The organism is Anaerolineales bacterium, from assembly GCA_025808555.1.
GTDB lineage: Bacteria > Chloroflexota > Anaerolineae > Anaerolineales > UBA11579 > JAMCZK01.
This window is the reverse complement of record CP075526.1, coordinates 221,332-272,582: the sequence shown is the minus strand read 5'-3', so window position 1 is coordinate 272,582 and position 51,251 is coordinate 221,332. Positions and strand designations below refer to the sequence as shown.

The 51,251-nt window shown below is 58.3% G+C and carries 77 protein-coding genes and 5 tRNA genes (2 of these 82 only partly in view); 65 read left to right on the top strand and 17 right to left on the bottom strand.

What is annotated here, in order from left to right:
• The 3 genes in view from KIT08_01625 to KIT08_01615 are tightly spaced (at most 28 nt apart) and all read left to right on the top strand, a layout consistent with a single transcriptional unit that may run on beyond the window.
• On the top strand, positions 1-612 hold the 3' portion of the coding sequence (locus KIT08_01625) for a 4-vinyl reductase (GenBank protein UYN89949.1). Its footprint begins 24 nt before the window's first position; only the last 612 of its 636 coding nucleotides appear in the window; its start codon lies beyond the left edge, outside the window; its stop codon occupies positions 610-612.
• Between the two features lies 1 nt (position 613).
• Complete coding sequence (locus tag KIT08_01620; GenBank protein UYN89948.1) at positions 614-1,345, top strand: polyprenol monophosphomannose synthase; 732 nt, start codon at positions 614-616, stop codon at positions 1,343-1,345.
• A 28-nt stretch (positions 1,346-1,373) separates the two neighbouring features.
• The gene (locus KIT08_01615) at positions 1,374-2,378 is read left to right on the top strand and encodes a hypothetical protein (protein ID UYN89947.1); all 1,005 of its coding nucleotides are present in this window, start codon (positions 1,374-1,376) and stop codon (positions 2,376-2,378) included.
• Positions 2,379-2,387: 9 nt separating this feature from the next.
• Here the strand turns inward: KIT08_01615 and KIT08_01610 are convergent, their stop codons facing one another.
• The 8 genes from KIT08_01610 to KIT08_01575 form a co-directional block, all read right to left on the bottom strand.
• Positions 2,388-2,990 (bottom strand): hypothetical protein, encoded by a 603-nt coding sequence (locus tag KIT08_01610; GenBank protein UYN89946.1) that lies wholly within the window; start codon positions 2,988-2,990, stop codon positions 2,388-2,390.
• 8 nt (positions 2,991-2,998) lie between these two features.
• Positions 2,999-3,817: a 5'/3'-nucleotidase SurE gene (gene surE / locus KIT08_01605; GenBank protein UYN89945.1), complete on the bottom strand. Its 819-nt coding sequence runs from the start codon at positions 3,815-3,817 to the stop codon at positions 2,999-3,001.
• Between the two features lie 54 nt (positions 3,818-3,871).
• Entirely contained in the window at positions 3,872-5,260 is a 1,389-nt protein-coding gene (locus KIT08_01600; protein UYN89944.1) for an LCP family protein, read from the bottom strand.
• Entirely contained in the window at positions 5,257-6,486 is a 1,230-nt protein-coding gene (locus tag KIT08_01595) for a hypothetical protein (GenBank protein UYN89943.1), read from the bottom strand. The genes KIT08_01600 and KIT08_01595 overlap by 4 nt, the downstream gene beginning before the upstream one ends.
• Positions 6,487-6,626: 140 nt before the next feature.
• Positions 6,627-6,699, bottom strand: a tRNA-Arg gene (locus tag KIT08_01590).
• A gap of 189 nt (positions 6,700-6,888) precedes the next feature.
• Positions 6,889-6,979, bottom strand: a tRNA-Ser gene (locus KIT08_01585).
• A gap of 12 nt (positions 6,980-6,991) precedes the next feature.
• Positions 6,992-7,079, bottom strand: a tRNA-Ser gene (locus KIT08_01580).
• Between the two features lie 52 nt (positions 7,080-7,131).
• Positions 7,132-8,142 carry a flippase-like domain-containing protein gene (locus KIT08_01575; GenBank protein UYN89942.1) on the bottom strand — a complete coding sequence of 337 codons (1,011 nt, stop codon included), beginning with the start codon at positions 8,140-8,142 and terminating at the stop codon, positions 7,132-7,134.
• Between the two features lie 160 nt (positions 8,143-8,302).
• On the opposite strand from KIT08_01575, the gene KIT08_01570 reads away from it, so the two are divergent.
• Genes KIT08_01570 through der form a run of 5 tightly spaced genes read left to right on the top strand, consistent with a single transcriptional unit; the run spans position 8,303 to position 14,135 of the window.
• Positions 8,303-9,487 (top strand): glycine C-acetyltransferase, encoded by a 1,185-nt coding sequence (locus KIT08_01570; GenBank protein UYN89941.1) that lies wholly within the window; start codon positions 8,303-8,305, stop codon positions 9,485-9,487.
• The gene (gene coaE, locus KIT08_01565; GenBank protein UYN89940.1) at positions 9,488-10,636 is read left to right on the top strand and encodes a dephospho-CoA kinase; all 1,149 of its coding nucleotides are present in this window, start codon (positions 9,488-9,490) and stop codon (positions 10,634-10,636) included.
• Positions 10,637-10,638: 2 nt separating this feature from the next.
• Positions 10,639-11,517 carry a diadenylate cyclase CdaA gene (gene cdaA / locus KIT08_01560; protein ID UYN89939.1) on the top strand — a complete coding sequence of 293 codons (879 nt, stop codon included), beginning with the start codon at positions 10,639-10,641 and terminating at the stop codon, positions 11,515-11,517.
• On the top strand, positions 11,517-12,749 hold the full coding sequence (locus KIT08_01555; GenBank protein UYN89938.1) for a hypothetical protein: 1,233 nt from the start codon (positions 11,517-11,519) through the stop codon (positions 12,747-12,749). The genes cdaA and KIT08_01555 overlap by 1 nt, the downstream gene beginning before the upstream one ends.
• Before the next feature lie 12 nt (positions 12,750-12,761).
• Complete coding sequence (gene der / locus KIT08_01550; GenBank protein UYN89937.1) at positions 12,762-14,135, top strand: ribosome biogenesis GTPase Der; 1,374 nt, start codon at positions 12,762-12,764, stop codon at positions 14,133-14,135.
• 96 nt (positions 14,136-14,231) lie between these two features.
• Here der and KIT08_01545 read toward each other — a convergent pair whose 3' ends face one another.
• Positions 14,232-14,687, bottom strand: coding sequence for a hypothetical protein (locus KIT08_01545; protein UYN89936.1), 456 nt, complete (start codon positions 14,685-14,687; stop codon positions 14,232-14,234).
• 128 nt (positions 14,688-14,815) lie between these two features.
• Between KIT08_01545 and KIT08_01540 the strand changes: the two genes are divergently transcribed.
• Positions 14,816-15,181 (top strand): hemolysin III family protein, encoded by a 366-nt coding sequence (locus KIT08_01540; protein UYN89935.1) that lies wholly within the window; start codon positions 14,816-14,818, stop codon positions 15,179-15,181.
• On the opposite strand, the gene KIT08_01535 is transcribed toward KIT08_01540, so the two are convergent.
• Positions 15,128-15,712, bottom strand: a complete 585-nt coding sequence (locus KIT08_01535; protein UYN89934.1) for a hypothetical protein — start codon at positions 15,710-15,712, stop codon at positions 15,128-15,130. The genes KIT08_01540 and KIT08_01535 overlap by 54 nt on opposite strands.
• Positions 15,713-15,735: 23 nt before the next feature.
• Entirely contained in the window at positions 15,736-16,299 is a 564-nt protein-coding gene (locus KIT08_01530; protein UYN89933.1) for a hypothetical protein, read from the bottom strand.
• Positions 16,300-16,335: 36 nt separating this feature from the next.
• Here KIT08_01530 and KIT08_01525 point away from each other — a divergent pair, with 36 nt between their 5' ends.
• Positions 16,336-16,548 (top strand): hypothetical protein, encoded by a 213-nt coding sequence (locus KIT08_01525; GenBank protein UYN89932.1) that lies wholly within the window; start codon positions 16,336-16,338, stop codon positions 16,546-16,548.
• Here the strand turns inward: KIT08_01525 and KIT08_01520 are convergent.
• Positions 16,545-16,829, bottom strand: a complete 285-nt coding sequence (locus tag KIT08_01520) for a helix-turn-helix domain-containing protein (protein ID UYN89931.1) — start codon at positions 16,827-16,829, stop codon at positions 16,545-16,547. The genes KIT08_01525 and KIT08_01520 overlap by 4 nt on opposite strands.
• 75 nt (positions 16,830-16,904) lie before the next feature.
• Here KIT08_01520 and KIT08_01515 point away from each other — a divergent pair, with 75 nt between their 5' ends.
• The 46 genes from KIT08_01515 (at position 16,905) to KIT08_01290 (ending at position 40,541) form a co-directional block, all read left to right on the top strand.
• Positions 16,905-17,195: a hypothetical protein gene (locus tag KIT08_01515; GenBank protein ID UYN89930.1), complete on the top strand. Its 291-nt coding sequence runs from the start codon at positions 16,905-16,907 to the stop codon at positions 17,193-17,195.
• 77 nt (positions 17,196-17,272) lie between these two features.
• The gene (locus KIT08_01510) at positions 17,273-17,881 is read left to right on the top strand and encodes a hypothetical protein (protein UYN89929.1); all 609 of its coding nucleotides are present in this window, start codon (positions 17,273-17,275) and stop codon (positions 17,879-17,881) included.
• A 4-nt stretch (positions 17,882-17,885) separates the two neighbouring features.
• On the top strand, positions 17,886-18,173 hold the full coding sequence (locus tag KIT08_01505; protein UYN89928.1) for a hypothetical protein: 288 nt from the start codon (positions 17,886-17,888) through the stop codon (positions 18,171-18,173).
• Complete coding sequence (locus KIT08_01500) at positions 18,170-18,421, top strand: hypothetical protein (GenBank protein ID UYN89927.1); 252 nt, start codon at positions 18,170-18,172, stop codon at positions 18,419-18,421. The genes KIT08_01505 and KIT08_01500 overlap by 4 nt, the downstream gene beginning before the upstream one ends.
• A 295-nt stretch (positions 18,422-18,716) precedes the next feature.
• Positions 18,717-18,790: transfer RNA gene (locus KIT08_01495), tRNA-Gly, on the top strand.
• A gap of 5 nt (positions 18,791-18,795) precedes the next feature.
• Positions 18,796-18,868: transfer RNA gene (locus tag KIT08_01490), tRNA-Ile, on the top strand.
• 158 nt (positions 18,869-19,026) lie between these two features.
• Positions 19,027-19,254: a hypothetical protein gene (locus KIT08_01485; protein ID UYN89926.1), complete on the top strand. Its 228-nt coding sequence runs from the start codon at positions 19,027-19,029 to the stop codon at positions 19,252-19,254.
• Complete coding sequence (locus KIT08_01480; protein UYN89925.1) at positions 19,251-19,445, top strand: hypothetical protein; 195 nt, start codon at positions 19,251-19,253, stop codon at positions 19,443-19,445. Before KIT08_01485 ends, KIT08_01480 begins: the two co-directional genes overlap by 4 nt.
• Positions 19,433-19,804 carry a hypothetical protein gene (locus KIT08_01475; protein ID UYN89924.1) on the top strand — a complete coding sequence of 124 codons (372 nt, stop codon included), beginning with the start codon at positions 19,433-19,435 and terminating at the stop codon, positions 19,802-19,804. Before KIT08_01480 ends, KIT08_01475 begins: the two co-directional genes overlap by 13 nt.
• Positions 19,801-20,082 (top strand): hypothetical protein, encoded by a 282-nt coding sequence (locus KIT08_01470; protein UYN89923.1) that lies wholly within the window; start codon positions 19,801-19,803, stop codon positions 20,080-20,082. The genes KIT08_01475 and KIT08_01470 overlap by 4 nt, the downstream gene beginning before the upstream one ends.
• Positions 20,083-20,141: 59 nt before the next feature.
• Entirely contained in the window at positions 20,142-20,906 is a 765-nt protein-coding gene (locus tag KIT08_01465) for a replication protein (GenBank protein UYN89922.1), read from the top strand.
• 14 nt (positions 20,907-20,920) lie between these two features.
• A complete protein-coding gene (locus KIT08_01460) occupies positions 20,921-21,367 on the top strand; it encodes a hypothetical protein (GenBank protein ID UYN89921.1) in 447 nt (148 codons plus the stop codon).
• Complete coding sequence (locus KIT08_01455; protein UYN89920.1) at positions 21,364-22,053, top strand: hypothetical protein; 690 nt, start codon at positions 21,364-21,366, stop codon at positions 22,051-22,053. The genes KIT08_01460 and KIT08_01455 overlap by 4 nt, the downstream gene beginning before the upstream one ends.
• Entirely contained in the window at positions 22,050-22,892 is an 843-nt protein-coding gene (locus tag KIT08_01450; protein ID UYN89919.1) for a DUF4942 domain-containing protein, read from the top strand. Before KIT08_01455 ends, KIT08_01450 begins: the two co-directional genes overlap by 4 nt.
• Before the next feature lie 203 nt (positions 22,893-23,095).
• Positions 23,096-23,458, top strand: a complete 363-nt coding sequence (locus KIT08_01445; protein UYN89918.1) for a hypothetical protein — start codon at positions 23,096-23,098, stop codon at positions 23,456-23,458.
• Entirely contained in the window at positions 23,451-23,642 is a 192-nt protein-coding gene (locus tag KIT08_01440) for a hypothetical protein (GenBank protein ID UYN89917.1), read from the top strand. The genes KIT08_01445 and KIT08_01440 overlap by 8 nt, the downstream gene beginning before the upstream one ends.
• Entirely contained in the window at positions 23,629-23,958 is a 330-nt protein-coding gene (locus KIT08_01435; GenBank protein ID UYN89916.1) for a hypothetical protein, read from the top strand. The genes KIT08_01440 and KIT08_01435 overlap by 14 nt, the downstream gene beginning before the upstream one ends.
• The gene (locus tag KIT08_01430) at positions 23,955-24,311 is read left to right on the top strand and encodes a hypothetical protein (GenBank protein UYN89915.1); all 357 of its coding nucleotides are present in this window, start codon (positions 23,955-23,957) and stop codon (positions 24,309-24,311) included. The genes KIT08_01435 and KIT08_01430 overlap by 4 nt, the downstream gene beginning before the upstream one ends.
• A gap of 215 nt (positions 24,312-24,526) precedes the next feature.
• On the top strand, positions 24,527-24,688 hold the full coding sequence (locus KIT08_01425; GenBank protein UYN89914.1) for a hypothetical protein: 162 nt from the start codon (positions 24,527-24,529) through the stop codon (positions 24,686-24,688).
• Positions 24,688-24,843, top strand: coding sequence for a hypothetical protein (locus tag KIT08_01420; GenBank protein UYN89913.1), 156 nt, complete (start codon positions 24,688-24,690; stop codon positions 24,841-24,843). The genes KIT08_01425 and KIT08_01420 overlap by 1 nt, the downstream gene beginning before the upstream one ends.
• Positions 24,840-25,256, top strand: coding sequence for a hypothetical protein (locus KIT08_01415; GenBank protein ID UYN89912.1), 417 nt, complete (start codon positions 24,840-24,842; stop codon positions 25,254-25,256). The genes KIT08_01420 and KIT08_01415 overlap by 4 nt, the downstream gene beginning before the upstream one ends.
• Positions 25,256-25,534, top strand: coding sequence for a hypothetical protein (locus tag KIT08_01410; protein ID UYN89911.1), 279 nt, complete (start codon positions 25,256-25,258; stop codon positions 25,532-25,534). The genes KIT08_01415 and KIT08_01410 overlap by 1 nt, the downstream gene beginning before the upstream one ends.
• The gene (locus tag KIT08_01405; GenBank protein UYN89910.1) at positions 25,531-25,761 is read left to right on the top strand and encodes a hypothetical protein; all 231 of its coding nucleotides are present in this window, start codon (positions 25,531-25,533) and stop codon (positions 25,759-25,761) included. Before KIT08_01410 ends, KIT08_01405 begins: the two co-directional genes overlap by 4 nt.
• 17 nt (positions 25,762-25,778) lie before the next feature.
• Positions 25,779-25,970: a hypothetical protein gene (locus KIT08_01400; GenBank protein ID UYN89909.1), complete on the top strand. Its 192-nt coding sequence runs from the start codon at positions 25,779-25,781 to the stop codon at positions 25,968-25,970.
• A gap of 35 nt (positions 25,971-26,005) precedes the next feature.
• A complete protein-coding gene (locus KIT08_01395; GenBank protein UYN89908.1) occupies positions 26,006-26,410 on the top strand; it encodes a hypothetical protein in 405 nt (134 codons plus the stop codon).
• Positions 26,411-26,520: 110 nt separating this feature from the next.
• Positions 26,521-27,681: a phage terminase large subunit gene (locus tag KIT08_01390; protein UYN89907.1), complete on the top strand. Its 1,161-nt coding sequence runs from the start codon at positions 26,521-26,523 to the stop codon at positions 27,679-27,681.
• A 17-nt stretch (positions 27,682-27,698) separates the two neighbouring features.
• A complete protein-coding gene (locus KIT08_01385; GenBank protein ID UYN89906.1) occupies positions 27,699-29,081 on the top strand; it encodes a phage portal protein in 1,383 nt (460 codons plus the stop codon).
• A 109-nt stretch (positions 29,082-29,190) separates the two neighbouring features.
• Positions 29,191-31,374, top strand: a complete 2,184-nt coding sequence (locus tag KIT08_01380) for a Hint domain-containing protein (protein ID UYN89905.1) — start codon at positions 29,191-29,193, stop codon at positions 31,372-31,374.
• A complete protein-coding gene (locus KIT08_01375; GenBank protein ID UYN89904.1) occupies positions 31,371-31,586 on the top strand; it encodes a hypothetical protein in 216 nt (71 codons plus the stop codon). The genes KIT08_01380 and KIT08_01375 overlap by 4 nt, the downstream gene beginning before the upstream one ends.
• Before the next feature lie 317 nt (positions 31,587-31,903).
• Entirely contained in the window at positions 31,904-32,452 is a 549-nt protein-coding gene (locus KIT08_01370; GenBank protein UYN89903.1) for a hypothetical protein, read from the top strand.
• A gap of 8 nt (positions 32,453-32,460) precedes the next feature.
• Positions 32,461-33,336 carry a hypothetical protein gene (locus KIT08_01365; GenBank protein ID UYN89902.1) on the top strand — a complete coding sequence of 292 codons (876 nt, stop codon included), beginning with the start codon at positions 32,461-32,463 and terminating at the stop codon, positions 33,334-33,336.
• Positions 33,337-33,347: 11 nt separating this feature from the next.
• A complete protein-coding gene (locus KIT08_01360; protein ID UYN89901.1) occupies positions 33,348-33,749 on the top strand; it encodes a hypothetical protein in 402 nt (133 codons plus the stop codon).
• A gap of 84 nt (positions 33,750-33,833) precedes the next feature.
• Positions 33,834-34,391, top strand: coding sequence for a hypothetical protein (locus KIT08_01355; protein UYN89900.1), 558 nt, complete (start codon positions 33,834-33,836; stop codon positions 34,389-34,391).
• Complete coding sequence (locus KIT08_01350) at positions 34,388-35,569, top strand: glycosyltransferase family 4 protein (protein ID UYN89899.1); 1,182 nt, start codon at positions 34,388-34,390, stop codon at positions 35,567-35,569. The genes KIT08_01355 and KIT08_01350 overlap by 4 nt, the downstream gene beginning before the upstream one ends.
• 9 nt (positions 35,570-35,578) lie before the next feature.
• Positions 35,579-35,860 carry a hypothetical protein gene (locus KIT08_01345; GenBank protein UYN89898.1) on the top strand — a complete coding sequence of 94 codons (282 nt, stop codon included), beginning with the start codon at positions 35,579-35,581 and terminating at the stop codon, positions 35,858-35,860.
• Entirely contained in the window at positions 35,857-36,039 is a 183-nt protein-coding gene (locus KIT08_01340; protein UYN89897.1) for a hypothetical protein, read from the top strand. Before KIT08_01345 ends, KIT08_01340 begins: the two co-directional genes overlap by 4 nt.
• Positions 36,014-36,670 carry a class I SAM-dependent methyltransferase gene (locus KIT08_01335; GenBank protein ID UYN89896.1) on the top strand — a complete coding sequence of 219 codons (657 nt, stop codon included), beginning with the start codon at positions 36,014-36,016 and terminating at the stop codon, positions 36,668-36,670. The genes KIT08_01340 and KIT08_01335 overlap by 26 nt, the downstream gene beginning before the upstream one ends.
• A complete protein-coding gene (locus KIT08_01330; GenBank protein ID UYN89895.1) occupies positions 36,657-37,391 on the top strand; it encodes a hypothetical protein in 735 nt (244 codons plus the stop codon). Before KIT08_01335 ends, KIT08_01330 begins: the two co-directional genes overlap by 14 nt.
• Entirely contained in the window at positions 37,363-38,028 is a 666-nt protein-coding gene (locus KIT08_01325) for a glycosyltransferase family 2 protein (protein UYN89894.1), read from the top strand. Before KIT08_01330 ends, KIT08_01325 begins: the two co-directional genes overlap by 29 nt.
• 8 nt (positions 38,029-38,036) lie before the next feature.
• A complete protein-coding gene (locus KIT08_01320) occupies positions 38,037-38,567 on the top strand; it encodes a hypothetical protein (protein UYN89893.1) in 531 nt (176 codons plus the stop codon).
• Entirely contained in the window at positions 38,564-38,920 is a 357-nt protein-coding gene (locus KIT08_01315) for a phage head closure protein (protein ID UYN89892.1), read from the top strand. The genes KIT08_01320 and KIT08_01315 overlap by 4 nt, the downstream gene beginning before the upstream one ends.
• On the top strand, positions 38,917-39,264 hold the full coding sequence (locus tag KIT08_01310) for a hypothetical protein (protein ID UYN89891.1): 348 nt from the start codon (positions 38,917-38,919) through the stop codon (positions 39,262-39,264). Before KIT08_01315 ends, KIT08_01310 begins: the two co-directional genes overlap by 4 nt.
• The gene (locus tag KIT08_01305) at positions 39,261-39,662 is read left to right on the top strand and encodes a hypothetical protein (protein ID UYN89890.1); all 402 of its coding nucleotides are present in this window, start codon (positions 39,261-39,263) and stop codon (positions 39,660-39,662) included. The genes KIT08_01310 and KIT08_01305 overlap by 4 nt, the downstream gene beginning before the upstream one ends.
• 16 nt (positions 39,663-39,678) lie before the next feature.
• The gene (locus tag KIT08_01300; GenBank protein ID UYN89889.1) at positions 39,679-40,092 is read left to right on the top strand and encodes a hypothetical protein; all 414 of its coding nucleotides are present in this window, start codon (positions 39,679-39,681) and stop codon (positions 40,090-40,092) included.
• Positions 40,093-40,095: 3 nt separating this feature from the next.
• A complete protein-coding gene (locus tag KIT08_01295) occupies positions 40,096-40,386 on the top strand; it encodes a hypothetical protein (GenBank protein UYN89888.1) in 291 nt (96 codons plus the stop codon).
• An 8-nt stretch (positions 40,387-40,394) separates the two neighbouring features.
• Positions 40,395-40,541 carry a hypothetical protein gene (locus KIT08_01290; GenBank protein ID UYN89887.1) on the top strand — a complete coding sequence of 49 codons (147 nt, stop codon included), beginning with the start codon at positions 40,395-40,397 and terminating at the stop codon, positions 40,539-40,541.
• A 5-nt stretch (positions 40,542-40,546) separates the two neighbouring features.
• Here KIT08_01290 and KIT08_01285 read toward each other — a convergent pair whose 3' ends face one another.
• Positions 40,547-41,242, bottom strand: coding sequence for an HNH endonuclease (locus KIT08_01285; GenBank protein ID UYN89886.1), 696 nt, complete (start codon positions 41,240-41,242; stop codon positions 40,547-40,549).
• A gap of 122 nt (positions 41,243-41,364) precedes the next feature.
• On the opposite strand from KIT08_01285, the gene KIT08_01280 reads away from it, so the two are divergent.
• From KIT08_01280 to KIT08_01240, 9 genes are read left to right on the top strand one after another with little or no spacing between them, the layout of a single operon-like run.
• Positions 41,365-43,593 (top strand): hypothetical protein, encoded by a 2,229-nt coding sequence (locus KIT08_01280; GenBank protein UYN89885.1) that lies wholly within the window; start codon positions 41,365-41,367, stop codon positions 43,591-43,593.
• Positions 43,590-45,185, top strand: coding sequence for a hypothetical protein (locus tag KIT08_01275; GenBank protein UYN89884.1), 1,596 nt, complete (start codon positions 43,590-43,592; stop codon positions 45,183-45,185). Before KIT08_01280 ends, KIT08_01275 begins: the two co-directional genes overlap by 4 nt.
• Positions 45,186-45,809, top strand: a complete 624-nt coding sequence (locus KIT08_01270) for a hypothetical protein (GenBank protein UYN89883.1) — start codon at positions 45,186-45,188, stop codon at positions 45,807-45,809.
• Positions 45,810-46,259 (top strand): hypothetical protein, encoded by a 450-nt coding sequence (locus KIT08_01265; GenBank protein ID UYN89882.1) that lies wholly within the window; start codon positions 45,810-45,812, stop codon positions 46,257-46,259.
• A complete protein-coding gene (locus KIT08_01260) occupies positions 46,249-46,944 on the top strand; it encodes a hypothetical protein (GenBank protein ID UYN89881.1) in 696 nt (231 codons plus the stop codon). The genes KIT08_01265 and KIT08_01260 overlap by 11 nt, the downstream gene beginning before the upstream one ends.
• 9 nt (positions 46,945-46,953) lie before the next feature.
• A complete protein-coding gene (locus KIT08_01255; protein ID UYN89880.1) occupies positions 46,954-47,826 on the top strand; it encodes a hypothetical protein in 873 nt (290 codons plus the stop codon).
• 2 nt (positions 47,827-47,828) lie between these two features.
• Entirely contained in the window at positions 47,829-48,158 is a 330-nt protein-coding gene (locus tag KIT08_01250; GenBank protein UYN89879.1) for a hypothetical protein, read from the top strand.
• A complete protein-coding gene (locus tag KIT08_01245; GenBank protein UYN89878.1) occupies positions 48,155-49,018 on the top strand; it encodes a hypothetical protein in 864 nt (287 codons plus the stop codon). Before KIT08_01250 ends, KIT08_01245 begins: the two co-directional genes overlap by 4 nt.
• A 10-nt stretch (positions 49,019-49,028) precedes the next feature.
• Positions 49,029-49,355, top strand: coding sequence for a hypothetical protein (locus KIT08_01240; protein UYN89877.1), 327 nt, complete (start codon positions 49,029-49,031; stop codon positions 49,353-49,355).
• An 82-nt stretch (positions 49,356-49,437) separates the two neighbouring features.
• Here KIT08_01240 and KIT08_01235 read toward each other — a convergent pair whose 3' ends face one another.
• From KIT08_01235 to KIT08_01220, 4 genes are all read right to left on the bottom strand, one after another.
• Positions 49,438-49,755 (bottom strand): hypothetical protein, encoded by a 318-nt coding sequence (locus tag KIT08_01235; GenBank protein UYN89876.1) that lies wholly within the window; start codon positions 49,753-49,755, stop codon positions 49,438-49,440.
• An 8-nt stretch (positions 49,756-49,763) separates the two neighbouring features.
• Complete coding sequence (locus KIT08_01230; protein ID UYN89875.1) at positions 49,764-50,459, bottom strand: hypothetical protein; 696 nt, start codon at positions 50,457-50,459, stop codon at positions 49,764-49,766.
• On the bottom strand, positions 50,435-50,665 hold the full coding sequence (locus tag KIT08_01225) for a hypothetical protein (protein ID UYN89874.1): 231 nt from the start codon (positions 50,663-50,665) through the stop codon (positions 50,435-50,437). The genes KIT08_01230 and KIT08_01225 overlap by 25 nt, the downstream gene beginning before the upstream one ends.
• A gap of 111 nt (positions 50,666-50,776) precedes the next feature.
• On the bottom strand, positions 50,777-51,251 hold the 3' portion of the coding sequence (locus KIT08_01220; protein UYN89873.1) for a hypothetical protein. Its footprint extends 341 nt past the window's final position; the window shows 475 of its 816 coding nt (coding positions 342-816); the start codon falls outside the window, past its right edge — the gene reads right to left on this strand; the stop codon is at positions 50,777-50,779.

Below are 51,251 nucleotides of genomic sequence, written 5' to 3'. Positions count from 1 at the left end.
TACTACCTGCCCAATCGTTTTGCCCGCATTGCCCTCGAGACCACCGAAGAACTGGTATCCGGCCGCGCCGTGATGCAAGCCTTACTGGAGGGCGCCGGCCTGGCCGATCTGGTGCAGAACTATCCGCCGGCCAATCTGGAGCGCGGCTTTGATTTCGCCCACTTCGCTGCTCTCAACCTGGGCATGGAAACCCTGTACGGGCCCAAGGGTGGCCGCGGCCTGGCCCTGCGCGTAGGTCGCCTCACTTTCGAACGGGCGCTGAGCAGCTTCGGCGCGCTGGCCGGCACGGCGGATGCCGCCTTCCGCGTGCTGCCGCTCGGCCTCAAGCTGCGCATCGGCCTCGCTGCACTGGCGCGCATCTTCAGCGAGATCAGTGACCAGGCCAGCAGCCTGCAGGAGCATCCGCATGAGCTGCACTTTGTGGTGCAGCGCAACGCGGTATGCTGGGGCCGCAGCGGCGAGGAGAAGCCGGTGTGCTTCTTCATGGTCGGCCTACTGCAGGAGGCGGCCCACAACCTCTCCGGCCGGGAATTGCGCGTAGACGAAGCGGAGTGCTGCGCCCAAGGGTACAAGGAATGCCGCTTCGTGATACACAAGGACTCATCCAATTAGCATGAAGATCACCATCATCATCCCCACCTATAACGAAGCCGAGAACCTACCCTTGCTGGTCGAAGCCATCCAGGCGCAGAAGGTGCCCGGCCTGCACATCCTGATCGTGGATGATATGAGCCCCGACAGCACTGGCGAGATTGCCGACGGGCTGGCCCAGCAGTACAAGAACATGGAAGTCTTGCATCGCCAAGGTCCGCGAGGCCTGGGCCGCGCTTACATCTATGGTTTTGAGCATGTGCTGCGCGGCGATTCTGATGTCATCGGCCAGATGGATTGCGATTTCTCGCACCCGCCTGCGAAGCTGCCCGAGCTGGTGGCCAAGCTGGCCGAATGCGATCTGGCGCTGGGCTCGCGCTATATCCCCGGCGGCTCAGTGGATGAGAAGTGGCCGCTGTGGCGCAAAGCGCTCTCGCGGTGGGGCAACTTCTACGCCCGCACCATCCTGGGCCTGCCGGTCAAGGATGTCACTGGCGCCTTCCGCCTGTGGCGTCGTGAACTGCTGGAGAAAGTACCCTTCTCACAGGTCGTCTCCAGCGGATATGTATTCTTGTATGAGATCCTGTACTTGGCCCACCGCGCCGGCGCCCGCTTTGGCGAAGTGCCCTTCTACTTTGCTGACCGTAAGTTTGGCCAGTCCAAGATGCGCTTCGGTGTGCAGATCGAGGCGGCCCTGCGCGTGTGGCAGGTGCGCTGGCGCTACCGCAACTGGCGGCCGGGTGCACAGCCCTAGAGTCTGGCTCGCGGTCGGCGCGCTGCTGTTGGCCGCCGCCCTGTTTGTCTTCGCGTTCTCCACTTTGCCCCTAGAAAACTCTGGCTTGGCGATCGACTGGAAGGTCTTTTGGCATGCAACCCATGCGTTCCAGATTGACTACAGCAGTCAGCTAGTCTTTACTCCTCCGTGGGGGCTGGCGATGTTGTGGCCGCTCAGCTGGATGCCACTGGCAGCCAGCTGGGGTTTGGTGGCGTTAGTCACTTTATGCACGCTGGTTCTTGCGGCTGTGCGCCATTCTGCTGAGCGGCGCAGCCTATGGGCCGGCGTATTGTTGTGCGCGAGCTATCCTGCTGTTCGCCAGTTAGCGGATGGAAACATCGAATTCCTCGTCATTGCCGGCGCAATGCTGCTCCTGTGGGCCTTGCCACGCCAGCATGTTGGCGCATTTGCTCTGGGAGCCCTAATGTGCAGCTCAAAGCTGCAAGAAAGCTGGTTACTTTTAGCGATCGTGGGGCTGATAGCTTGGCGGCAGTGGCCCGTGCATAGCTTTTTACGAATGCTGGTTTGCGCTCTTGTTCCCGCGTTTATGTTTTTTGCCTGGCGCGGCTCAGCTTGGCTTGACGCGCTGGAGGTTTTCCCTTTTGCTGGAACACAGATCGATGCCAGTTTGCACGCAGTGGCCGCCAGGCTCGGTTTGCCTGCAGGCGTATATGTGGCAGCTTTGGTGGCTATGCTGGCAGGGGTGTTTGCTATAGTTCGCCGTTCAGGTTGGCAACTGGACCCCTTACAAGCGGGTAGCCTGCTGGCAGCCGGCCTGCTGCTGGCGCCCTATGCTGCCAGCAATAGCGTGCTCGGCCCCTTGGCGCTGGCCGTGCCGGTTGGGTTGTCTCGCGGAACTCGGGGGGTGCTGCTGCTTGCAGCGGCGAATCTGCCGTACCTTCTGATAGGCAGTGCTGAATGGCGCCTGACGCAGGAATCTAACTACTGGGCTTTGGTGTTGATGCTGGTATTTGTTTCTGGACTGATTCCCGCAACGAAAACTAAAAACTGACGACTACTATTAGCGGACAGCTTCAAGAGTCAGCATTGTTCCTTGAGGATAAATGAATAGAAAGTTCTTCCACCAGGCTAGCAGCTGCTCTTCGGTCCAGCGTTTTGGGTTCTGCTCGCGGGGATAGCCGGGGTCGAGCATCAGCCAGTGCGGTGCGCTGTATTCCAGGGGGATGACGGCGTGCGGAATGCCGGTGCTACCCAAGCCATAGATCATCGTCGGCTGGCCTGCATCCAGCGCGGCGCGCAATTCGTCTACCGTTTGGCCGGTGCGCAGCACCGGATGCCACGGAAAGCTGAGCCCGTCCTTATGCAGTTTGCGGGCGTAGGCCCGCAAGCCCCACAGGGCGGCCAGCGGGTGCGTGGCTCCGCCGGGGCCGGGGAACCAGGCCGGGAAGCGCGGAAAGCGGAACGGGATGCGGTCTAAAAAGCGGCCCAACTCAGCGGCCGCCAAGCTGAAGCCTGGCTGGCCGCTGCGGCGGGCCGCCATGGTGGTGAGCGTGGTCATGGCGCACAGGGCGCATTCGTTGGGGTTGGGGTGGCTGCCATCGTATTGGTATTGGTGCACCTGCAAAGTTTCAGGCAGGCTCAACGGAGCGGATGGCTTGCTCATGCCGCGAGCTACTCTTCGCGCAGCGATTTCTCCAGCGCGGCAAAATCTACGCGGGCGGTCAGATCCAGGCTGATGGGCGTAACGGCTACTTTGCCAGCGATGAGCGTGGCATGCACGTCAGTGCCGGGGGCGAAGATGCTGGTGTCGGTCGGCTCTGCATAACCGGTGGAGCCGGGCTCAGCCCATGATTTGCGCTGCGGCGCGGTGGCTGCGTAGAAGCGCATGCGCGAAAGGCGGGTCAACTCCCAGGGTGTGTGGATGCTGGCCTTGGCCGGCACTTCGATCTTGAGCACCTGCATGTCCTCAGGGAATTGCCGTGTCAGCAGTTTCTGCGCAAAGTAAGTTGTGAAATAGGCGGCCGGCTTGAAGTCGATCTCAGTGGAGTGGGTGAGGTGGTACTTATGCTCGGTCTCCAGTGAGACGGCCAGGGCTGGCGCGCCGTAGGACGCACCCTCTAACGCGGCGCCCACAGTGCCAGAAATGGTGACGCCCGTGCCAAAGTTGGTGCCGTAATTGACGCCAGCCACCACCAGATCGGGCTTGAAAGGCGGCATGATCTCGAGAATGGCGTGTTGCACCACCTGGGCAGGCGTGCCGCCCACGGCGTAGATGGTCCACTCGTTGCCGTGGACTGTCAGCGTCTGGGTGGTGATGATGCCGTCTGAGCTGTTGGGCATGCTGCGGCCCATGCCAGAGGATTGCTCACGTGGGGCAGCTACCCATACATAGCCGAGCGCAGAGAGCGCTTCGGCCGCGGCCCACAGGCCGGGGGAGTTGATGCCGTCATCGTTGGTCAATAAGATTTGGGGTCGGTCTTTGTTTTCCATGAACGTTGAATTGTAACAGCCGCCATACGGCGGCCTGTTTGTGGGATGTAAGGACTAGGGAAGCGAATTGTTATTGGCCCAGTCGCTGCCCAAGCGAATTTCTATCTCGTAGGCGTGGCTGGGGTCAAATTCGTGCAGGATGCGGCTGGTGGGGATGCCCATCAGATCAGCCAGGAAGGTGAGCGTGTGCGGATTGCCGGTGTGGTCCACCAACACGGTTTGGTTGCTGGCGGGGCCGCTGCTGATCTGCACCACCTGTGCGCCGAGGCTGTTGAGATATTGCTGCGTGCGAGACGCAAGGCTGCTGTTGCCGCTGCCATCCTGAATGCCGATCACTGGAGCTTCGGCCGCCATGCGCTCAGCCGGGCTGCCCGGCGTCAGCGGGCTGAGGGCGCCGTTGGTGAAGATGCTGTCACGCAGGGCATGAATGCGGTCAGGGATCGGGATGAGGATCGCCAGATCATCGGGCGAGTTGCCGTAGATGACGTCCTGCTCGCCGATGACGCCGTAAGCGATCTCCTGGCGCGGGATCTGTGCTGCCAGCACGGCCAGCTGGATGGCATCCGTGAGGCTGAGGTTGGTGCGAATACCGCTGGAGAGCTCGGCGTAGATGGCCGGCGCATTGGCGACCAGACCGGGCAGTAAGTTGAACTCCATGATGCGGTCACGAATACCCAGCACGATCTGCTGCTGGCGCTCGGCGCGGGCAAAGTCTCCGCCGCCAGAATGACGGTCGCGTGCATAGGCCAGCGCCAGGTCTCCTGGTAGCACCTGTACGCCTGGCTGCAGATGCAGCGGGGCGCGCTCCCCAAGTGGGTCGATGAGAATGCGCTCAGGCACATCTATTTTGACGCCGCCCAGCAGATCAATGAAGCGCACAAAGGCACTGAAGTCGATCTGGGCGTAATAGTCGATGGGCACGCCGATGGTTTGCTCCACCGTGCGGCGCGCCAGCTCCGGCCCGCCGCCGGGCACCTTGTATAGCTCGCCGAAGTAGTAAGCCGTGTTTATTTTCTGTGGCGTGAATCCAGGGATGACCGCCCACAGGTCACGCGGGATGGACAGCATGCCGGCGGTCTTGCTGACTGGATCCACACTGAGCAGCATCATTGAATCGGTGCGTGAGGGACCCTGGCCAGCAGACCAATCGCGATAGTCCAAGCCCATGATGAGGATGGTGACGCGCTCGGCGCCGTCCCAGGCTGGAGGCAGCACGATGTCAGGACTGCCCTGGATGATGTCTTGCGCGTCGACTTGCTCTGTGGGGCTGGCCGCAATGTTGGGGAGGCCGAATAAGCCGGTAGGCGCTGAGCCGAAATACAACGACCACGAGTATGCGGTGGGGATGGCGACCGCGGACAGGGCAATGAACAGCGCCAGGCCGATCAGCACGGCACGGCGGTTGGCGCGGATGAAAGGGAGCGGGTTGAGGCGGCGCATCATGGCGTCACCGGCGTTGCGGTGGCTGTGGGGGAAGGGGTCAGCGTTGCAGACGGAGTAAAGGTCATGGACGGAGTGAATGTCATCGAGGGGGTTTCTGTCATGGTGGCTGTGCCCGGCGAAGCCGGTGTATCGGTGACAGTTAGCACGCTTGTGCCGGTTGGCGTGCGCGTAGCTGTACCCGTGGCAGTGGGGGTTTCGCTTGGCCCCAGGCACTGGATGTATGCATGCTCTGCGGTGGGCTGGAGCGCGGCATCGTCGCGGGCGGCCAGGGCTTGCTGATAGGCCTCGCTGGAATCACACCATGACTCGTCTTTGGCCAACTGATCAGCCCAATGCACCAGCGACTGCCAGTAGCGATAGAAAGCGGAGTTACCCTGAGCGTCGCGCAGATCAGGCGCCATGCCGACCAGTTGGCCGTAGTAGTAGGCGGCGTCTTGCGGGTAGGCCAGCCAGAAGGCATTGCCATACAGGTAAAGGCGCGCCCACTGGCGATAATTGTTGGCCTGGGCATCCAGCGGGCCAAAGTTCTCAGCCAGCGAGAAGTCGTACAGCCCAGGCTCAAATAGGCCCTGTTGGGTGATCTCTTGTACGCCGCGGTTGCGCAGGGCGGCGTAGAGCATGCCGTCTACGTCTGCAGTGAAATAGGCAGGGTCGGCTTTGCGCAGCGCCAGCAGGGCGTCAATGACTGCGCTCCACTCACGCGCCACAAAATGCTGGCGAGCGACCTGCAGCAGTTCTTCCTTGGGCCGCGGGTCCACTGTGGGGGTGGGGCTGGGCTGCATGGCCGCGGCCGTCGGCGCCTCGGGTGTGCTTTGCAGAATCTGGAGCACTTCGATCAGCTTGACGCCGGTATCCAGAAAACGCTGGTTCTGCTGGTAGATGAACTCCAGGCGCTGGCGCGCCAGATCATAGCGGCCGGCCGCCATGTCTTCCATCGCCAGGTTGTATTGCTCCAGCATGTACATACCCGCCTGCATCGTGGCAGTGGCATGCATCACGGCGCGTCCTTCGCTCCAGCCGAACGCGGCACTGGCGGAGCTCACCAGCAGCAGGGCCGCAACTAGGCACAGGGCAATGGCTGCCCATGGGGCGCGTAGCCATGCAAAACGCTGGCGTTGAGCTCGCTGGGGCTTTTGCGGCGGCTGGCCGCCGGGCTGCGGGCGGGTGGGCGCTGTAGGGCTGCGCTTCGAAGGCTGGGTGGATTCAGGATCGCGGTTGAAGGACATACAGAGTTGACTCGATTGTACAGGCTTTGGTTCCCAATTGCAGGAAGCGAGCCAGCTGGCAATAAAACCAAAGACCGCCGTAGAAACGGCGGTCTTTGGAAACGTTGCGAAGCAACGTTAAAGGCTGCGAAGCAGCCTAGCGCTCTCGGCGCGACTCGAACACGCGACCCCTTGCTCCGCAAGCAAGTGCTCTATCCACTGAGCTACGAGAGCTAGTGCGAGGGCGGCTTCGCCGCCCTCGCACTCTGGAGTTCGCAAAAGCAGCGAACTCCACGCGTGAGCGAAAAACCAGACCTCGTTAGCTGAGTTTGTCCCCTTGCAAAGGGTTCATTTTGTATGAACTCCAGTGCAAGGTTTCTGACTCGGCGGCGAATTGTACCGCTTAGTGCGGCCAATCCCAGGCGGGGAGGGAGGGATTTGAACCCTCGTCCGGAGAAACCTCCGGAACCCACTTAGCAGGCGGGCGCACTAGACCGGGCTATGCGACCTCCCCGTATTGCTCAGGCGGAGGGAGAGGGATTCGAACCCCCGGTAGGTCGGAGACCTACAGCGGTTTTCAAGACCGCCGCCTTAAGCCACTCGGCCATCCCTCCCATACCGCAAGAACGGTTGAGCGGCACATTTTACCATGTTCACAAACGAAAATTAAGAGCTTGTGGGAAATGGCTTGCGGATCTGCAGGAACTGAAAACTAAGGAAGCCAAACAGCAGCGGTAGCCAGAAGGTGAGCACGCGATAGCTGAGCGTGATCACCGCGGCCTGCTCCAGCGGCACGAACATCGAAGTCAGCGTCAGGGTCAGCACGCCCTCCACCACGCCCACGCCGGCCGGCGTGGGCGAGACGATGAGGAACAGGTAGGCGATGGCGAAGCCGGCGATCAGGGTGCCGATCGAGATCGGCGCCTGGAAGGCCAGGAACACTGCAGTCAGCACACACAGCAACATGCCCTTGCTCAGCAGGGCGTAGAAGAGCGGCTTCAGTAGCTTGCGTGGCTGGCGCGCCGAGTGCAGGCCTGCGGCGATGTCATGGGCGAACTGCTCGGCACGGTCCTCTGAAATGGTTTTGCGCTTGGTGAAAGGCGAGCTGAGCTTGTTGGTGGTGCGGGCGATCCAGCGCAGAAAGTGGCCCAGCGCTTTGGGGGCGCGCATCCCCAGATACAGGATCACCAGCAGGATGGCGGTCATCACCATTAACACACCCGAGGCGGCCAGCTCCGGGCCGGTGATATCGTCGCGGCGGAAGAGCACGATCAGGCCCAGCACGAGGTACAGCGCAAAGCCGGCGTACTCGAACAGCACGAATAGCGCACCGGCCACGGTGGCGTGCGCTGAGGGTAGCCGCCGCCGGCGGGCGTCAGAGATCAGAACCGCCATGCCGCTCATGCCCATTGAGGGCGCTACCACGTTCACGAAGTTGGCGGCCGCCGCCAGGGGCACCAACGGCGCCACCGGGCGCTCCACGCCCAGGGCGGCGAAGACGGCCTGGTAGGTGGCGGCGGTGCACAGCAGCCAGGCGGCGATGAAGACCAGCGCCAGGCCTATGAAGCGCCAATCGCTGTGTTGCAACACATCCACGATGGCGTCAAACTGGGTGAAATGGTTGAGGAGAAACAGCACCCCCAGGAGCAGCGCCAGACCGATCAGCAAATTGCGCATGACCTCGTGATTATACAGGCGCAGTTTTGTAGGCGCGCATTTAGCCGCAACCGGGCTGTATGCGGGGCATAGATGAGTGCCTGAGCGTATAATAAGAATCGTTGCAAGCGCGCGTCGCAACCCCACGGCGCGAGTTTAATTTCATATATGAAGGAGCTCAATGGCCGATAAGCTTGCCTGGATAGGTGAAGAATTACAGGCCCTGCGTGATGCAGGCCTGTATAACCATATCCGCACATTGGGCTCCCCACAGGGCGCCTGGCTGCAGGTGGACGGCCAGCGCGTACTCAACTTCTGCTCCAACAATTATCTGGGCCTCGCCAACCACCCGCGGCTACTCGCCGCCGCCGAGGCGGCCATGCGCAAGTATGGCCTCGGCCCGGCCGCCGTGCGCAGCATTGCTGGCACCATGGACCTGCATGTCGAGCTGGACAAGCGCATGGCCGCCTTCAAAGGCGTTGAAGCCGCCATTACATTGCAGTCCGGCTTCACCGCCAACCTGGCCGTACTGCCAGCCCTGGTGGGTAAGGAAGACGCCATCTTCTCAGATGAGCTCAACCACGCCAGCATCATTGACGGCAGCCGCTTGTCGGGCGCTACCATCATCCGCTACAAGCATTGCGACCCGGCCGACTTGCAGCGTGTGCTGGCTGAGCGCCGCGGCGAGTTCCGCCGTGCCCTGGTGGTGACCGATGGCGTGTTCAGCATGGATGGCGATATTGCCCCGCTGCCAGAGATCTATGCGGTCACCAGCCAGGCCGATGCGATCCTGATGGTGGATGACGCCCACGGCGAAGGCGTGCTGGGCAAGGGCGGGCGCGGCATTGTGGACCACTTTGATCTGCACGGCAAGGTGGATGTAGAGGTGGGAACATTCTCCAAGGCCTTCGGAGTCGTTGGCGGCGTGGTGGCGGGCAATGCCCGCATTGTGGAATGGCTGCGCCAGCGCGGCCGCCCGTTCCTGTTCTCCTCGGCCATGACCGTGCCGGATGTGGCCGCCTGCCTGGCCGCGGTGGATTTGCTCGAGGAATCCAGCGAGCTGGTTGAGCGCTTGTGGGCCAACACCGAGTTTTTCAAGAAAGAGATGGAGGCCCTGGGCTTTGACACTGGCAAGAGCGTCACGCCGATCACTCCTGTGATGTTGGGGGATGAGCAGCTGGCACAGAAATTCAGCAGGGCCATGTTCGAGGCTGGCGTGTTCGCCATGGCCATCGCTTTCCCCACCGTGCCGCGCGGCACGGCCCGCCTGCGCGTCATGATCTCGGCCGCGCACAGTTCGGCTGACCTGGAGCATGGCCTGCAGGCGTTTGCGGATGTGGGCCGCAAGCTGGGAGTGATCCGCTAAATGAGCGCCTGGCCCGGCAAGTTCGTCATTGGCCTCACCGGCAACATCGCCACCGGCAAGAGCGTGGTGCGCCGCATGCTGGAGCATGCCGGCGCGTTTGGCATCGATGCCGACGCGCTCTCGCACCGCGCCATTGAGCAAAACGGGCCGGGGTATGCGGCGGTGGTGCAGAGCTTTGGAAAATACATCGTCAAAGACGACGGCGAGATCGACCGTAAGAAGCTGGGCCAGATCGTTTTTGCTGACCCACAAGCCCTTAAGCTGCTCGAGAGCATTATTCACCCCATCGTACGCGAAGGGGTTGACCACCTGGCGCGGCTCAGCCCGCACCAGGTCATCGTGATCGAAGCCATCAAGCTGCTCGAGTCGCCATTGCGCCAGATGTGCGACGCCATCTGGGTGGTCACTGCGGCTGAGGCCGTGCAGCTGGCCCGTCTCAAACATAAGCGCGGCATGGATATTGACGAGGCACGCCAGCGCATGGCCAGCCAGTCGCCGCAAGCTGAGAAGGCCGCCCAGGCCGATACCGTGATCGATAACAGTGCTTCCATTGAACTCACCTGGCAACAGGTCAAGGATGCGTGGCGCAAACTGTTCCCGCACGCCACCGGCGAGACGGTGCCGACCCGCTTGCGCGGGGCGGTTACCGCCGGGCTGGCCAATGGCATGCAGGTCATGCGCGCCCGCCCGCGCCAGGCCGAGGATATTGCCGGCTTTATCAACGCCAACAATGGCACGGGCAAACTGCTGCCCGCCCAGGTGGTGAATGCGTTTGGCGAGAAAGCTTTCCTGCTGCTGCACACATTGGATGGGTTGAAAGCCCTGCTGGGCTGGAAGGTGGAGAACCTGGTGGCGCGCGTGGATGACTTCCATCTGGAGCGCGGTCTGGACCACACCGAATACATTCCCTTCCTCGTTAGCGAAGTCGAGCAGGCCTCGCGCGAATTGCAGTGCGAGGTCATATTGCTGTTCGTGGCCCCGGCGCTGGCTGCCCAACGTGACCTTTGGCTGGGCCTTGGCTACGAGGAGCGCCTGCCGAGCGAATTGAGCGTGGGCGCCTGGCAGGAGGCGGCTCAGGAATCGGCTACCGCGGGCAGTGTGATGTTGTTCAAGCAACTACGGGCTGACAGGGTGCTGCGGCCCATTTAGCTATGCGTAATCTTTTTGACGAGCTCACTTTTATTCTGCAACGCCTCAGCCTGGCCAGCTTTGTTGACCTGGCGCTGGTGACGCTGATCATTTTTGCGGTGCTGCTCTTTATTCGTAACACCCGTGCCATGGTGTTGCTGCGCGGCTTTTTGCTGCTGTATGTCGTCATCAGCCTGTTCACCGTCATCTTTGAGCTGCCCGCCTTCTCCTGGTTAGTGCGCAACTCCGTGCCCGCCATCCTGGTGGCTATCCCGGTCATCTTCGCCCCCGAGATCCGCCGCGTGCTGGAGCGCTTTGGCCGCGCCAGCACCATCCTCAGCGGGCGTGGGCGCCAGGGCGCCGGGCGCGATGTGATCCAATCGCTGACCCACGCTGCCATCCGCCTATCGGAGCGCCGCTTCGGCGCCCTGATCGTGCTGCAACGCCTCGACAGCCTGGAGGAGTATGTGGAAACCGGCGTGGCCATGGGCGCCCAGGTGACACCTGAACTGCTGCTGCAGATCTTCTATCCCAATACGCCTCTGCATGATGGCGCAGCGATCATTGCGGGTGATAGCGTTATTGGCGCGTCGTGCGTGATGCCGCTGTCCTCCAGCGGTGTGCTGTCGGAGAGCGCTGAGCGCCGCATGGGCCTGCGCCACCGCGCTGCCCTGGGTACTTCGGAGATCAGTGACGCCGTAGCGCTGGTGGTCTCGGAGGAAACGGGCGCGATCTCAGTGGCTTTTGGAGGACGCATGATCCAGCGCCTGGGCCGCGAACGCCTCGAAGGCGTGCTGCGCGCCTTCTATCGCCCCGTAGAATCCGAAAGCGTAGTCGAGCGCTTCCTGGCCCGCTATCTGCCGTTCCTGCTGCCTGACCCGCCTGAGGAGTCGGAGAGCTGATGCTACGCCTCTTGCTGCAGCGCCTGTGGTCCAACATCGGCACGCTGATGCTGGCCTTCCTGCTCGCCTTCGCGGTGTGGATGTCGGCCGTCGTGGCGGCGGATCCCAACGAAGTGCGCGATTACCCGGCGCCCCTGGCGCTGGAAGTGCGCGGGCTGGATCCCAGCCTGCTGTTGATCGGCTCGCCGCCATCTGAGGTCAGCGTGCGCCTGGGCGCGCCCAGCTCGCTATGGCAGCAGTTGGTGGCCCAGCCGCGCCCGGTCAGCGCTTATATTGATCTGACCGGCCTGACCGAAGGCGAACACACGGTAGACATCGAGATCGAGTCAGACCTGCGGCCTATCCGCGTGGTCAGCCTCTCGCCGATGCAGGTGCAGATCACGCTGGAGCCGCGGGCAGTGCGCGATATTCCCATCACCGCTCAACTGCAAGGCCAGCTGGCCCTCGGCTTCCAGCTTGACGGAGTGACCCTGGAGCCAAGCAGCGCCACGGTGATCGGCCCCCTGAGTTTGATGGCGCAGGTGGCAGGGCTGCAGGCTCCGTTGGATATAAACCAGGCGCGCGAGTCGATCAGCACCAGTGTGGCGCTACGCGCCGTGGATGCCAATGGGGTTGTGCTCAGCGGACTTACGATTGAGCCGGCTGAAGCCCGGCTGGAAGTCAGCATTTTGCAATCCGGCGGGTATCGCGATGTCGCCGTCAAGGTTGAGACGATTGGCCAGCCCGCCAGCGGCTTCCGTGTTACGGATATTTCCGTTTCGCCGCCGGTGGTGACGCTATTCTCGGCTGACCCGCAGGTGGTGGCTGATCTGCCCGGCTTCGTCAGCACCCAACCGCTGGACCTCACCAACCTGAACGATGACCTGGAGACGCGCTTGCTGTTGGACCTGCCGCCAGGCGTGATCGTGGTCAGCGAAGAGCAGGATGTGCAAGTGACGATCGGTATTGCCCCAGTGGAGAGCAGCGTGCTGCTCAATCTGAATGTGGAAGTGGTCGGTTTGCCAAGCAATCGCACGGCCACCCTGTCGCCTGAGAGCGTGAGCGTCATCATCTCCGGCCCGCTTTCGGTCTTGCAGAACCTCTCGCCGGCCGAGATCCGCCTGGTGGTCAATGTCAACGGCCTGGCGCTCGGTACGCACATGCTGGAGCCGGTGGCCGAAGAGTTGCCCACTGGCGTACAGGTCCTCTCGATCACGCCAAGCTCTATTGAAGTTGTGCTTGCGCGCAGATAAGCGAAAAATTCGATGCCAAAACCTGTTGTTGCGATTGTGGGCCGCCCCAATGTGGGCAAGAGTGCCCTGTTTAACCGCCTGGCCGGGCAGCGCCTGGCCGTGGTGGATGATGTGCCCGGCACCACGCGTGACCGCTTGTACGCCGAGTCTGAGTGGGTGGGCACGCAGTTCCTGATCGTGGACACCGGTGGCATTGACCCCACATCGGTCACGCGCGGGCGCCAGCCGCTTTCGATCGGCTCGGCCGAATTCATCCAGCAGATCCGCGAGCAGGCCCAGCAGGCGGTAAGCGATGCGGACCTGGTGATGTTCGTGGTGGATGTAGAGAGCGGCGTCACCCCGGCGGACCGCGAGGTGGCCAGCATTCTGCGCCGCAGCCAGCGCAAGCAGGGTGATGCTCTGCTGCCGCCGGTGCTGTTGGTGGTCAACAAAGTCGACTCGGTGCAACGCCGCGAAAACCTGGCCGAGTTCTACGAGCTAGGCATGGGTGAGCCGCATCCGGTCTCCGCCGTGCACGGTTCGGGTACGGGCGACATGCTGGATGCGCTGGTGGCGGCGTTGCCGCCCCAGGTTGAGGACCCCGAAGAGAGCGATGCCGACCTTTCGATCGCCATCGTGGGCAAACCCAATGCGGGTAAATCCACCCTGCTCAACGCGCTGGTGGGGGAGGAGCGCGCCATCGTCAGCGATATCCCCGGCACGACCCGCGACACCGTGGACAGTTTTATTGACTTTGACGGCCAGCGCATCAAGCTGATCGATACGGCCGGCCTGCGCCGCCGCGGCAAGATCGAGCCGGGCGTGGAGAAATACTCCGCCATCCGCTCGGTGCGCGCCATTGAGCGCGCCGAAGTGGTGCTGCTGGTGATCGATGCCACCACGGGCATCACCGCCCAGGATGCGCACATCGCTGGCTATGTGCAGGACGCCTGGAAGAGCGCGGTGATCCTGGTGAATAAGTGGGATGCGGTGGATAAAGACAGCTACAGCATGGAGCAATATACGCGCAACATCCGCTATGTGCTCAAGTTCATTGACTATGCTCCGCTGCTCTTTATTTCAGCCCAGACCGGCCAGCGCGTGCAGGAGGTACTGCCCACGGCGGTGAAGGTGGGCGCCGAGCGCATGGTCAAGCTCAGCACTTCGCAGATCAACCGGGTGCTGGAGGATGCGCAGGAGCACCAGCCGGCGCCCAACCGCGCCGGCCGCAACCTGCGCATCTACTACGGCACCCAGGTGCGCAGCGACCCGCCCACCTTCCTGCTGTATTGCAACGACCCCAAGCTGCTTCATTTCACCTATGAGCGCTACCTTGAGAACCGCATCCGTGATGCGTACGGTTTTCTGGGTACGCCGATCCGTATCGTGACGAAGAAGCGCGAGTGAGTAGCTGATAGACCCGCTCTGGAGACACGGAAAAGCAAGAGGCTGCACAAAGTGCAGCCTCTTTTATTTTGCTGATTGCCAAAAAAAATCTGGCAGCTACTTCGTCGCTGCCAGCTTGGACAGCGCGGCGGTCACCGATTTCAGGTCGGCGGTGTGGGTCTTGAGCTTGTTGACATCGCCTGACTGCAGGCCGCTGCGCACCGAGTTCACCGTGGCCGAGGTCTTAGCCTCGTTGTCAATGATCATCTGGGTCCACTTCTCCAGATTCACCAGCATCGTCTGGGCGTTCTTGGGCACGATGGGCAGCTTGCTCACGATGGGCACAAGAATGTCCAGCACCTGGTTGGCGCTGCGGGCGTACTTCACGGCGACAGTGTGCAGGCTGCCGAAGGTGGTGGTGAGCTCCAGCGCCACTTCCTGGATGGAGTCGATCATTTGGGCGTTCTCACGCACGCTGCTTGAGATCTGGTCCAGCGAGGTGGACAGCTTGTTGGAGAACTTGACATAGCCCGTCTTGGAAACGGGGGCTTTGGTGGGGCGGGGGTTGCGCATGGTCTTGCTCCTTGGATATGAATGATTTCGCGGCAGTATACAACGCTTGCCCGACGCAGCCGAGAGGGTGAGGTTAAGAGTTGGTAAAGGTTGGCTTGGCCTGGCAGGAGCTGACTATAATTGCAGTAATGAGCGTCAATATTCACGCCAATCGCTACACTCCGGCTGAGGAGTGGGCCAACAGCATTTCGCATGGCATCGGCATCGTGCTGTCAATCGCCGGCCTGGCGGTGCTGGCCAGCTTCTCAAGCCTGTTGGGCACGGCCTGGCATATCGTGGGTTGCACCATCTATGGTGCCACTCAAATTCTGCTGTACACCACGTCCACGCTGTATCACAGCATCCCAATCGAGCGGGTCAAGAAGCTGCTGCGCACGCTGGACCATTCGGCCATCTTCCTGTTGAATGCTAGTCAAAAACCAGTTACGAATCACTCGCTTTCACTGGCAAAAGAAAGGATTGGCACAAACAACTTCCGCGAGGCGATAGTCTAGCCAAAAATGGGACATGTAGTCGCTGCCGTCAAATTCAAGATAGTAGAAATCCCCGTCTCTCACCGGCGCCCCGAAAAGCACCAGGGGAACTTTTAGATGAACGACAAAGTCGATAAGCGTTACAGGGGGTTCTCCGCCAAAGAAGGTTGCTGATGCCCCAACAAGAACGCCATTGTCATGTATCAACTCAATGATCTCAATAATGTCATTTTGGCTTCTTGCGTAGAATTTTACGCACTGCGCCCAGGGCGGCGTTGTTGTCAGAATACAAGGAGTGGATGCTCCTGTCCCCTCAAGCCCTTCTGATTTGAAGTATCTTTCAATTTCTGAAAGGCTAACCTCAAATGCGGTTTGACGACCAGGAGTCGGGGAAGGAGCGGGAACAGTACTCGTGGGAGCGTGCGTTGCAGTGGCGGCGGCGGTTTGGGTAGGAAGCGCCGCTATGGTTGCTTGTACGTCAGCCTCAGATATGCCGCAACCAGCCAGAAGAGCGCTCATCGTAAACAGTACGATTTGAAGTGTCTTTTTCATTGTTGTCTTTCCTCGTAAAACCTTTACGGGCCAAGATAAGTCCACTGTCCACATCCGTTAAATTCGACTTCGTAATCAGAGGCTCTAATATGCACTGTCCCACCTGAATTTCCAAAGTGATTATCGTTAATCCCCCCTGTGGCATTGTTCCTTGACCAGTAGCAGGCGCTGTAGCCCGCCTCTGATCTCCAAGTTCCCGCCGCAATATCCACGCCAACTAAAAAGAAGCCGCTGCCTCGATTGGCCGTTAGACGGGCGGTCTGCGTTGCCTCTAGCTTGGCCTCGTTTGTTTGCTCCACATTGGGGGTCAGAGAGGGTGTATAGGTGATAGTGGGGGTGAAGCTTGATGTTGCCGTAAATTTTGGCGTGGCTGTATGGGTGGCAGTTACAACGACCAAATGGGGTGTTTGGGTGTCTGCCGGCGTGGCCGTAGGCGCAGAAGTCCAGGTGGGCAGAGCTGAAATAGTTGCTTGAACATTGGCTTCCGAGATGCCACAGCTCGCCAGGAAAATTGTAAGAACCAATATTGCGGATACTTTTTTCATTTCCACTCCCTTGTCAAGCAATTCACACTTGACTTTGAACAAGTGTTCTATTATGTTTGAGCACCCTGGAGGGTGCTAATGGAACAGCCTTATCCTAAATCGTTTTTAAATGTGTTGTTAGATACGGCAACTGCTGCAGGAATATCCTCTCCGACTTTTCGGACGCTTGAAACCGTTTACCTAGAAAGAGCGCCTGTGTCGCGAACAAAAATGCATTCGCTTGTTTCGCGGTTAACTTGGGAGATAGAGCTGGCGGGCGCATTATTTTACGGCCCAACCAAAGTGGCCTAGGACTGCCCCTCAACAAGATCTGCCATGTCGCTGTAGCCCAAAATACTCAATATTTCAGGCCCAAGTTTTTTGGCAATCTTTGCCGCGTTTTTGATTGCCGGGCCTTCCTCTGCATTCATGTACATGCTTAGCCTGTCAGCCTTGATCCCCAAATAATCGGCAAACGCCTTATCTGTCCGCATGTCATAACCTGAGGAGCAGATCAGCTTCAAATGCTCGGCCCTCAGATATTCTGCCATTTTGGCAAGTTCAGGCTTCTTGATTTCTTTATTCTTTGCCATACCTATATTTACCATGTAAACCCACTTTAGTAATTGCCGCTTGACAACTCGCAGGTGTGCCTGTATTATTCAGGCATGCCCGAAAATAAAGCGAACGCCAATAAAATCAGGGAAATCCTGACTGACTATGAAAAGAATATCGCCTCTGATGGCAAGAGTAAATCCTTGCGGTTTAGCGCTGGCTTGCTCGGCGTGAGCCATACAGCCTTGGATGACTGGAAGGCTGGCCGGTATGTCCCCAAGTACGAGCAATTGGTTGCGTGCAGAGAGCGAATTGCAACTTCATATCAGACAGTAACTGATCTGATAGCGGCCATTACTGAGCGTAATGCCGCCGACTTGGTGGTGGGCGAGGCCGATAAGTGATTTCCATACAAAAAGCGTACAACCGATTTCGGTTTATGACACATGCGGGTTTTCCGCAGAAAGAGAGTTTTTGAGAAATGGACGTTCCGCAGATTGAGATGGACAAGGACATGGCGCAGGCAGCCTACGAAGAATACAAGGCAGGCTTCGAGCGGTTCGACGATTCTGAATACGAACGCCTTGCAACTGTCTATCGCCATTTAGCGCAGGGCAAGCGCATTCTCGACCTGAAGGCTGCTATGACTTCGGCCGGCCTAAACGAAGATGGCTTGCCTATCTTGGCTGTGGCGCGTGCGGATGCGAGGCTTGTTCGCTTGCGCACCACGCGGGCTGGCGAAACTCTGTTTTGGTGGGACCGGGGCGCGCGCAAGCTGCGCGATGGAGACGCAATCGAATTCCCTGCGGGCACGTTCCCCGGCATTCCATTGTGGGACATGTGGAATGGAAAGGAGTGGTCGCGCAAGCCAAAGGCTATGGTTCCCATTGTCCCGCCGCAGTATCGTCCCAAGCACGACTTAGGCAACTATCACATTGTCTGGGATCCCACATGGACGTTCGATGCGCCTACGCCTCCGATTGACCCAATTCTTTGCAAGCGCATTGATAACACCTTTTTGTTCGTCGTGCTTGCCGTCTGGGATTTGACTGACATTGAGCGCGCAGTGATTATGGGAACGCGCGGCTAGCTTGATGGACTCTGTAGCCCAATTCTTCGCGGTGATCTCAGAGCAGCTGCATATCAAGGTGCTCAAGCCGCAAATGAAACTCCGCTATCGCTTTGTGTGGTCATTGCTGGTAGCGCCAGCCATCGCGCTGCTCTCTTACTTGGAAAAGGGTAGGTGGGTCAGCGCGTCAACGATTGGTTCGTGGTGGGGGATGGGTCTGGTTGTTACTTATGCCATCCATCTTTCAATGGAGTGGCGCAATAGGCGCGTGGCGAAGGATGCCGAGCGCCGGATTGAGGATTATGCAAAGTGAGTGCTGTTTCTTTGGTTCAGGACAGGAAGTGGGAGTGCGCCGAGAACACGTTGGCTCGGATGGCTTCCACGCGTCGTTACGACATTCCTGAATTGATCATCCGCGTAGAGCAAGCCCTCCAGGCAACCGGCATGACGGCATTGCTAGAGCCTGCACTCGAAAGACTGCGCGAGATGGATGAGGGTATGGCTAAGTCGCAGGATGAAGTGATGGAGCTGTACCAAGCTGTGGGCGGTAAGCCTCGGTAGCACCTTTACATCATCAGAAGGAGTCCGGGCGCAGAACTCGCCGGATTAGCACGGGTGCCCCCCTCACCTGGGTTAGTCCAGCGAACTCTGCGTCTGGTAAACGCAGAACTTCTCCTTCTGAGTGGCAGGAGCGCGGCGTTTCTTCTGCGCCGCGCTCCTGCCCGAATGTGACTGGCTCAGAGCGTGAAAAGTATTTGTCCGGCCCACACCGCGTCTCTGAGCCAGTCATTCGTCCTGAACCTTTCTACGCCACCTGTAGCAGAGGGGATAGATGTTCAGGGCGACTTTTTATAAAGCGGGTGTAGCTCAGTTTGGTAGAGCGACTGCCTTCCAAGCAGACGGTTGCGGGTTCGAGTCCCGCCTCCCGCTCAAATGGACATGTAGCTCAATTGGCAGAGCATCCGCCTGATATGCGGAAGGTTTCAGGTTCAAGTCCTGACGTGTCCACTGGATCAGCAAGCAAACATGGCTTTACGGGCTTCCCGCCTGAGTGCTGGCGGGTATAGAAACGCCGCTGTGTCCGTGCCTGCAATTAGAAAGCGAGAAAAGCGCGTCTCGCTCTGCCAGGGGCACAAAAAAGCCCGGAGAAAAAGAAAGGAGCAGTAATGCGTATTCCACAAGTCCATATCAGTTGTGATGAGCCAGGCTGCCCGGCCACGCTGATCGCCGCCGACTCTGGAAACCCAGCCAAGCTGGATAACTGGCTGCGCTCCAAAGGCTGGGCGGTGATGTTGGGTAAGCATGACGTGCGCTACGAATACTGCCCCAAACATCACACGGGCGTAAGCGTGTTGGATTTATTGAAGTCTCAACCTGTAGGAGCGGCGGCGTGACGGACAAAACGACCGCATGGTTTGACGAGGTGCGCGCCAAGTTCTACCATCGCAAAGATGGCGGCCGTCAGCGCCCTGCGCTTCTGTATCGCAATAAACGGGCGGAGTTACTGGCTGTTTTGGGTCGTGTTTTTTACACCAACGCGCGTATCAACGGAAAGTCCAAGAGGGTGCGGGTATGGATTCCCTAACGCAAGTCGTGCTGGACATTGTTTTGCAGTACCGCTCACCTGAGGAGCGTATCTCCCGCCCGGCCATGCTGGAGCGGGTGAACGAAGCCCTGCGGATGGATATGCGCGATGACAAGCCGATCCGCGAAGCGGTGAACTGGCTCAGGGCCAACCATCCGCAAGGCTGCTACATCGTCAGCAGTTTAGACGGCGGGATGTTTGTGGCGCGCAGTCGCGCAGAAGCAAAAGAGTACATGGCGCCGGACTGGTCGCGTGTGAGCAAGTTGAGCCAACGACTACGCGCCCAAGATGCCCTGATGGAGCGCAACGAAGCCCCTCAATGGGTGCAGGAAACGAAGCAGATGGAGATGGCGATATGACGGACGTAACCTCAACCCGCGAAGTCTTGTTCCCGAATGTTCGGCAGTGGCTTGAACACACGGGCTTTGCCGTTCCTGTGGCGGCCTTTGGCCCGGACATGCACGGGCTTGATCATCACGCCGTAGTTGTGGACATGAGCAAGGCGTATGACGAGAGGAATGAGCATGCTGAGAGCACGATTGTGGACAGCGTCTCTGAGTGGAAGGCTAAGTTCGATTACCCACACCCTGTTGTTGTGGAGTTTCGGTACATCAACTGGAGTGGAAAGACTGAGTGATGAGCGGATATTCCAAACCCAGCCATACTCAAGTCCCCAACTTGTTGTTGGACAAGCACATGGCAGATATGGGCGAAGCCGAGTTGAAAGTTGTGCTGGCCGTGACGCGCAAAACTATTGGCTGGCACAAAACGCGTGATCGCCTGAGTTTTAGCCAGCTCATGGAGTTGACCGGCCTCAGCCGCCAAGGAGTGTCTGACGGAACCGCCGCAGCAGTGGAGCGCGGTGTCATTGCGCGCTATCCGGTGGGCAATAGTTTTGAATACGAGTTGGTGGTCAACGAAGTAGACCAACCAGAAACGGTCAACGAAATAGACCGGCCTAGTCAGCCAAGTAGACCGATTTTGCCAAAAAATGGTCAGCCAAGTAGACACACAAAAGAAACACTTAAACAAACTAATCAAAATAAAGATAGCGGCGAAGCCGCCCCCGATCCCTGGGAACAGGAATTCAGCCCGGGAAAACCAGAACCCACCCGAGTGCCTGTAGGCCAAGAGTTTGAGTCCCCCAAGCGCAAGAAAGACGAGCGTCAAGTTCACCCCGCGGCCAAGCTCTACCGGCAGCGGATGCACCTGTACGTCAACCGAGATTGGGTTGACGAGCTGATCCGCGTGGTCGGAGACACCCCTGAGAAGTTAGCCAAATGGGATGAATTGCTGCGCGCGTGGAACGGCCACGGCTGGAAGCCTGGAAACATTGCCGGAATGCTTGACGCGTTCAAGGCTGGAGGCATTAATGGCCGGGGCGCGAAGAACACAGGCGGTATCAAATACAACGCGGAAGAAGCCAAGCGTAAGGCGTTGGAAGCTATGGGGGCGGGATGAGCTTGGCGGGAATGATGTCTTCTCTGCGCTCTGATTGGGAAACTCCCTCGTCTTTGGTTGCCGATCTGGCGCCATATTTCCCCTGGGATCTTGACGTATGCGCTACGCGTCCAAACGTGTGTGCCAATTATTACTCGGCTGATGCGCTGGAGATGGAGTGGAGTGGCCTATGTTGGATGAATCCCCCGTACGGACGGCAGATTGGCAAATGGGTAGCAAAGGCTGCCAACTCTAAAGCAACCACTGTTTGTCTTGTTCCTGCTCGCACCGATACTCGTTGGTGGCAAGAGAATATCAATGCGGCAAGCTTGGTTGTATTTATCAAGGGGCGGCTTTATTTCGCTATCCCCGGCAAGGAAACGGGGCCCGCCCCGTTTCCTTGCGCCTTTGTCGTGTTTGGGGAGTTGAATCAGGCTCAGATCAACAAGCTGAGTCTATATGGGTGGGCGGTGAAGCAATGACCTGCGCCCCGAATTGCCCCACCTGCGCCGGGCAAGGTTTCATCCGCCGCGAAGTCCCCATTGGACACGCGGACTTTGGGAGGCTGTTCCCCTGCCCTGAGATTGAAGCCACAAAGCTGTACGACTTTGAGCGGCGCGGCATCTACCCCGAAGACCGCGTAACGTGGGATGACCTCAAAGCTGTGCCAGGTGTGCAGCGCATGAAAGCTGCCGCCGACGAGTTAATTTCTCGCGGGTATGGCTGGGCGTTCTTTTGGGGCGGGCCAGGCCAGGCGAAGTCAGTGGCGTTGAAGATCATCGTGCGCCAGCTTCTTGAAAGCAAGCAAGACGCAACCTACACAAGCATGGCGAAGATACTGGAGAACCTGCGCGCGGTGTACGGGGAATATGTAGACAAGCGCGAAACCGCTGAAACGCGAATGCAACGCTGGCAATCCTGCCCTGTGTTGGCGATAGACGAGTTTGAGAAGGCGCGCGATACAGAATTCACCGCCGAGAAACGCTTTGCGTTGGTGGACGCGCGCTACGAAATGAACATTGAGCGCAAGCTGGGGATCACGCTGTTCGCCAGCAACCGCGACCCGCAAGAGGTGGACGCGTATCTGGCCTCGCGCATCTTTGACGGGCGGTGCTTGGTGGTCAAACTTGAGGGCGTGGACATGCGCCCGGCGATGGAGTGGCGATGAGTTACCACGAGCGAGACCTTATTGCGCCTGCCACTCTGGCGCAGATGGTGGATGCCTACGAACGCGCCTGCCGTGTTGTGCGCGAGGCGTATCCGGCGCTGGGGGAGGCGCAAAAATACATGAACACTACCTTTGGTGAAGGTGTAGATGATTTCCGCTTGGTTGGTGACGAGCGACTGACGCGACGCGGTCAGCGTCCTATTTCGTGGCGCTCACAAAGACCGAATGAGTATGCCGATGCTGTTATTGACGAAATCCGGCGCAAAGTCTGGCGAAAAATTATTGACCGAGTCGGCGCGCGCAAGATGATGAGCTTGCATCGCATCGAACAGATGGAGAGACAGCTAGAGAGTGGCGAGGTGCAGGAGATTACGGTGCCTAATGTGCTCGACTTTCTAGCCACGCTGGGGAGCAGCGCAGGCGAAATTCAAAAAGAGGTTATTCGGTCCGCTTTTGAATTACTGATGCCGCCAAAGTGGGGTGAGTTAAAAACAGATGCTAAAAACCGACACTTTGGCGTACAGCGCAAAGTCGTATTGCATGGAGCGGTATCGGCTTCGTGGGATAAAGCCCGCGTGACTGTAGGCTACGGTTATTGGGCGGAAAAGATTAGCGAGATCGACAAAGCCTTTCATCTGCTGGACGGGAAGGGCCTGCCTGAAGGCTATGTGAGCCCGCTAGTAGACGCTATCAACCAGGCTCGTGAAGGATCAACTCTATTCTTCGGCTTCAAGACCTTTCTGAACGGGAACCTGCACCTGGAGATTTTGCGAGACGACCTGCGCGAAGACATGAATCGTATCTGCGGAGAAGGCGTGTTGAGCAAGGAGAGAGGATGAGCGAGCGCGTCAAAGACATTCTATTCATCATTGGGTTAATCGGGTTCTTTGTGGTGGTGCTGTGTTGGAACGCTTACTAACCGACTGGAAGCTGGTTCTTGTACTGGTGTTCTTGTGGGTGTTGCTGGCCTTTGTGGAGGCGTGGCGCAAGATCATCACAGCCATACAGACTATGCGACGATTTGATGATGTGGAGGGAATAGATGAGTGAAGCACCAGCAACGCCCCACGAAGCCATGAAAGCAGGGTGGGATTTCTCCCGGCAAATTGACGACTTGCTGATTGAGTACGAGAGCGCAATGTCTGACCTCTCTGCCAAAGAGAATACCTACAATTTCAAGGAGGCAGAACTGACCCTGCAATCTCCTGAAGGGACGGTGCAGTACAAGAAAGCGTGGGTTGCGAATGAGTCCAGGGTGCAGTTTGACGAATTCAACACCGCCGACAAGAAAGCGGCCGCCCTCAAAGTTCTACTAGAGGGGCGGAAACAGCAGTTGTCCTTTGCGATGACGGCGATCTCGTTCTTGAAGGCAGAGTGGGAACAAGCGCGGAGGGGAAATGCGTAAACACTCCACCGCCACACCAGAAGATATAGCCAACTGGACTCTCCCGTCGCCAACGAAGGCTGACGTTAAGCGCGCAGAGAAGCTGGGTCGTGAGCTGTTCCCGCTGGAGCATGACCCAAAGGGCAAGAAGCGCAAGGTGGTCAGGACTATTCGGCGCTTGCAGGATGGTTATGCCAATCCCTAACAACGATAGCCCGCTGGAGCGCGAGCTGGCAATGCAGATCCGCGCCTTCAACCTGCCGGAGCCTATCTGTGAGTACGCTTTTGCGCCGGGCAGGCGGTTTCGCTTTGACTTTTACTGGCCTGCCCAGTGTGTAGCGGTGGAGTGCGAGGGTGGGCATTGGGCGGGAGGTAGGCATGTTCGCGGGAGTGGGTTTGAGAAGGACTGCGAAAAGTACAACCTGGCTGCGGAGTTGGGAATCAAGGTGTTTCGCTACACGCGCAAAATGATTGAGGATGGCTCGGCTGTGGTGCAGCTGGAAAGGGTGTTGAGGAAATGAAGTGGGTTTTGTTTTTGGACGATAACGAAGACCGCATTGAGGTGGCGAAGCGTCATTTCGGGAAAATAGGCCAATCCCACCTACTCATTGCAAGAACAGCATCGCAAGCAATTGATTTTTTGGCAAAAGCCACCTTTGACTTGGTGCATCTGGATCACGATTTAGGCGGCGAAGTGTTTGTGGATAGTGATCGAGAGGATTGCGGGATGGAGGTTGTGCGTTGGATGGTTGAAAACAGGCCGAATGTCAAAGAAGTGGTAGTCCACTCGTGGAATATTCCGGCAGCAGGCAAGATGTTTGCCAAGCTATCTCAAGCCGGATATGCAGTCAAGAGCGAGCCGTTCTCGGTGTAAATGTGAAAACCTGGAACGCCATAAGCCAGTCCATACGCGACACTCCCCAGCCTTGCCTTGTCATTGCGGCGGACGGGAGGCCAGATAGACGCTGCCTGTTGGTGGCCAGTCAAGCGCATCATGTCTTGTTCTCGCGTGATTCGCGGTTCGAGAAGTGGCTAAGTCACCCATTGAACGCCCAGCCATCCTGTGCCAATTGCAACGCAGGAACTAAGGTGGCAGACAACTGGGCGAATGCGGTAAAGCACTTTGACAGCCTGGTTGAAGCTGGGTATGGCGAGAAGCTGCTGGAGTGGCTGGAAGACGCGCCGGCGAAGTTGAGGCTGGATGATCGCTGGAAATACTACATGAGAGAGTTAGGAAAGGTGGTGGCGTGATGAAGACGAACATGATTTTTTCGTGCATTTTTTTGTTCATCCACTCTGTTTTTGGGATCGTTTCTGGCCCGGAATGGAATGGGTTTGATGCGGTGGCGATTGCCCAAGTGTTCGCTTTGCTGGCAATTGCTTGGGCAATCGAGGAGAAGAAATGACCGACCAACAAGACCTATCCCTGCTGACGGAGCAAGACCGCGATGACATCGCGGGCATCAAGGAGCACATTGACGCTTCGTATTCACAAGAGTGCGCCGACCGCCTGGCATCCGCCCTCATCGCAGCCCGCGCCGAGAACAAGCGCAAGGACGAGATGCTGCGCAGCCTAGAGTGGGCGGGCACCCTCTATGACGGTAGCGAATACGAAGGGAATGCTATATGCCCTGAATGCGATGCTCCGATGTCTGACGGAGAGCATCTGGTGGACTGCAAGCTGGCTGCCCTGCTCCAATCCGAGAAAGAGCGTTGCCCTGTGCATGACTTTGAGTTGCCATGCTTGGGATGTGCTGAGCTAGCCTTGCATGTTGGTGTAGACGAACAGGAGCAAACCGAGAAAGGCGGTGCGGAGTAATGAGCGAAAGTCACTGCAAAGTCTGCGGGGTTTTCCTGGAAGAAATGGAGCACAACCGCGGCTGCCCAAACAAGACGTGGGAAATCACTGCAGGAGAAGATTACAAGTCTCTAATTGTAGGTACAGCAGACAAATTCTTTGTATCTGCACCCGATAAAGATGTGGCGGGTCGATGCGCTGTGGAAGTATTAGGATCCCAGGACTTATACCCAAATGGGCACAAGGTTCTGAAAATCTTTGAATACGATGCCCCCGAGGAATACGAGGAGCAACCATGACTGACCTAGAGAAGCTGGCGGACGACTTGGCGGCGCGCCTACAAGACCTCCGAGCATCACGTCTTCCACTCAACGAAGAGTTGAGGATTTTTGCCCGGCAGGTTCAAAGTGCCGCCCGCGCCGCTGGCCGCATCGAGGGGCTGGAAGAGGCATTGAAAGAAGTAGACCCGTGGCCTGGTTCTGTCGCCATCCGCGCCCGCATCCAAGAGTTGCAGGAGCCAGAATAGCCTTTCCAGTAATTCCCTTGGAAGAGCGCGAGGAGCGACTTGACACCCTGAAGCGGGCGATCAATCGTTTCCCGGGCAAAACAGCCTATGAGCTGAACCGCCTGCTGTGCTGGCCACGCCAGACGGCGCAGAACATCCTGCTCTTTGCGGAAGAAGTCGGAGTGCTGTTCTGGGAGGATGACAGAGGCGGGCTCTACGCGGTGGAATAGCGAGAGGGGGTGCGTATTTTGTATTATGTATTACGATGACAGACGTGAGTGAAAACGCGCACAACCCTACAGACTGGGTGCCGACCCCTAAGCAGAAGGTGTTTCTCGAAGCCGCCCGCGAAGTAACAGGAAAGCCCACTATTCTCAACCTGTGCAAGAAGGCGGGGATACAGCGCAGCTCATTCTACGACTGGCTGCGGAATGACCCTGACTTTGTGAAAGCTTGGGATGCGCTGTGGGTGTTCAGCATTGACGGAGCGATGCCGGCCATTGTAGAGGCGCAGATAGCAAAGGCAACGGGTTCAAAGCGGGATACCAGGGCGGCGCAGTTCCTGGCTGATTTGCGCGGCAAGATGGTGAAGCATGTGGACATAACGTCAGGCGGCGAGAAGCTGAAGGGCTATGTGGCGGTGACACCGGACGACTGGGATGGAGAATGACCGCCGCGGCGGTATATGCACCTTTAGAATGGCAGATTAAGCCGTGGAAAGACAAGTCGCCCGTAATGCTTCTAACGGGGGCGGCGGGTGGCGGCAAGTCAAGGCTTCTCTTGGAGAAGCTGCACGCCTTCGTGCTCAAATACCCTGGGGCTACTGGGATAGTTGGCCGCAAGGACAGAACCTCGGCGGGCAAGTCCGTGGTGCCGTTTCTGAGGCACACAGTGATGGGCGGCACGGATTGGGGGCGCTTCCTGAAAAGTGATGGCTTGTTCGAGTACAAGAACGGCTCGCACATATGGGTAGTCGGCTTAGATGGGGAGGAACAGCGCGAGGCGTTGAAATCCATCGGTAAGGATGGCTCGGTGGATATTGCCGCGTTCGACGAGGCCAATGCGCTGACGGAGGAGGACAAGAACGTCATCTACTCCCGTATGCGCGGTAAGGCGGCGAGTTGGACGCAGGTGATGTTTGCGACAAATCCTGACGGGCCGATGCACTGGATCAACCGCGATTTGATATTAGGTAACGGGGCTTCGGTGTACTACTCTCGCCCAGAGGATAACCCGCACAATCCCGCGGCGTATATTGAGATGCTCAAAACGCTCACGGGCGTGTACTACCAGCGGCTTTACTTGGGCTTGTGGGTGCAGGCCGAAGGCGCGGTGTATCCGGAGTACGACAGTGGCATACACCTGGTGGAGCGCGACACCGTCAAGGTCAGCAAGCATGGGCGCTGGATTGTCAGTCTGGACTTTGGCTTCACCAATCCGTTGTCGTGTTCGCTGTGGTTCGTGGACGGCGAGAACAGAGCCTACCGGTGGAAGCAGATTTACCGCAAGAAGCGCACGGTGGAGGAACATGCCCCGGCTATCCGTGAGATGGTGGGCGATTTGCCAATTGAGGCGTGGATCACTGACCATGACGCGGAGGACAGAGCCACGCTGGAGAAGCACCTGGGCATCACAACGCAGGCGGCGTACAAAGCGGTAATGCCCGGCATCCAGGCGGTGAAGCAGCGACTGGTCAAGAAGCGGCTGTTCTTTGTGCGGGATGCGGTTGACGACGTAGACGAGGAATTGCAGGCGGCGAAGAAGCCGACATGCACCGAGGAAGAGATTGATGGGTATCGGTGGAGCGACAAGAAGCAGGATACGCCCGTGAAGGAGCAAGACCACGGGCTGGATGAGATGCGGTATTTGGTGGCGTATCTGGATAACCTGAGTGGTTTAGGTGGCCCGGGTGAGTACGTCGAGAACCCGTTCTACGATTGACGGGTAAAGGAAAGGACATGGGATTTCTTAGCAACATGGCGGACTCGTTCCGCGATTGGATTTGGGAGCCGCTGTACGAAACGCTGGATGGCGAGGAGCGTCTGCGCCGCCAGCAGATGAAAACGTACCGCAAGTATTTGGATGGCGACCAGCCCAAGCAGATCGCGGTGAAGCTCAACAAGCCAGACGACAACATTGTTATCAACGTCTTGGACAAGGTGGTCAAGAAAAGCGTGGCTATGCTGTTTGGCAAGGCCATCAGCTTTGACCTGGGTGAGGGCGAGGAATACGCCGCTGCCGAAGCCTACCTTGACGAAGTGTGGGAGGAGAATCGCAAGGGTATCTTCTTGAAGAACCTCGGCCACACCGGAGCAACCTATGGCACGGTGTACGTCAAGATCGTGCCTGATGGCGCGGGAGGGGTGCCGCGGCTGGTGTCCTTGCCCTCGGACAATATGCGCATCATCACCGAGGAGGGCGACCCCGACACTGTTGCCGAGTATGTCCAGGCCTGGCTGGCGATGGTGGACGGCAAGCAGAAGGTCAGACGCGAGCGCACTTACCGCGATGGTGATAAGTGGATGGTGGTGGTGGAGCAGGCTGCTGGCGGCAAGCGCTGGGAAGTGCTGGATAGCGTGGAGTGGCCTTACGACTTCCCGCCCATTGTTCACGGCCAGAACCTGCCCGCCGACTTCACTCCGTACGGCGAGAGCGATGTGGAAGGGCTGCTGGGCTTGCAGAACCGTATCAACTACATTGCAGGCAATCTGAGCAAGATCATTCGCTACCACGCCCACCCCAAGACGATCGGCACGGGTGTGAAGCAGGTGGCGCAGAACACCGATGACAAGCCGGTGGCGGATATGTCTGGCGATCAGATGTGGACTCACCCTGACCCTGCCGTCAAAGTCTACAACCTGGAGATGCAGAGCGACCTCAACTCCAGCATGGCCTACTTGAGCTTTTTGATACAAACGACCTACGACCTCGGCCAGACGGTGAACACGGCCAACGTCAAGGACAAGCTGGGGCAGCTCACCAACTTTGCCATCCGTGTGCTGTATCAAGACGCGCTGGAGAAGCTGGCCGACAAGCGCGACCTATACGGTGAGTTGCTGACCGAGATAAATCGCCGCTTGCTGGTGCTGAAAGATGAGGCGTGGGCAGAGTTTGGCGGTGGTATTGTGGTGTGGCCGAACGATGTAACGCCCACTAACTCCCGCGAGCTGGCCGAGGAACTGCGCTCGGACGTGGACGCGAAGTTTGTCAGCAAGCAGACGGCAGCGGGCTTGCGTGGCTACGACTGGGAGCAGGAGCAAGTGCGTATGCAGGAAGAAGCTACCGAGCAACAAGGCGAGCTGGGGGCGCGGCTGATTGCGGCGTTCAACCAGGGAGCGTAGAGAAAGGATTGATTTCATGACTGTTGACCCTGCACTTGTTGTTTTCGTCACGATACTGATTTGTTGTATTGTTTTCCCGATCATCGAACTGTGGCGTATGGGGCGGTAAATGCCAACTAGCCCACTCGCCCTCGCCCAGCGTTTCCGCAGCCAGCTCACGCAGATTGATGTTCTGCAGGGCCAGCAGCTGCTCTCTGCCTACGCGCCGATACGCAATGAACTGAACGCCAGCATTGATGCGCTGCTGATGGAGATTGAACTGATGGGCAATCCGTCAGTATCGCGTGTCCAGCGCAGCGACCGATACAAGCGGCTCATGGATGAGCTAGGAGAGAAGCTGGTGCAATTCTCCCTGTTGCTGATGGTGGTGATGCGCGGGGCCAGTCATCAGGGCTTTGTGATCGGCGTGGAGAATGGAGCAGCCATGCTCGGCGCGTACGGGTTGCGGGCGAATGTGGTGAGCGCAGATGCCGTGGAGCAGTTGGCGGCGTTTCTAGACCCCTCCGGCCCGCTGTATGCTCGTATCCGCAACCTGGCCCCGTACACAGTGCAGCGTATAGCGGACGCAATATCGGATGGCGTAGCGATGGGGCAGAACCCGCAGACCATTGCTGCGGCGATTGACCGCGCCTTCGGGTTGGGATTGACGGATAGTCTGCGGATGACGCGCACGGTGCAGATTTACAGCTATCGCTACGCCAACCACGCCAGCTATATGGCCAACGGAATTGAGTCGTGGAGTTGGTTCTCGCGGCTTGACCCGGGCAGAACGTGCTTTCCTGCGGGCACAGAGATTGAGACCGCCAGAGGGCGCGTGCCCATCGAGGATGTTCTTGTTGGCGATATTGTGCTTACGCATACTGGGGCGTGGAAGCGTGTAACCGAAACAATGTCGAGAGAATATCGGGGGAGGATGGCGGAGATTGTATCGGCCAAAGGGAAAATTGCCGGCACGACAGATCACCCCGTGTTGATTGTGCGGGATGGGCGCGCGGAGTGGATGGAAATGTCAAATGTTCGGGTTGGCGACAGCGTTTTGCACCATAGCCACCATGTCGGGGCTGACTTTGCCGTAAAGGCCGGAGTCGCTAATCCTAAGCACGCGAAACCCTTCAGCAGTGAGCCAGTTCGTTTTCTTGGCGTCCCGTTCTCTGACCGCTTTTCGATTGTGCCAGTACTCGCTGTCAATTTCTACAATCAGGTTGAGTTTCGGGATAAAGAAATCAACGGGGTATCGCCATCCGGGCACGGCGTATTCTTGGATAAACTCCGCTCCAATCTTGCTCAGGCATTTTCGAAAGTTCATCTCTGGCGTAGTTTCTCCGGTGTAGCGGCGATAGCATTGGGGAGAGCAGAATTTTTGGCGCTTCGATGCTGGAACTACGCGAAAGCTCTTTTTGCAAGTGAGGCAGGTGTTGAAGACGGGCGGACGTCGACAAAGTTCGCTGCAGTAATGACGGGGCTTGCCAGGCTGGGAATAAAACTGTTTCCCGCACCGCTTGCAAGTGGTGTTAAGAGTTATGCCTCTGCTTCGAACTCCGCAGCTAATCGAGCAATAGACGATCCTATCTTGGGAAGGAAAAACAGTGAATTTGTTCCCACACTGAGGGCACGTTTTCTTCGGCCTGGTGGCTTGGCTTCTGCAGGCCAAGCTGCAATAGGCTCTGTCTTTTCTGTGCTGGGGAGCCTTGAACGATTTATTACATTCGGCGCATTTCAGGATCGCCGCTGGCAGAGCTACCCTTCCGCGCTTGGTGTGTGGATGGATAGACTGGTGCTTGGTGTAGCAAACTCGCGAGCAGAACTTTCCCCGGCCTTTGGCGACCCAGGCGGCGTGAGTTTTGAATTCTCTCGAACACAACGCGCATTTGGAAGTAATCATCTCGTTATTTTACCATACAGTTCGGAAAACCATGTCCAACATACGCGAGTTTACAACTTCGAGGTGGAGGACGACCATAGCTATATTGCGAATGGCCTAGTTGTTCATAACTGCATGTCCTGCGTACAAATGCACGGCTCTGTACATCCCGCTACCGAGACGTTGAACGACCATTTCAACGGCTTGTGCCTGGCCCTCCCTAATGTGGCCGGGGTGAGCCTGGTGGACGAGAATGGCGAGGCATGGTTCGACAAGCAATCCGACAGTACACAGTTGCAGATGATGGGGCCGGGCAGGTTCCAGGCGTATAAGGATGGTGCGTTACGCTTTGGGGAATTGAGCACCACGCATCATGACGAGGTGTACGGCGATATGCGGATTGTAGCGCCGTTGAAGGATGTGTTGAAATGAACCTTGCTCAGGCAGGCACGCCGGAGATTGATGCTACGGACGATGTGCGAATGGTCATCCCCCCGGATGAGCTGGACAAGCAGCGCGACTTGACATTGCGTAAAGGCTACCTGCAAATTATTGATGCCATTGAGCGGCGCTGGGGAATAAGCCCAACCACCGCAGAGTTGCGTAGAGGCGCCCGTGGGGTAGCGAAGCCATCCCAAATCTGATACTGTAATCACGACATAGCGGAATGGGCGGATATTTGATATTCTGAGTTCGCAGAAATTAGTTGCGAGGCAGATTCAAATCTGCTAGGCTAGTCATGTTGTAAGCGGGTGTGTGCAGGCAACTGGACAGTACCTGCAAATCGGCGTAAGGCTGTCGTAAATTCAGCCGAGCACCCGACAACCGCATATTGGCATCCTGACGTTTTGTCAGAACGCCGCCTTGTTTTGGCAGCATCCCCTTTGTGGAACGCCGCCCGATCAAGGCGGCTTTTTATTTTCTAACGTGGGCGTTGCACGAAAAAAACGAAAAGGGAAACATGACCGAGCAAACCGAGGAACAGAAGAAGGCGGAGGAAACCGCCGAAAACAAAGTGGAGCAGGGAGCGTCTGCGGAGACGAAAAACGCCGAGCATCTTATCCCTAAACACCGCTTTGACGAAGTGAACGAGCGCGCCAAGAAGGCCGAGGCCGAACTGGATGCGCTCAAGCAGGCCGAGAAGCAAGCCGAAGAAAAGCGCCTGGCCGACCAGCAGCAATACAAAGAGCTGGCCGACAAGCGCGAGGCTGAACTCAAAGACCTGCAGGCCAAAACCGAAGCCGACAAGAAAGCGGCGGAGGAACAGGCCAAAAAGGTGAAGTACGAGGCTGACGTGATTGCCGAAGCCGCCAAGCTGAACTTCCACGACCCCAAAGAGGCGATTGCCTTGCTGGGTGATGCGGAGGATGTGGCGAAAGCGGTGAAAGAGTTGGCCGAGGCGAAGCCTCATCTCATCAACAAGAAAGTGCCGCCCAGGCTGCCCTTCTCTCGCCAGACGGAAACGACTGACGAAACTCCCGAGCAGAAGCGCAAACGCCTGATCGGCTAAGGAAAGGAATGACGCAAGGAATTAACGACTGGAGCAATATTTCTGCCATCGCACAGGCGGTGCAGGAAGATGCCATTTTTGTAATCCGTGAGGCGCAGCTGATGCCCACGTTGGTACAGGAATTCTCCGACATGTCGGGGATGAACCCTCGCAAGGGCTACCAGTACAACAAGGGAACGGCCAAGAGCATCACCGACTCTGATGACCTGACCAGCGATGCCTTCACCCCGGCGCTGGACCAGACGCTGACCCCGCACGAAATCGGCTTGCAGTTCTTCATCACCGACGCTCGCGCTGAGTCCGAAGCCCCTGAAAGCATTTTGACCGACGCGTCCCGCGAGCTGGGCTTTGCGGCCAATGACCGCGTGGAGTCCGACCTGATCGCCAATTTGGGCGACTTGACGGGTGGCACTGTGGGCGCGGCCGGCACTGCCATCACTTGGGGTTATCTGGGTGCGGCGATTGCCATCGCCCGCGGCGTGAACAAGAGTGCCAGCAAGCCGGTGTCTGCCGTGATCCACGGCTACCAGGCTGCGGTGCTGGCCAAGACCGCCTCTGTGGCTGGCGCTCAGGTGGTGAACGCCCCCAACTTCCAGGACAAGATGACCACGTCCGGTGGTGCGAACGTGCTGTTCGCCGTGTACCAGGGCGTGAAGGTCTACCAGGTATTCGCTGAGCCGGACAACCAGGGTGATTTCACCGGTGGCGTGTTCCCGCGTGAGGCGATTGCTATTGACTGGCGTCGCGCTATCCGCGTCCGCCCCCAGCGCGACGAATCCCGCCGTGGCTTGGAACTGAACATGAGCGGCATTTACGCCAACGGCGTGTGGCGCCCGAACCGCGGCGTGAAGATGACCTTCGATGCTTCGCTGCCCGTCAGCTAAAGGAGGATGACATGGCTGGAAATTTCAATATCACTACTGTAGTCCTCCCTCAGGCGCTGGGTAACGCCGAGAACATCAACGCGCTGGTTGCGCCGTCTGCCGCTTTGGGCGGTGGTTTGCGCATCAAGTACGGCTACGCCGTTGAAGAAGCTGCTGGGCAGGGTGCTGGCACGGCCTACGCCTTGTCGTTGCTGAAGTACGACTCCGGCGGCACGTTGGCCGGGACTATCGCGGCCTCGGTGGGCGGCACTGCCTCCCCGCTGGCGGCTGGCGTGAAGCAGGCTTTCGTTATTGACGAGGAGCAGGCGTTTGTCAAGGCTGGCGAGACGGTCAAGATCGCTTATGTCGAGCAGGGGGCTGCTACGAATCCTGTGCGCGGCTCGGTGGTCATTGGCTGGGAGCCGGGTAACTAAGAAACTGAAAGCTGGCCGGGGTTGGTGTCTCTCGCCCGCCCCGGCCAGTTAAAGAATTTACAGCGAGAGAGAAAGGCTAGCTACATGACCTGCATTGTCGGCCTGGTGGCAGATGGCAAGGTTTGGATGGGAGCGGACTCGTGCGGTACGAACTACAACATTCGCCGCAATGTGGTGCGCCCCAAGCTCTTTACTAACGGAATTGCATTGATTGGATACACGGGGTCATTTCGTGCCGGTCAGCTGCTGGAGACGAAGCTCGTTACGCCTGATATTCCCGAGGGCATCGACACCTTTGCCTACATGACCACGCTGTTCGTGGACGCGGTGCGCAAAGTGTTTGCAGAGAATGGCTTTGCCCACATCGAGAACAACGAAGAAGAGGGGGAGCTTTTTCTTGTTGGACTGAATGGGCGGCTGTTTGAAGTTCAGGAGGATTACAGCGTCCTGGAGTTTGAGGATGGCCTGGCCGCGGTGGGTGCTGGTGCGGAATATGCGCTAGGTGCATTGAAGGCGCAGGGCGGCGGGGTGTTGCCCGGAGCGGCGGCTGCCACAGAAAGAATTGAAACAGCCCTAGAAGCTTCCGCCTATTTCTGCCCCAGCGTTTCCGCTCCCTTCACGATCATCAAGGGGGAGTGGTGAAGCTTCACATCGTAAGCAACGCGCCCTGGGCCTCCACCGGCTACGCCAACCAGACGAAGATATTCGCCCCGCGCATCAAGGCGCTGGGGCATGAGGTATCGCTGACCTCGTTCTGGGGATTGGACGGCGGCATGCTGAATTGGCAGGGCATGCAAGTGTTCCCGCGTGGGCATCACCCCTATGGGCAGGACATGATGGCCGCCAACGCCGCGCAAAGCGGTGCAGACCTGATGATTTCGCTGATGGACGCGTGGGTGTGCGAGCCGCAGCTATACGGCAACGTGCGCTGGGCGCCCTGGTATCCGGTGGACTCTGAGCCATTGCCGCAGCTGGTGAAGCAGAAAGTACAGCAGGCCTACGCCCGTATTGTCTACAGCAAGTTTGGCGAACGGATGACGCACGCCGCAGGACTGGATTGTTACTACGTCCCGCACGGGGTAGAGAGCAAAATGTTCCAGCCGCTCGACACTCCCAAAGCTGAATTGCTGGAGCGACTGGGCTGGCCTAAAGACAAATTCATTGTGGGCATGGTGGCGGCTAACAAGGGTAATCCGAGCCGCAAGGCTTTTGTGGAGAACCTGGAAGCCTTTGCCATGCTGAAACAGAAGCGCAAAGACGCGTGGTTGTACCTGCACACCGCCCGCAGCGAGAACGGCGAGTACGAGGGCGTGAACTTGCCGGAGTACCTGGCGCATTTGGGGATGCAGGAAGGCAAGGATTACGGCTTTCCCAACCAATACAACTTGCTCATCGGCTTCCCCAATGACTACATGGTGGCCGCCTACAACGCGATGGATGTGCATTTGCTGGTGAGCATGGGCGAGGGCTTTGGCATCCCTATTTTGGAAGCGCAGGCCTGCGGAACGCCGGTGATCGTGGGTGACTGGACGTCAATGGGCGAGCTGTGTTTTGAGGGATGGAAGATCCCCAAAGGCGAGGCGCACAAAGTTTGGACACCGCTGGCCGCAATGCAGTACGCCGCTCGCCCCGAAGCCATTGCGGACGCACTGGGCGAGGCCTACGAGAAGGCGGCAGGCATGGGCAAGCAAGCCCGTGAAGGTGCGCTGGCGTATGACGCTGACGTGGTGACAGAGAGCTATTGGAAGCCGGTGCTGAGCGCGCTGGAAACACGCATTGAGCGCGAAAGCAAGAAAAGCAGGAAGAAGAGACGCAGGTAAGGAGTTGATATGTATGTAAATGGAGGCTATGCGCCAGGTTATCGCCCCTGTGGTTGCGGAACTGGTTGCGGCTGCGGAAAAAGCGCTTGGTCGTGGACATATCCACCGCCCAACATAAGCGAAGAGCAGGTGCGCAAAATTGTGCGCGAGGAGTTGGAGCGTGCCAAGAAGCAGGGGAAATTCCCCGATGTGACAGTCAGGGTTGATGGCGACATGCTTGTTGCTCAGCTCGAAATACTTGTTGGGCGACTTGAAAAGATGATCTCTGATGCACAAGGAGAGGTCGCATGACTTTACACGAACAGCTTATTGAAGAACTGCTCTACGGCAACGTAGTGCGAACACCGCGAGAGGAAGCGGCACGCAACGAAATCCTCAAATTGCGCGGCAATAACAAGCCGCTAGTTGCAGAAAGCCCGAAGGGTCGCCAAGTGAAGGCGGGGGATGACAGCCAGCCTGTATCCCGCTAGCTACTTCATCGGCCATGCGTATGCGGATGACCCGAGGCGCAAGGCCATGAAGGCGCAGGAGGCCGCCCGTATCAAGGCGCGGCTGTCTGTGGCATCCGGTAGCGTGTTGGATGTAGGCTGCGGCATTGGCGATTTTCTGGCCGAGCATTTTGCCGCTTGGGAAAAATTCGGAACAGAAGTTAGCGAGTACGCATTTCGCCAAGCAGCGAAGCGCGGAATCAGAGCGGTGGATGCCGGTATCCCGATGGAGTGGGATTTAGTTGTCTGGCGCGGTACGTTCCAGCACCTTGACGAACCGATGGGGATGTTGCGGGAGTGTATCGAAGAAATGAAGCCAGGCGCATTGATCGCATTCCTCGCCACGCCAAACACGAACAGCCTTGTCTACAAGCTGTTTGGTGACTTGCCTGCGCTGGATGCGCCGCGCAACTTTGTAATCCCCAGCGACAAGATGCTGGCGAACATTTTGAAGAATCTCGGCTTGAAAGACATTGAGGTGGTCAAGCCGTATTGGGGAACGCCGTATGCGAACCCCGTGATGGATCTGGTGAAGTTTGTGCTGCGGCTGTTTGGTGTGAAAGTGAAATTCGCCTGGCCTGGCTCAATGATGGAGATTTATGCCCGCAAATAAGGTTGCCGCGATTATCGCCAACCACAACCTGTCCGAACGCGCCAATGCGCTCTCGCGGGCTTTTTCTGTGATTGATGGCATTGACGTGATCGTGGTGGATAACGGCTCGCGTGGCTTCCCACCGGTGAATACGACTGTGAAGCTGCGCAAGAATGTGCGCCTCACCCATGCTTACCTTGCTGGCCTTGCTTACGCCGATGGCTTGGCGGCGGTGAGCGGCGAAAAATATTACGCTTACTGGTTTCTCACAACGTCATTGCAGTTCAAGTTGATGGCTGGCGTGCAGGGGATGGTTGAGAAACTGAGCGGGGATTGCGTGTACGTCTCGCCGCGCTACGAAGGAGCAACCCGCTGGCCGCATACCGCGCTGGCAAAGGCTGGCGTCACGCGGCATTTGGGCGGGGCTGGGATGTACCTGGCGGAGTGGTTTGACGCAAACAGCCGTTTTGACCCGCGCCTCACCTACAACTGGGGAACGGACTACGACACCAGTTTGAAAGCAATCGCACAAGGCAAGCATGGACTGGTGGCGGATGACGTGGTTATGGAAGTGAGCGAGAACCACGGCTACAAGGCCGGAGTACACGGGATGAGTGTTGACGAATATCACCGCGAAGCACGGGCAGAGATGGATGCCGTGCTGAGCGAGAAATGGCCGCGTGAGTGGCCCTTGCTACGGGAGGCGACCAGCTATGACGCTGTCCTTGCTTTGCGTAACTAAGGGCGAGCCGCATGCGGCCGAGTTTCTTGCCGACACCTCTGTTCAGGCGGCTGCGCTGGGAGCGGAGTTTGTCGTTGCGCACGATGGAGACTTTCTCGCAGGCGCAGATGCGGAGATTGCGGCGCGCTTGTCAGCAATACCAAAGCTTGGAGCAAATTCCATGCATTACCTCGTTAAGAGCAACGGTTCGATTGAAAGCGTGCTTGACGAGGCTGCTTCTGTTTGTTCTGGCGACTATATTCTGCGCATTGACGACGATGAGCTTATTAGCGCGGAGATGATGCTTTGGCTTTATTCCGGCGAATACACGCAGTCGGATGTGTGGAGCTTCCCCCGCAAGCACTTGTGGAGAGACGGCTATCTGACTAATCCTCCACTGTACCCCGATATACAAACCCGCCTGACCGTCAAAGAAAAGGCGGGCGGGCGCAAGCAAGTGCATGACGGTTCGCCGTTTGGGGCGGGGCGGGTGGCGAATGTTCACATCCTGCATCACAAGTTTCTGGTCAAGAGCTATGTGGAGCGCAAGGCTCTTGCTGCGCGCTATGACTCCCTGCGTGAAGGTGCTGGAACGGGGCATTGGCTGCCGTTCAACCTTCCCGAAGATGCATTTGAAACGCTGGAGGTGGCGAAGTGAGGCCGAGCATGACTGACCGCGTACTCGATCTGCGCGGGCTCACCGATGCAGGTACAGCGGACTACAGCATTGCCAACGCGCCGTACTGGTCAGATGATCATATGCAGGCCGCTCTTGATCGCCATTGCGTAAACATTCGCGGCGTAGAGATGCAAGCCGTGCAGGTGCAGGTGGTAGGCGGCTACGAATATAAGGAGTACCTCTCTGGCTTCACTGACCTGGAGAGTGCCGTAACCATCAAAGACGGGCAGGGCGCCGAGATTGGAACGGCTCTGTATAGCGTGGACTACGCAAAAGGCGTGGTTACGTTCACGACCGACCAGGGCGGCTCGGCGCGCTATTTGACTGGACGCGCGTTCAGCATGAACGCTGCGGCTGCGGATGTGTGGCGCATGAAAGCGGCACATGCTTCAAGCAAGTTTGACTTCGCAACCGATGGACACAGCGTGAAACGCAGTCAGCTAGTGGAGATGGCCTTGAAGATGGCCGAACACTACGAGCAGCAGAATGGCGGCGAGACTGTGGAGATCTTCGTATGACGCTGACCGCTGCCGAGTTGGCAGACATGCGCGCCACGATTGCCGAGCTGCTGCCGGACACCTGCGTTATCAAAACGCTGACGACCGCGCCGGATGGTATGGGCGGGCAGACGGAAACGTGGAGCGCATCGGGGACGGCGACCTGCCGCCTTGACCGCCGCTCCGGTAATGAGCGCATGGCGGGCGGAGCAATCCGCGCCTATGGCGAATGGGTGCTGACTGTGCCGTACAACACCGCTCTGACGACTGATAACCGCGTGGAGCACAACGGCCTTACTTACAACGTGACCGAGGTGAATAGCGACAAGTCCTGGAAAGACTGTGTGCGGGCAACTGTGGAGATGGTGGCGTGAGCGTCAAGTTGGATACGAAGGTCTTGGACGCGCTTGTCTCCAATGCGGATATGACCGTTGAGCAGGCCAACAGCCAGACCGCCTTTGCTGTTCAGGGCAAGGCGGCGATGGCCGCGCCGTATGAAACGGGAGCGCTGAGCGCCAGCATCAAGGCTGAGCCGGAGAGCGAGTTTCTTGATGCCGGGGCAACGCCGGGCGCGTGGGTGGTGCGCGACGGTGTGGAGTACGGCATTTTCAACGAAACAGGCACATACAAGATGGCGGCACATCCGTTCATGGTGCCGTCGGTGGAGAGTGAGCGCCAGCCTCATGTTCAGCGGCTGGCGAAGGTGGCGAAACCGTGAACGCCTTAGATGCTGCGGTGTACACGCGGCTGGCGGGGGGAACAGCCCTCACGGCGCATTTGGGCGGCACGCATATCTACACGTTACTGGCGAAGGATGGCGTGAAGCGGTTTGTGGAATTCGGAATTCAGGGCGGCGGGGATGAGCACATTACCCCTGTCCGCAGGAAGAACCAGGTAGTGCGCGTCAAGGCTGTATCGAATGTATCGAAAGCCGACGCGGGGAGTGCTGATGCGTATGCAGAAAGTTTGATGTTGAGCGGTCCGTTGACTGTGAGCGGCTGGAACTCTACGTTCTGGCTGGCGCGTGAGACGGATTTTGAAACTGTTGAAGTAGACGAAGCAGGACAGAAATTTTGGCATGTAGGCGGGATGTACCGCCTGCAGTACGACAAATAAAGGAGCAAGAAAGGATATGGCAAGCACTTTGACGTTCAAGGGCAATAACACTTTTGCCCAATGGATTTACAGCGGTGGCACGGTGACCCTGACGGGTAATCAGCGCACGGTCAATATCACTCCCGTCAACAACAATGTAGACACTACTGCCGCCGCGGATGAGTGGAGCACGTTCCTGGCCGGCATCAAAAGTTGGACGAGCAGCATTTCTCTGCTGCAGCCGGTGGGTGGCACTGCGCTGGAAGATGCGCTGAAATCGGGCACACAAGGCACCCTGATTGTTGGCCCCGAAGGCACTGCCGCGGGCAAGCGCAAGTACAGCGGCGCGGCCATCTCTGGCGGTGGCGTGGTGAACATGCCTTACGCCGATGTTGTTGAGCTGAGCTGCGACTTCCAGGGCAACGGCGCGCTGGATTACGGCACCTGGTAAGCCATGAAGCTGCAGAACGGTACTGAGATCACGTTCGACTTCTACAAAATCTCCCGCAAGGAGTTTGTCGCTCTTACAGAAGAAAAGAAGCTGAAAGACGACAAGCTCTTTGCGGTGATGGCGAAGGTTACGGGCGTTGATGTTCATGTGTTTGAGGAACTTTCGTGGCAGGAGTGGCGACAAGTGGCAACTGCGTTTTGGGATGGCGCCTACGCCCCTTTGACGAAAGCCTCAGTAAGCGAATTTACTGGGGCCTCAAACACGGACAGTACGAGCCAGGAAGCGACGCCGTAGGCGATGTTGTGCCAGAGGAGTATTGGCGCTGGCACTTTGTTGAAAAATTCGGCTGGAGCCTGGAGCAGGTGGATAACCTGAGTTTGGGCGATCTTCGTGAATACCGTTCAGTTCAAGACGGATTGGCGAAGGTCAAAGGAAGTGTTTACAAATAGCAACATTAGAGCGAAACAAGTCCGCTTTCAACTCGCGGATGGCAGGAGTTGCAGAGGGTTACGAGATTGGACGGACTGTCATCGTGGCTGATGCGCCACGGAATGACATGGTGGACTGCCAGTCTCTTTGTAGAACCGCAAACCCGGCAGCACCGATCGCGCTCGATGATTTCGAGTCTGAGGCGCACCCATCCCTTGGTTTTCAGCCTGCGGTAAGACGGATTGCGCACTCTGCCAAGCGTCCCTGCGCACGCCTGCGAGCAGTACGTCCTGCGTTCCGTGGAGCGATGTTCAAAGTCCGCCCCACAGTTTCCGCATTTTGTGATTTTGCGCGGGACGGTGTATCGGGGTGTGGTTTTGCGGTAACCGCTGGCTTCGGCACAACTTACAGAACAAAAGCGAACAGCGTTGTATTTGAAGATGCTTGCAGATCGGGAAAACTTTACTCCGCAATGTTCGCAGACAGTAGTCGGCGTTTTCTTGCGTTCAAATTCCCATCTGCAAGCACGAGTGCAAAACTTTTGCCTGCCGTGAAGAGCGCGTTGCTTAAACAGTTTGTTGCAATTTTTGCAAAATCCCTGCGGGATTTTGTGGATTTTGTAATAGCACGCGTTCGAACAAAAGCGTCTTGTTTTTCCCTTGTTGTATTTTTTGTGCTGAAAGACTTTTTTGCAAACTTCGCAAATAGAAGAAACGGGCATCGTCTGCCTCCTGCAGCAGTCCTGATTGATGGTTGGGGCAGGATGGTCAGGAAGTCCATCTTTTCGTTGCGATTCATGAGGTCGCAACTAGCCCGTATTCATTATACCGCGGAGGTGATTTGATGGCGACCATGATTGCCTCATTGTTCGCTCAAATAGGTGCTGAAACGCGTGGCTTCAAACAGGGTATGGGCGAAGTCAAGACGGGCTTGCAGCAGGGTGGCAAGCAGTTTGACCAGTTCGGCGCGGCCAGTCTCATCAATATCGCCAAAATAACCGGCGCTATCTACACCTTGAAGAAGGGCTTCGACTTTGCTCAGCAAGGGGCGCAGATGGCGCGTCTTGAAACCGCTGGGGCCAACTTGGCCGCACAGTATGGCGCAAACATGGACGTGATTTTGTCTAAATTGCGCGCGGTTTCTGATGGGACGGTTACAAGTAACGACCTAATTCTTTCAAGCAATCGCGCCATGCTGCTGGGCGTGACCAATGACGCGGACAAGATGGCGAAGTTGTTGGAGGTGGCTGCTGTTCGTGGCCGGGCGATGGGCTTGTCTACAACACAAGCCTTCAATGACATTGTTACGGGTATCGGGCGTATGTCGCCGCTCATCTTGGACAACCTGGGTATCGTCACCAACCTGAGTGGGCGCGTGCAGGAGTGGGCGGATGCGAATGGTGTGGCGGCGGATTCCGTGGACGACGCAACGAAACGCCAAATCCTGCTGAATGCTGTGCTGGAAGACGGCAATGAGATGTTGGAGCAGACGGGTGGGCTGACAAAGGATGCTGCCAGTGGTTACGAATATCTGATCACCCAATTAAAAGAGTACTACAACCTGCAAGCTCAGAAGGCCGGCGACGCATTGGCAGGGCCGGTGCGCCAGTTTGGAGATATGACAAAGGCTGTCGTGGATCTTGATCGCGCGCTACAGATAACTGGTGCAGAGCTAGTGCGAACTGATTATCGCGTTCGCAGTATTGTCATGCCGACTGGTGAAATCGTTACATACGAAGAACTGCTACAACGCGCTAACGAAACACAACGCCTCAACAACTTTGAGCTCGAGCGCGCTGCTTTCTTGCACGCCCAATTGCGCCCCGAGTTGGAAGAGACGGCGGCGTCTGTGGGCCAATACGGCGCAGAGTGGCAAGAAGCCGCCAGTGAAGCTACGGCGTATTTTGACGCGGTCAACATGGGACTTTCTGGGCAGATTGCCAGAGAGCAAGAGTCAATACAGTTTGGTCTTGCTGGCGGCTATGAACTGACGCGCACCAAAGACCAGCTTTTGGAGTACGCCAAACAGCAAATTGCGCTTGGCAAAGACGAGGGCGAGGTATGGAGCGAGTACTCCAAGAACGTTGGCCTCGTAGCGCAGGAAGCTATCGGCTTGCAACTGTCTCTCGGTCAGATCGATTCCAAGCAAGCGCAGCAGCAGTTAGTAGCTTTGGGCATCCCTGTGGCGGACGCGGCGCAGCGTGCCGAGGACTTGAAGAACGGCCTCAATCTCATTGACGGAATGAACAGCGAGATCGGCGTAACCATCACGGCTTACGGCGACACGTGGATCATGCGCCTGCTGGATGGGACATTTATTTCTGGCGGGGTATTGCCTAACCGGCCAGGAAATCAGCAGATGGGGCCTGGTGGCACTAGGGGGTCAAGCGGCTATGTGAATCCTGAAATGGCGGCCAATGGTGGTTTCCTGCGCCCTGGTGGCGTTTTCGGCCACGCCACCGGTGGCCGCTTGGGCAGCAAAGGCCCGCTGGTAAAAGTAGGTGAGCAGGGCTGGGAATACGCTCAGTATGACCCTGAAACCGGAAGCTGGGAGATCATCCCGCACAACAAGTCTGTGCAGATGGAGCAAGAGAAAGCCGCGGGGATGGCCAACGGCGGCCGCTTGATTGATGGGGTGACGAGTGCCAGCGGGTTAATCAGTTCCCAGCGCTACAACAGCGCCAACATGACCCTGGGCGGGTACTACATGAGCTTGGGGGCACAGCACCCAGGTGCGTGGCACCAGAACAACCCGGGTGTAGACACGGGGTGGGAGCAGAATAACCCCAACGCATCCTGGCTTCAAGCGTCAGCACAGCAGGCCGCTCAGCAGGCAGCAGCCCAGGTAGCGGCTGCTGCAGCCCAGGCTGCGGCCGTTGGCGTAGGCGCATCGGTGGCCCAGCAAGGCCAGCAACAGGCTGAGCGGGCGATGGCAGCATTTGTGGCTGAAACGCAGCGCTCGAATAGCCGGCTCGAGGCCGAGGTGCGCGGGATGCGCCAGGATATTCGCAACCAGCCCAGCAAGACCGACCTCAAGAACGCCGTCCTGGAAGCCATGAGCGAGGCGCAATGAGCGGCCCTGCGTTTCTGGACAGCTTTGGCGTTGAGATCCAACTGGGTGGGGCGGTGCTGTGCCAGGAAGACGGCACGCCGCTGACGCAGGAGGATGGCAGCCCGCTGATCATGGACGGCTACGGCTTTGTGGACGTAACGCCTGACGTTCTGGGCGAGATCTCCTGGAACAAGGGCAAGCTGGACCCGCGCACAGACAGCCGCGTGGCCGGCATCGGTGACCTGAAGATCGAGCTCAACAACTCGGCGTTCAACTCGGCTGGCCTGCCTGGGTATTACTCGCCCGGCCACGCCAATTGCCGTGAAGGCTTCCTGGAGCGGCGTGGCATCCGCCTGTACATCGAATATGACGGTGTGCGCCTGTACAAGTGGCAGGGCTTTATCTCGCTGATCAAGCCGGTGCCGGGTATCCACGGGCCGCGGCGCACCTACGTGGAATGCCAGAGCATGATGATCGTGTATCACGAGTCGCCACGTCAGGGATTGGAAGAGATCCAGATGGACGTGCGCTCGGATGAGATGTACGAGGAGATCACCATGTCTCTGGATGAGCGGCCGCCGTCATGGGCGTGGAGCCCGAACCGCCAGCCGATCAGTTTCGTATTCGCCGGGGCCACCAGCAAGAAGTCGCCGGCCTCGGCCGAGATCAACAAGGTGGCACTGAGCGCTTGGGATCTCATCCTTGAGGTGGGTAACTCCCAGCATGGCGGCCGCATTATTAGCAAGACCTACGCCGATCTGCTGCGTGAGTATACGGTGGACGCCACGCTGGACAACGAGATGACAGCGCTGGACGCTGGCCGCGCCCGTGAAGAGCAGAAGGATTCGGCGGTGGTGGTGATTGTGCCGCGTGAGGTTGGCGAAACGCCTGAGGTACTGTGGCAACTGGACAAGGCTGAATACATCCGCCCGGGCGAGACGCATCCAATCACGATGCGCTATCGCGACCCGAACGGCGGCGCCAGCATTGCCGGGGTTGATGTTGAAATCGACCCGCAGCCTGGCGTGGATTATTACTTTGACTCGATTGAGCGCTCGCTTGCGGGCAGCATGAACAGCTTCCTGCAGGTCGAGGTCGTTCGCGGGGCAACGCAGGCTGAGGTTTTTTTTACCAACACATCCACTCGCGGCGGTTACCTGAACAATTATTGGCTTTGGGGCAAGGCGGTGCGCTCGTTTAGCGAAATTGAGTTGATTGAGTTTGTCGAGAACGCAAAACGAGATGCTGAGCTGAGGGTGACCCTGGCCTACCAGCCGCTGGCTGTGTTCGGCACAGCGTTGGCACAGGTGCTGCGGGATGAGATGGCCAGCAATGCGCCGATGGTGCGCACGGTGGCCTTCAATGCCAACCGCAGCGAGACGCATATGGAATACGCCATGCTGGAGCCGAGCGCGGTGGCCGAGATCAGCGAGAGCCAGACCGGCGTAGGGAACTGGCTGGGGATGATCGTTGGCGAGAGCGGCCGCATCTATGGCGGTGGACTTTTGGATATCACCTGGACGATGCTGATGCTGCCGCCGCAGGACACCTTGCTGATCGGGGTGACGGGGCGTTGTGAGATCGACGGCAGCCACGTGATGCGAGGTGTGTAGATGAGCTGGGTAAATCCGGTAGCGGCAAACAATGGCGACCCTCTTACGCTGGTGCGCTGGAACCAGGATGCGGTGGATAACCCGCAGTTCCTGTATGACAACCTGGGCGTGTGGGACGCCAAGGCAGGGTACACGGAACTGGGCGCGCCTGCCAATTTCACCTTCCCAAACATTAGTCAGGCGTACGACACGCTAATTCTCGTGGCTTCGCTTCGCTCGGTGTTGAGTGGTGGCGGGAACAATGACAACGTACGCATCCGTTTCAATAATGACGCCGGCAACAATTATGGGTATTCCTACCTTACACAAGTCTCAACAACTGTGGCCGGTGTGGGGAATACGGGTCTATCCTACATTCCGTTCCTGTACGCGCCAACCGCAGATGCAACGGCCCTGGTGTACGCCTCTTTGTTTATGGTCATCCCGTGGTACTCCGAGGCGGTCAATCATAAGACGGTCACCTTGCACGGACATACAGGCTCTAACCTGACGAATTTCAAGGGAGGCGCTACCTGGATGAACCCGACACCCCAGGCGATCACCCGCATTGATATATCGCCACTGGTTGGCGCAAACTTTGCTGCAGGTAGCAAAGCGGCACTATTCGGGGCGCAGAGTATATAGATGGCCGCTGAATTCCAATTTGCGGAGAGCCACCAGATTACCCGCCAGCCCACCGAGCAGGAGCGAGATGCGCGGCGTGTGTTTTTGATGGAGCGCAACCAGATGGATGCATGGATGGCCAGGATCGAAGCCATGCCGGATGGCGAGGCAAAGGCGAGGGAGGCGGTGAAGTACCAGATGAACCTTGACGCGATTGAAAACGACGTGTCTAACGGGATGGTGAGCGAGTGGGTCACCACCTACCGCGAGCCCACCCCGGCAGAGCTTCGCCAGCGCGAGCTTGACCTGCAGGAAGTTGAGCAGGCGTTGGCTGCCGAGGCAGAAGAGCGCCAGCGTTTGTTGGGATTGGCTCGCACCGCGGCCGGCAATGTGAAGCTGAGCTTGGCGGATTACTTGAGCCTGCACCCCGTGGCGGGCCTGCGCCTAGAGGATATTGAAGATGAGCGGTGAGAACAAGCACAGTGACCTGTCGTCCCTTGGCATCCCCGCCAAAGGCGACTGTTTTACGGGGCGTGACATTAGCGACACCACGACATCTACGGGGTGGATGAAAGAGGCCACTCTCGAGGAGTTGCTGGGCGGCCTCAGCAACCTGGACGATCACACGCCCGACCCGGGGGATGAAGCGGCGGAGACGGATAAGTTGCTGGTCTTCAACGGCAGCAAGGCCGTGCGAATGGATGTATGGAAGACGGGTTCGCGCACACGCCGCTATCTGGCCACACAGAAGGATGTATCGAGCAACACCACGCTGAGCCAGATCGCCGATCTGGAGATGGATCTGGTGGCCGGCGGCGTGTACGTCTTTGAGGCGGTTCTGCATGTGAGTGCAGGGGCCAGCGGCGGCCACAAATACCGCGTCGCAGGCAGCGGCGGCCTGACCGCCACAACGATCAACTATTACGTCCAAGCACAGACCGGTACGGCGGCGCCGACCATCGGCACGCGGGTGCAGGATCTGGGCAGCACGGCGGCCGGCGTCACCAGCGCCACCAGCGGGGTCTGCATCATCCGCGGCACGATCGTGGTGGGCGATGCCGGCACGCTGATATTGGAATTTGCGCAGAACGCCAGCAACGGCACGGCCAGTAGCGTGCTGGTGGGCAGCTGCCTGGAAGTGGTGCGGGTGGCGTAAGGAGACATTATGTTGACAGGATTGGGTCTGTATCTGTGGGTCATCTACCGCATCGAGGGCGGCGGGGAAGGCAAGCCCCCGGCGCCTGAGCGCGTAGCTGAGCGTGCGGCCGAGATGGGGCTCTCACATGTGCTCATCAAGGTGGCAGATGCGCAGTGGAATTACAACGTGCACCAGGGCGTTGATCTGGTGCCGCCGTTGGTCAGTGAGTTGCATAAGCGCGGCATCCAGGCCTGGGGCTGGCAATACATCTACGGGCTGGAACCATCCGCTGAGGCCACAGCCTCCGTCAAGCGCGTCACGGAGCTCAAGCTGGACGGCTTCGTGGTCAATGCCGAGATCGAGTTCAGAGAGCACGGCATGGACAGGGCGGCACGCCAGTACATGGCGGGGTTGCGGGCCGGCGTCGGCATGACGCCGATCGGTTTCAGCAGCTTCCGCTTCCCGACAAAGCACCGGCCGCTGCCCTTTGAGGCCTTCCTGGAGAAGAGTGACATCAACATGCCCCAGGTGTACTGGGTGGGTGCGGACAATCCGGAGGCCCAGCTGGCGCGCTCGATCGCAGAATACAAAGCTCTGGGCTGGACTGGCCAGACGTTCCCCACCGGCGCGGCCTACAAGGAACGTGGCTGGCAGCCGACGCTCGACCAGGTGCAGCGCTTCCTGGATGCGTGCGTGGCGCAGGGACTGGACGGCGCCAACTTTTGGGAGTGGCTGCACGCAGTGCAGTTCTACGAGAGCGTGATCAAGGAGTTCGATGGCTGGCGTGACCCCGTTCGCAAGGATGAGGAAGCGGAGCCTGAGATCGCAGTTGACGCGCTGGAGCAGTGGCGCCAGTTGCAAAAGCAGCGCAAGGCTGCCGGCAAGCCGGTGGCGGTCTAACTATGGCGAACGGTGAAACATTTGACGAAATGCGCAAGATGGCCGAGTCGGGGACAGACATTCCTGTCAAGTCTATGCTCCGCCTGGTAATGGCAGGTATCGCAGACATGCACGACGCAGACAACGCGTACAGGCAGGAGACGACCGATAGGCTGCGCAAGATCGAAGATGTGACCAAGTATCCGTCTGCGTTGTGGTTTGTCGTGAACCGCACCTGGAAAACGCTGGGCGTGTTCGCTTTCATTGGCTTGTTTATGGCTCTCGTTTTTATGCCTGAGGCGCGTGCCTGGGCGTTGGAAAGCATTGCCAAGATCATCCTGGGGTGGCTATGAACAAGTACCGGGTAAATCAAGACGGCGCCAACGTAGTCAGCCTGCACTTTGACGATGTGGCCGCTGGCTGGGAACAATGGGTATTGCTTTCGTCTGATCGCCACCACGACAACCCGTATTGCAATCGCGGGCTGGAAAAGGAGCACTTGGAGCTGGCGAAGGAGCGCAACGCCCTCATCATTGACGCTGGCGATTTATTCTGCGCTATGCAGGGCAAGTACGACCCGCGTTCCAGCATGGATGATATTCGGCCGGAGGATGTGGGGCAGGATTACCTTGACCGCATCGTCAAGCACGCGGCTGAATTCTACGCGCCGTATGCCAAGCATTTCTTAGTGATGGGCGATGGCAACCACGAGGCCAATATCCGTAAACGCCACGGGACGGATTTGACCTCGAACCTTATCCATCGTTTGAATTCTGAGCATGGCGGGTCAATCCATAAAGGGTACTACGGCGGGTGGGTGCGATTTTTGTTTAGCGTGAACCAGACGCGCCGCATGTCCAAGAACCTGAAGTACCACCACGGCGCAGGTGGCGGCGGCCCGGTAACGAAGGGCGTGATCCAAACCAACCGCCAGGCCGTGTACTTGCCAGATGCTGACATTGTGTTCAATGGCCACACACATGACGGTTGGGTACTGCCTTTGGCGCGCGAACGGTTGACGCAAGGCGGCAAGGTCAAGAAAGACCTCATCTGGTTTGCCAGAACGCCAGGCTACAAAGACGAGTACCACGATGGCAGCAAGGGCTTTCATATTGAACAGTGGCGCGAGCCCAAGCCACAAGGAGCGGTATGGCTTAGATTTTTCTATTCGCAAGCAAGTGTTGAGATGGAGTTAATTCCGGCTATTCGATAGGAGTAACAAGATGACTTATAGTGAACTGCTGCAAATTTTTGACGCCCTGCGCCTTAACTGGCCCGACCTGGTGATCCCGCTGGCGGTGTTTGGCCTGGTTTACGCCGCGCACGCCGCCGGCCTGGCCAACACGCCAGACCGCAAGCGCATTGCTGGCGCGCTGGCTGCTCTGGCCTTGTCCTCGTTGCGCACAGTTACTCTCGGCGTGTTCCGCGTGAGTGAGCTGGGGGCGGTGGTTGAGATTGCGTTGGTGGCTGCAGGCGCATGGGTGTTGTCTGCCCTGGCTTATGAAGGCAAGGGTATCCTGGAGGCAGGACTGGCCGCCAAATCCGGGTAAGCGAAAATAAGGCGTTGCGTTATTTTCAAAAAAGACCGCCTCTTATGGGGCGGTCTTTTGTTTTATTGAGGCTCGGAGAGTCCTAGTCCTCCACCGGTTGCCACATGCCGTCCAGCGTGTGTTCGCGCTGCCGCACGATTTGATAGGTCTGGCCGGGCGCGATGACGGGGGCGGGTTCCGGGTCGTGATCTTCGTGAGACAGTGTGCCAGGCTCCTCGCTTACTACACGGAACTTGTCCTTCCACGTCAGAATCTGCCCTGCTTGCACTACATGGGAGTGCCCCGTAAGACTTCCCTCGGCCAGCACAACGCGATTCGCTGCGACGGCGTTGGTGGGAGGGGCCTCTTCTACCGGCACGAGCAAAACATCGCCCTGCCTGATCTGTCCATTTTCTTCCATATTTCTCCTTAGGTTTCTCGGACTGGTTCGTACTTTTCCACGTCGAACGTGGAGGCCACGGCCTCTTCGCAGGCACTGACTTCTGGAGGCACAAGAAGGTGATACACCCGCTGCGTTGTAGGGCAGGTGACCCGCACCGCCTGGATATATCCTCTACGGGCGTCTTCACAATCAACCCGCAGCAAGGCTCGTTCATAACCCTGCCTGTCGGTATCTTGGTGAATGACTTTAGCCGATTGTGAAAACAGGTGATCGGCGCCCATCTTTTCCATTACCTCGCGGCGAAATTCGGCGTTGGGAATGGTAAGTGCATGCACGGCAGGCATTGAAGGGGCGATCGCCTGGGCATACGCTTGCCGCGTGACGTCATCTGCTGGAACGCCGTAGCCGGAGCCGTAGCCGGAGCCGTAGCCGTAGCCGGAGCCGTAGCCGGAGCCGTCGCCGGAGCCGGAGCCGTAGCCGTAGCCGTAGCCGGAGCCGTAGCCGTAGCCGGAGCCGTAGCCGGAGCCGTAGCCGGAGCCGTAGCCGTAGCCGGAGCCGTCGCCGTAGCCGGAGCCGGAGCCGTAGCCGGAGCCGGAGCCGTAGCCGTAGCCGTCGCCGGAGCCGGAGCCGTAGCCGTCGCCGTAGCCGGAGCCGGAGCCGTAGCCGGAGCCGTCGCCGGAGCCGGAGCCGTAGCCGTCTAGCTCCACGGCTCCGCCTCCCATGCGGTTACCGCGGCCTGGGTGGTCTCCATGACCGCTGTAATGTCCTGCAGGGTAATCGCAGGAGCCGCCGGAGTGATCTTGCTGCCTTTGGCCGGCCCAGCACTGGCCAGTCCAACCACACCTTTGTTGCCTGAGGGCCAGTAGACGCACATGCGAGCGCGCTCCAAGCGCAGGCTCTTCGTGTCGAGGTCAGCTCCCTTCGGCACATAACCAAAGAAAACCCCTCGGTGCTGCGTAGTTACTACAATTGCTTTCTCACTCATTTTTTGTTTCCCTTTCTGCGCGTGGTGAGCTATGCGCGCCCCAGCGTAAATGGTTTAGAAGGGAATATCGTCAGCGGAGGCTTCGGTGTCCGTGAACAAGGCCGCGTCCGGCTTCTCGTCGCGCTTCTTGTTCCAGTCGTCTACCCATTCCTGCGCCTGCTTGCGGTACTCCAGCACAGTCTTGGCCAGCTCATCCCCGACGTACAGGGCGCGCAATTCCTCGGCAGTTTCCACTTTGTAGCTGCGCGCCGCGATGGGGGTGATGGGGGACTGGTTCTGGCCTTTGCCTACCATCACAAACTCACCATCCTCTTTCCAGGTGCCGATGTAGGCGTAGAAGAAGTTGGCCGCCGCTCCTGCTGCGTGTTGGCGCCGGGCATTGGCGGTGATGTTGGCGTTGGCGTCAAAGGCGGCGGTGAGGTTCATCGCCTGGTTGTAGCCAGACGCAGTAACCACTACGGGGCCGACGTATTGCAGGGGGGTGCCGAGTGCCATCAGGCCGACAACCTGACGCTTCAAGACGTTCTTG

What these genes read in the sequence shown, in the direction of transcription:
- KIT08_01520 (UYN89931.1), bottom strand. Translation starts at nt 16,829, where the DNA reads ATGGCAAAGAATAAAGAAATCAAGAAGCCTGAACTTGCCAAAATGGCA.
- KIT08_01610 (UYN89946.1), bottom strand. Translation starts at nt 2,990, where the DNA reads ATGAGCAAGCCATCCGCTCCGTTGAGCCTGCCTGAAACTTTGCAGGTG.
- KIT08_01475 (UYN89924.1), top strand. Translation starts at nt 19,433, where the DNA reads ATGGATTCCCTAACGCAAGTCGTGCTGGACATTGTTTTGCAGTACCGC.
- KIT08_01260 (UYN89881.1), top strand. Translation starts at nt 46,249, where the DNA reads ATGAGCGGTGAGAACAAGCACAGTGACCTGTCGTCCCTTGGCATCCCC.
- KIT08_01230 (UYN89875.1), bottom strand. Translation starts at nt 50,459, where the DNA reads ATGGGAGGCGGAGCCGTGGAGCTAGACGGCTACGGCTCCGGCTCCGGC.
- KIT08_01620 (UYN89948.1), top strand. Translation starts at nt 614, where the DNA reads ATGAAGATCACCATCATCATCCCCACCTATAACGAAGCCGAGAACCTA.
- KIT08_01470 (UYN89923.1), top strand. Translation starts at nt 19,801, where the DNA reads ATGACGGACGTAACCTCAACCCGCGAAGTCTTGTTCCCGAATGTTCGG.
- KIT08_01285 (UYN89886.1), bottom strand. Translation starts at nt 41,242, where the DNA reads ATGCCCGTTTCTTCTATTTGCGAAGTTTGCAAAAAAGTCTTTCAGCAC.
- KIT08_01375 (UYN89904.1), top strand. Translation starts at nt 31,371, where the DNA reads ATGAACCTTGCTCAGGCAGGCACGCCGGAGATTGATGCTACGGACGAT.
- KIT08_01265 (UYN89882.1), top strand. Translation starts at nt 45,810, where the DNA reads ATGGCCGCTGAATTCCAATTTGCGGAGAGCCACCAGATTACCCGCCAG.
- KIT08_01345 (UYN89898.1), top strand. Translation starts at nt 35,579, where the DNA reads ATGTATGTAAATGGAGGCTATGCGCCAGGTTATCGCCCCTGTGGTTGC.
- KIT08_01510 (UYN89929.1), top strand. Translation starts at nt 17,273, where the DNA reads ATGGACGTTCCGCAGATTGAGATGGACAAGGACATGGCGCAGGCAGCC.
- KIT08_01385 (UYN89906.1), top strand. Translation starts at nt 27,699, where the DNA reads ATGGGATTTCTTAGCAACATGGCGGACTCGTTCCGCGATTGGATTTGG.
- KIT08_01430 (UYN89915.1), top strand. Translation starts at nt 23,955, where the DNA reads ATGAAGTGGGTTTTGTTTTTGGACGATAACGAAGACCGCATTGAGGTG.
- KIT08_01440 (UYN89917.1), top strand. Translation starts at nt 23,451, where the DNA reads ATGCGTAAACACTCCACCGCCACACCAGAAGATATAGCCAACTGGACT.
- KIT08_01355 (UYN89900.1), top strand. Translation starts at nt 33,834, where the DNA reads ATGACCTGCATTGTCGGCCTGGTGGCAGATGGCAAGGTTTGGATGGGA.
- coaE (UYN89940.1), top strand. Translation starts at nt 9,488, where the DNA reads ATGAGCGCCTGGCCCGGCAAGTTCGTCATTGGCCTCACCGGCAACATC.
- KIT08_01275 (UYN89884.1), top strand. Translation starts at nt 43,590, where the DNA reads ATGAGCGGCCCTGCGTTTCTGGACAGCTTTGGCGTTGAGATCCAACTG.
- KIT08_01255 (UYN89880.1), top strand. Translation starts at nt 46,954, where the DNA reads ATGTTGACAGGATTGGGTCTGTATCTGTGGGTCATCTACCGCATCGAG.
- surE (UYN89945.1), bottom strand. Translation starts at nt 3,817, where the DNA reads ATGGAAAACAAAGACCGACCCCAAATCTTATTGACCAACGATGACGGC.
- KIT08_01595 (UYN89943.1), bottom strand. Translation starts at nt 6,486, where the DNA reads ATGTCCTTCAACCGCGATCCTGAATCCACCCAGCCTTCGAAGCGCAGC.
- KIT08_01570 (UYN89941.1), top strand. Translation starts at nt 8,303, where the DNA reads ATGGCCGATAAGCTTGCCTGGATAGGTGAAGAATTACAGGCCCTGCGT.
- KIT08_01235 (UYN89876.1), bottom strand. Translation starts at nt 49,755, where the DNA reads ATGGAAGAAAATGGACAGATCAGGCAGGGCGATGTTTTGCTCGTGCCG.
- KIT08_01380 (UYN89905.1), top strand. Translation starts at nt 29,191, where the DNA reads ATGCCAACTAGCCCACTCGCCCTCGCCCAGCGTTTCCGCAGCCAGCTC.
- KIT08_01460 (UYN89921.1), top strand. Translation starts at nt 20,921, where the DNA reads ATGTCTTCTCTGCGCTCTGATTGGGAAACTCCCTCGTCTTTGGTTGCC.
- KIT08_01335 (UYN89896.1), top strand. Translation starts at nt 36,014, where the DNA reads ATGACAGCCAGCCTGTATCCCGCTAGCTACTTCATCGGCCATGCGTAT.
- KIT08_01325 (UYN89894.1), top strand. Translation starts at nt 37,363, where the DNA reads ATGACGCTGTCCTTGCTTTGCGTAACTAAGGGCGAGCCGCATGCGGCC.
- KIT08_01395 (UYN89908.1), top strand. Translation starts at nt 26,006, where the DNA reads ATGACAGACGTGAGTGAAAACGCGCACAACCCTACAGACTGGGTGCCG.
- cdaA (UYN89939.1), top strand. Translation starts at nt 10,639, where the DNA reads ATGCGTAATCTTTTTGACGAGCTCACTTTTATTCTGCAACGCCTCAGC.
- KIT08_01315 (UYN89892.1), top strand. Translation starts at nt 38,564, where the DNA reads ATGACGCTGACCGCTGCCGAGTTGGCAGACATGCGCGCCACGATTGCC.
- KIT08_01245 (UYN89878.1), top strand. Translation starts at nt 48,155, where the DNA reads ATGAACAAGTACCGGGTAAATCAAGACGGCGCCAACGTAGTCAGCCTG.
- KIT08_01535 (UYN89934.1), bottom strand. Translation starts at nt 15,712, where the DNA reads ATGAAAAAGACACTTCAAATCGTACTGTTTACGATGAGCGCTCTTCTG.
- KIT08_01280 (UYN89885.1), top strand. Translation starts at nt 41,365, where the DNA reads ATGGCGACCATGATTGCCTCATTGTTCGCTCAAATAGGTGCTGAAACG.
- KIT08_01505 (UYN89928.1), top strand. Translation starts at nt 17,886, where the DNA reads ATGGACTCTGTAGCCCAATTCTTCGCGGTGATCTCAGAGCAGCTGCAT.
- KIT08_01525 (UYN89932.1), top strand. Translation starts at nt 16,336, where the DNA reads ATGGAACAGCCTTATCCTAAATCGTTTTTAAATGTGTTGTTAGATACG.
- KIT08_01540 (UYN89935.1), top strand. Translation starts at nt 14,816, where the DNA reads ATGAGCGTCAATATTCACGCCAATCGCTACACTCCGGCTGAGGAGTGG.
- KIT08_01340 (UYN89897.1), top strand. Translation starts at nt 35,857, where the DNA reads ATGACTTTACACGAACAGCTTATTGAAGAACTGCTCTACGGCAACGTA.
- KIT08_01300 (UYN89889.1), top strand. Translation starts at nt 39,679, where the DNA reads ATGGCAAGCACTTTGACGTTCAAGGGCAATAACACTTTTGCCCAATGG.
- KIT08_01445 (UYN89918.1), top strand. Translation starts at nt 23,096, where the DNA reads ATGAGTGAAGCACCAGCAACGCCCCACGAAGCCATGAAAGCAGGGTGG.
- KIT08_01250 (UYN89879.1), top strand. Translation starts at nt 47,829, where the DNA reads ATGGCGAACGGTGAAACATTTGACGAAATGCGCAAGATGGCCGAGTCG.
- KIT08_01455 (UYN89920.1), top strand. Translation starts at nt 21,364, where the DNA reads ATGACCTGCGCCCCGAATTGCCCCACCTGCGCCGGGCAAGGTTTCATC.
- KIT08_01435 (UYN89916.1), top strand. Translation starts at nt 23,629, where the DNA reads ATGCCAATCCCTAACAACGATAGCCCGCTGGAGCGCGAGCTGGCAATG.
- KIT08_01295 (UYN89888.1), top strand. Translation starts at nt 40,096, where the DNA reads ATGAAGCTGCAGAACGGTACTGAGATCACGTTCGACTTCTACAAAATC.
- KIT08_01545 (UYN89936.1), bottom strand. Translation starts at nt 14,687, where the DNA reads ATGCGCAACCCCCGCCCCACCAAAGCCCCCGTTTCCAAGACGGGCTAT.
- KIT08_01370 (UYN89903.1), top strand. Translation starts at nt 31,904, where the DNA reads ATGACCGAGCAAACCGAGGAACAGAAGAAGGCGGAGGAAACCGCCGAA.
- KIT08_01365 (UYN89902.1), top strand. Translation starts at nt 32,461, where the DNA reads ATGACGCAAGGAATTAACGACTGGAGCAATATTTCTGCCATCGCACAG.
- KIT08_01360 (UYN89901.1), top strand. Translation starts at nt 33,348, where the DNA reads ATGGCTGGAAATTTCAATATCACTACTGTAGTCCTCCCTCAGGCGCTG.
- KIT08_01450 (UYN89919.1), top strand. Translation starts at nt 22,050, where the DNA reads ATGAGTTACCACGAGCGAGACCTTATTGCGCCTGCCACTCTGGCGCAG.
- KIT08_01600 (UYN89944.1), bottom strand. Translation starts at nt 5,260, where the DNA reads ATGATGCGCCGCCTCAACCCGCTCCCTTTCATCCGCGCCAACCGCCGT.
- KIT08_01270 (UYN89883.1), top strand. Translation starts at nt 45,186, where the DNA reads ATGAGCTGGGTAAATCCGGTAGCGGCAAACAATGGCGACCCTCTTACG.
- KIT08_01415 (UYN89912.1), top strand. Translation starts at nt 24,840, where the DNA reads ATGACCGACCAACAAGACCTATCCCTGCTGACGGAGCAAGACCGCGAT.
- KIT08_01330 (UYN89895.1), top strand. Translation starts at nt 36,657, where the DNA reads ATGCCCGCAAATAAGGTTGCCGCGATTATCGCCAACCACAACCTGTCC.
- KIT08_01240 (UYN89877.1), top strand. Translation starts at nt 49,029, where the DNA reads ATGACTTATAGTGAACTGCTGCAAATTTTTGACGCCCTGCGCCTTAAC.
- KIT08_01465 (UYN89922.1), top strand. Translation starts at nt 20,142, where the DNA reads ATGGCAGATATGGGCGAAGCCGAGTTGAAAGTTGTGCTGGCCGTGACG.
- KIT08_01420 (UYN89913.1), top strand. Translation starts at nt 24,688, where the DNA reads ATGAAGACGAACATGATTTTTTCGTGCATTTTTTTGTTCATCCACTCT.
- KIT08_01320 (UYN89893.1), top strand. Translation starts at nt 38,037, where the DNA reads ATGACTGACCGCGTACTCGATCTGCGCGGGCTCACCGATGCAGGTACA.
- KIT08_01575 (UYN89942.1), bottom strand. Translation starts at nt 8,142, where the DNA reads ATGCGCAATTTGCTGATCGGTCTGGCGCTGCTCCTGGGGGTGCTGTTT.
- KIT08_01405 (UYN89910.1), top strand. Translation starts at nt 25,531, where the DNA reads ATGACTGACCTAGAGAAGCTGGCGGACGACTTGGCGGCGCGCCTACAA.
- KIT08_01410 (UYN89911.1), top strand. Translation starts at nt 25,256, where the DNA reads ATGAGCGAAAGTCACTGCAAAGTCTGCGGGGTTTTCCTGGAAGAAATG.
- KIT08_01485 (UYN89926.1), top strand. Translation starts at nt 19,027, where the DNA reads ATGCGTATTCCACAAGTCCATATCAGTTGTGATGAGCCAGGCTGCCCG.
- KIT08_01515 (UYN89930.1), top strand. Translation starts at nt 16,905, where the DNA reads ATGCCCGAAAATAAAGCGAACGCCAATAAAATCAGGGAAATCCTGACT.
- KIT08_01555 (UYN89938.1), top strand. Translation starts at nt 11,517, where the DNA reads ATGCTACGCCTCTTGCTGCAGCGCCTGTGGTCCAACATCGGCACGCTG.
- der (UYN89937.1), top strand. Translation starts at nt 12,762, where the DNA reads ATGCCAAAACCTGTTGTTGCGATTGTGGGCCGCCCCAATGTGGGCAAG.